General features: G+C 37.5%; 46 protein-coding genes, 1 tRNA gene, 1 pseudogene and 1 riboswitch (1 of these 49 only partly in view). Of the genes and pseudogenes, 45 read left to right on the top strand and 3 right to left on the bottom strand.

Features of this window, described 5'->3' with window-relative positions; genetic code table 11:
• The 11 genes from BM086_RS13150 to BM086_RS13200 all read left to right on the top strand — a co-directional run.
• Window positions 1-870 carry the 3' portion of a hypothetical protein gene (locus tag BM086_RS13150; RefSeq protein WP_092327445.1) on the top strand. It extends 240 nt beyond the left edge of the window, so the window shows 870 of its 1110 coding nt (coding positions 241-1110); its start codon lies beyond the left edge, outside the window; the stop codon is at window positions 868-870.
• Window positions 871-995: 125 nt separating this feature from the next.
• Complete coding sequence (locus tag BM086_RS13155; RefSeq protein WP_175560270.1) at window positions 996-1826, top strand: vWA domain-containing protein; 831 nt, start codon at window positions 996-998, stop codon at window positions 1824-1826.
• Between the two features lie 2 nt (window positions 1827-1828).
• Window positions 1829-2593, top strand: coding sequence for a tetratricopeptide repeat protein (locus tag BM086_RS13160; protein ID WP_092327451.1), 765 nt, complete (start codon window positions 1829-1831; stop codon window positions 2591-2593).
• A 31-nt stretch (window positions 2594-2624) separates the two neighbouring features.
• Complete coding sequence (locus BM086_RS13165; protein WP_092327454.1) at window positions 2625-3146, top strand: peptidylprolyl isomerase; 522 nt, start codon at window positions 2625-2627, stop codon at window positions 3144-3146.
• Between the two features lie 221 nt (window positions 3147-3367).
• Window positions 3368-4345 (top strand): bifunctional hydroxymethylpyrimidine kinase/phosphomethylpyrimidine kinase, encoded by a 978-nt coding sequence (locus tag BM086_RS13170; protein WP_092327457.1) that lies wholly within the window; start codon window positions 3368-3370, stop codon window positions 4343-4345.
• Window positions 4342-4863, top strand: a complete 522-nt coding sequence (locus tag BM086_RS13175; protein WP_092327460.1) for a TIGR04002 family protein — start codon at window positions 4342-4344, stop codon at window positions 4861-4863. The genes BM086_RS13170 and BM086_RS13175 overlap by 4 nt, the downstream gene beginning before the upstream one ends.
• A 129-nt stretch (window positions 4864-4992) precedes the next feature.
• Window positions 4993-5589 (top strand): TIGR04100 family radical SAM protein, encoded by a 597-nt coding sequence (locus BM086_RS13180; protein WP_092327462.1) that lies wholly within the window; start codon window positions 4993-4995, stop codon window positions 5587-5589.
• A gap of 89 nt (window positions 5590-5678) precedes the next feature.
• Entirely contained in the window at window positions 5679-7337 is a 1659-nt protein-coding gene (locus BM086_RS13185; RefSeq protein WP_092327465.1) for an AAA family ATPase, read from the top strand.
• A gap of 133 nt (window positions 7338-7470) precedes the next feature.
• Window positions 7471-8211: a hypothetical protein gene (locus BM086_RS13190; protein WP_092327468.1), complete on the top strand. Its 741-nt coding sequence runs from the start codon at window positions 7471-7473 to the stop codon at window positions 8209-8211.
• A gap of 182 nt (window positions 8212-8393) precedes the next feature.
• A complete protein-coding gene (locus BM086_RS13195) occupies window positions 8394-8684 on the top strand; it encodes a nucleotidyltransferase domain-containing protein (protein ID WP_175560271.1) in 291 nt (96 codons plus the stop codon).
• A 177-nt stretch (window positions 8685-8861) separates the two neighbouring features.
• Window positions 8862-9176: a HEPN domain-containing protein gene (locus tag BM086_RS13200; RefSeq protein ID WP_175560272.1), complete on the top strand. Its 315-nt coding sequence runs from the start codon at window positions 8862-8864 to the stop codon at window positions 9174-9176.
• Window positions 9177-9311: 135 nt separating this feature from the next.
• Here the strand turns inward: BM086_RS13200 and BM086_RS13205 are convergent.
• Window positions 9312-9383, bottom strand: a tRNA-Trp gene (locus BM086_RS13205).
• 653 nt (window positions 9384-10036) lie between these two features.
• On the opposite strand from BM086_RS13205, the gene BM086_RS13210 reads away from it, so the two are divergent.
• From BM086_RS13210 to thiT, 9 genes are all read left to right on the top strand, one after another.
• Complete coding sequence (locus tag BM086_RS13210; RefSeq protein ID WP_092327477.1) at window positions 10037-11017, top strand: ORF6N domain-containing protein; 981 nt, start codon at window positions 10037-10039, stop codon at window positions 11015-11017.
• 278 nt (window positions 11018-11295) lie between these two features.
• The gene (locus tag BM086_RS13215) at window positions 11296-11874 is read left to right on the top strand and encodes a hypothetical protein (protein ID WP_092327480.1); all 579 of its coding nucleotides are present in this window, start codon (window positions 11296-11298) and stop codon (window positions 11872-11874) included.
• 363 nt (window positions 11875-12237) lie between these two features.
• The gene (locus tag BM086_RS13220) at window positions 12238-14559 is read left to right on the top strand and encodes a leucine-rich repeat protein (RefSeq protein WP_092327482.1); all 2322 of its coding nucleotides are present in this window, start codon (window positions 12238-12240) and stop codon (window positions 14557-14559) included.
• A 286-nt stretch (window positions 14560-14845) separates the two neighbouring features.
• Window positions 14846-16759 (top strand): alpha-amylase family glycosyl hydrolase, encoded by a 1914-nt coding sequence (locus BM086_RS13225; protein WP_092327484.1) that lies wholly within the window; start codon window positions 14846-14848, stop codon window positions 16757-16759.
• Between the two features lie 122 nt (window positions 16760-16881).
• On the top strand, window positions 16882-17685 hold the full coding sequence (locus BM086_RS13230; protein ID WP_092327487.1) for an HAD family hydrolase: 804 nt from the start codon (window positions 16882-16884) through the stop codon (window positions 17683-17685).
• Window positions 17686-17782: 97 nt separating this feature from the next.
• Window positions 17783-19585, top strand: a complete 1803-nt coding sequence (pepF, locus tag BM086_RS13235; RefSeq protein ID WP_092327490.1) for an oligoendopeptidase F — start codon at window positions 17783-17785, stop codon at window positions 19583-19585.
• Between the two features lie 16 nt (window positions 19586-19601).
• The gene (locus BM086_RS13240) at window positions 19602-20216 is read left to right on the top strand and encodes a flavin reductase family protein (protein WP_092327493.1); all 615 of its coding nucleotides are present in this window, start codon (window positions 19602-19604) and stop codon (window positions 20214-20216) included.
• A 38-nt stretch (window positions 20217-20254) separates the two neighbouring features.
• Window positions 20255-20773 (top strand): VanZ family protein, encoded by a 519-nt coding sequence (locus tag BM086_RS13245; protein WP_242952204.1) that lies wholly within the window; start codon window positions 20255-20257, stop codon window positions 20771-20773.
• A 134-nt stretch (window positions 20774-20907) separates the two neighbouring features.
• Window positions 20908-21012: riboswitch (TPP riboswitch) on the top strand.
• Between the two features lie 110 nt (window positions 21013-21122).
• The gene (gene thiT / locus BM086_RS13250; protein WP_092327499.1) at window positions 21123-21824 is read left to right on the top strand and encodes an energy-coupled thiamine transporter ThiT; all 702 of its coding nucleotides are present in this window, start codon (window positions 21123-21125) and stop codon (window positions 21822-21824) included.
• A gap of 102 nt (window positions 21825-21926) precedes the next feature.
• On the opposite strand, the gene hflX is transcribed toward thiT, so the two are convergent.
• Both hflX and asnA read right to left on the bottom strand, forming a co-directional pair.
• Window positions 21927-23240 carry a GTPase HflX gene (gene hflX / locus BM086_RS13255; RefSeq protein ID WP_092327502.1) on the bottom strand — a complete coding sequence of 438 codons (1314 nt, stop codon included), beginning with the start codon at window positions 23238-23240 and terminating at the stop codon, window positions 21927-21929.
• A 14-nt stretch (window positions 23241-23254) separates the two neighbouring features.
• Window positions 23255-24265 carry an aspartate--ammonia ligase gene (asnA, locus tag BM086_RS13260; protein WP_092327505.1) on the bottom strand — a complete coding sequence of 337 codons (1011 nt, stop codon included), beginning with the start codon at window positions 24263-24265 and terminating at the stop codon, window positions 23255-23257.
• Between the two features lie 329 nt (window positions 24266-24594).
• On the opposite strand from asnA, the gene BM086_RS13265 reads away from it, so the two are divergent.
• The 25 genes and pseudogenes from BM086_RS13265 to BM086_RS13380 all read left to right on the top strand — a co-directional run bounded on the left by BM086_RS13265 (window position 24595) and on the right by BM086_RS13380 (window position 57640).
• Window positions 24595-24834 (top strand): HPr family phosphocarrier protein, encoded by a 240-nt coding sequence (locus tag BM086_RS13265; protein ID WP_092327507.1) that lies wholly within the window; start codon window positions 24595-24597, stop codon window positions 24832-24834.
• A gap of 354 nt (window positions 24835-25188) precedes the next feature.
• Complete coding sequence (locus BM086_RS13270) at window positions 25189-27642, top strand: ATP-dependent DNA helicase (RefSeq protein ID WP_092327510.1); 2454 nt, start codon at window positions 25189-25191, stop codon at window positions 27640-27642.
• 802 nt (window positions 27643-28444) lie between these two features.
• On the top strand, window positions 28445-31117 hold the full coding sequence (locus BM086_RS13275) for a valine--tRNA ligase (protein ID WP_092327513.1): 2673 nt from the start codon (window positions 28445-28447) through the stop codon (window positions 31115-31117).
• Window positions 31118-31153: 36 nt separating this feature from the next.
• A complete protein-coding gene (locus BM086_RS13280; protein WP_175560273.1) occupies window positions 31154-32533 on the top strand; it encodes a bifunctional folylpolyglutamate synthase/dihydrofolate synthase in 1380 nt (459 codons plus the stop codon).
• On the top strand, window positions 32534-32698 hold the full coding sequence (locus tag BM086_RS20980) for a hypothetical protein (RefSeq protein WP_175560274.1): 165 nt from the start codon (window positions 32534-32536) through the stop codon (window positions 32696-32698).
• A gap of 2 nt (window positions 32699-32700) precedes the next feature.
• On the top strand, window positions 32701-34119 hold the full coding sequence (locus BM086_RS13285; RefSeq protein WP_092327515.1) for a tetratricopeptide repeat protein: 1419 nt from the start codon (window positions 32701-32703) through the stop codon (window positions 34117-34119).
• A gap of 138 nt (window positions 34120-34257) precedes the next feature.
• Window positions 34258-35640, top strand: a complete 1383-nt coding sequence (locus BM086_RS13290; protein ID WP_207650988.1) for an MBOAT family O-acyltransferase — start codon at window positions 34258-34260, stop codon at window positions 35638-35640.
• 18 nt (window positions 35641-35658) lie between these two features.
• Window positions 35659-36651 (top strand): GDSL-type esterase/lipase family protein, encoded by a 993-nt coding sequence (locus BM086_RS13295; protein WP_092327521.1) that lies wholly within the window; start codon window positions 35659-35661, stop codon window positions 36649-36651.
• A 9-nt stretch (window positions 36652-36660) separates the two neighbouring features.
• Window positions 36661-36891: a hypothetical protein gene (locus BM086_RS13300; protein ID WP_092327524.1), complete on the top strand. Its 231-nt coding sequence runs from the start codon at window positions 36661-36663 to the stop codon at window positions 36889-36891.
• A 51-nt stretch (window positions 36892-36942) separates the two neighbouring features.
• Window positions 36943-37317 (top strand): RidA family protein, encoded by a 375-nt coding sequence (locus tag BM086_RS13305; protein ID WP_092327527.1) that lies wholly within the window; start codon window positions 36943-36945, stop codon window positions 37315-37317.
• Window positions 37318-37446: 129 nt separating this feature from the next.
• Window positions 37447-38496 carry a tetratricopeptide repeat protein gene (locus BM086_RS13310; protein ID WP_092327530.1) on the top strand — a complete coding sequence of 350 codons (1050 nt, stop codon included), beginning with the start codon at window positions 37447-37449 and terminating at the stop codon, window positions 38494-38496.
• Window positions 38497-38558: 62 nt separating this feature from the next.
• Window positions 38559-40742 (top strand): heparinase II/III domain-containing protein, encoded by a 2184-nt coding sequence (locus BM086_RS13315; protein WP_092327533.1) that lies wholly within the window; start codon window positions 38559-38561, stop codon window positions 40740-40742.
• A gap of 25 nt (window positions 40743-40767) precedes the next feature.
• The gene (locus BM086_RS13320) at window positions 40768-41934 is read left to right on the top strand and encodes a glycoside hydrolase family 88 protein (protein ID WP_092327536.1); all 1167 of its coding nucleotides are present in this window, start codon (window positions 40768-40770) and stop codon (window positions 41932-41934) included.
• 19 nt (window positions 41935-41953) lie between these two features.
• Window positions 41954-44170 carry a DUF2264 domain-containing protein gene (locus BM086_RS13325; RefSeq protein WP_092327539.1) on the top strand — a complete coding sequence of 739 codons (2217 nt, stop codon included), beginning with the start codon at window positions 41954-41956 and terminating at the stop codon, window positions 44168-44170.
• Between the two features lie 211 nt (window positions 44171-44381).
• Window positions 44382-45026 (top strand): hypothetical protein, encoded by a 645-nt coding sequence (locus BM086_RS13330; protein WP_092327541.1) that lies wholly within the window; start codon window positions 44382-44384, stop codon window positions 45024-45026.
• A gap of 90 nt (window positions 45027-45116) precedes the next feature.
• Window positions 45117-46895 (top strand): hypothetical protein, encoded by a 1779-nt coding sequence (locus tag BM086_RS13335; RefSeq protein ID WP_092327544.1) that lies wholly within the window; start codon window positions 45117-45119, stop codon window positions 46893-46895.
• Between the two features lie 12 nt (window positions 46896-46907).
• The gene (locus tag BM086_RS13340) at window positions 46908-47921 is read left to right on the top strand and encodes a glycosyltransferase family 2 protein (protein ID WP_092327547.1); all 1014 of its coding nucleotides are present in this window, start codon (window positions 46908-46910) and stop codon (window positions 47919-47921) included.
• Window positions 47922-48020: 99 nt separating this feature from the next.
• On the top strand, window positions 48021-48557 hold the full coding sequence (locus BM086_RS13345) for a hypothetical protein (protein WP_092327550.1): 537 nt from the start codon (window positions 48021-48023) through the stop codon (window positions 48555-48557).
• Between the two features lie 259 nt (window positions 48558-48816).
• On the top strand, window positions 48817-50061 hold the full coding sequence (locus BM086_RS13350) for a nucleotidyltransferase domain-containing protein (RefSeq protein WP_092327553.1): 1245 nt from the start codon (window positions 48817-48819) through the stop codon (window positions 50059-50061).
• A 270-nt stretch (window positions 50062-50331) separates the two neighbouring features.
• A pseudogene (locus tag BM086_RS13355) lies at window positions 50332-51142 on the top strand (capsular polysaccharide synthesis protein).
• Between the two features lie 961 nt (window positions 51143-52103).
• Window positions 52104-53186, top strand: coding sequence for a glycosyltransferase family 4 protein (locus BM086_RS13360; protein WP_175560276.1), 1083 nt, complete (start codon window positions 52104-52106; stop codon window positions 53184-53186).
• Between the two features lie 40 nt (window positions 53187-53226).
• Window positions 53227-54126, top strand: coding sequence for a glycosyltransferase family 2 protein (locus BM086_RS13365; RefSeq protein WP_092327559.1), 900 nt, complete (start codon window positions 53227-53229; stop codon window positions 54124-54126).
• A gap of 141 nt (window positions 54127-54267) precedes the next feature.
• Window positions 54268-55803, top strand: coding sequence for a lipopolysaccharide biosynthesis protein (locus tag BM086_RS13370; protein ID WP_092327562.1), 1536 nt, complete (start codon window positions 54268-54270; stop codon window positions 55801-55803).
• The gene (locus BM086_RS13375; protein WP_092327564.1) at window positions 55791-56660 is read left to right on the top strand and encodes a polysaccharide pyruvyl transferase family protein; all 870 of its coding nucleotides are present in this window, start codon (window positions 55791-55793) and stop codon (window positions 56658-56660) included. The genes BM086_RS13370 and BM086_RS13375 overlap by 13 nt, the downstream gene beginning before the upstream one ends.
• Window positions 56657-57640 carry a glycosyltransferase family 2 protein gene (locus BM086_RS13380; RefSeq protein WP_175560277.1) on the top strand — a complete coding sequence of 328 codons (984 nt, stop codon included), beginning with the start codon at window positions 56657-56659 and terminating at the stop codon, window positions 57638-57640. Before BM086_RS13375 ends, BM086_RS13380 begins: the two co-directional genes overlap by 4 nt.
• Window positions 57641-57671: the final 31 nt, after the last annotated feature.

Genomic DNA, 57671 nt, shown 5'->3' on the forward strand with positions numbered 1-57671 from the left:
GTGGCAAGACCTTTTAAGACACAGGACATTTATTCCGGAGTTAAGAAAAGAGATATCATTATCTGTATGGATGTTTCTTATTCACTTTATGAGCTTAATTCTGAGATAACTGATTATCTCAAAGGCGTTGTTAAAGGGCTTGCAGGCGACAGAATCGGGATAAGCATATTTAACACTTCTTCGGTTACTTTTGTGCCACTTACAGATGATTATGATTATGTGGCATACAAGCTTGATGAGCTTAGCGAATATTTTTCTCTGCAAAAAGAGCTTTATGAAGAAATCTATGACCACTACGAGTATGTTGAGGATATGCCTGACAATGTGGCTGCAAGATATTATGAACTTCGGGATAAGCTTGATTATTATGATGCCGGAACGCTATACAACAACATGGACAGGGGATCTTCACTCATAGGAGAAGGGCTTGGCTCTGCGCTTTATTCTTTTCCATATATTGGAGATTCTGAGAGAACACGTGTGATAATAATGAGTACGGATAATCAGCTTAATTCTTTTTCCAGAGAGATAATGAACCTCAGGGAAGCTTCTGATTATTGTAAGAGTAATAAAGTGACGCTCTTTAGCATTTTCCCGGCAGTGGACCATTTTTATCAGCCGGAAGAATATAGCTACACGGACTGTAAAGAAGAACTGGAAAAAGCTTCCAAGAAGACCGGTGGTAAACTCTATGTCAGAACAAATGACCTTCCGTTTTCAGCAATTGTTCAGGATATTCAAAAGCAGGAGGTTATGACAGTCAACATGGTGATGACCAGGCAGACTCAGGATATGCCAAGAAATGCATTTATAGCACTGATAGGTTTTCTGATCGTGACAAGCGCTGTGGGACTGGTATTGCAAAAATGAAAATACAACCGATTTTTCCTGTTGGAATTATGATAATGATATTTGCTATAGCTTTTGGAGCAACTTCTTTTATCATAATAAGAAACAGAACAAAAACATTTGACAAGATATTTTCCCTTGGGAGAATGACAATTATATATTTGCTCGTGCTGGTTATAGGGCTAAGACCTGTCAAGGTGGATACGAAATATGAGTTTTCAACCAAGAACCTTGATGTTTTGTTTGTTATAGACACTACGATAAGCATGTGGGCAAGGGACTATAACGGCTACAATCCCAGAATGGTCGGGGTAAAAGAAGATGTTAATGCTATCCTGAATGAACTTGCAGGGAGCAACTTTGGACTTGTGACTTTTGATAATTCATCTCATGTTCTGGCGCCATTTACTCAGGATTTAAAGCATATTTCCAATCTGGTTGATATACTTGCTGTTCCGGATAGCTTCGATGCCAGCGGAACAAATATGGTTGTGCCATACATGGATATTGACGGGCTGTTACAGTCATCCAATAAAAAAGAAAACAGAAAGACTATAGTTTTTTATATAAGTGATGGCGAAATAACCACTGAGGAAGGCAAGACCTCGTATGCAGAGCTTTCCAAGTATATAGATTCAGGCGCTGTTCTTGGTTATGGCTCAGAAAATGGCGGCAAGATGAAGGAAGGGTACGATTACATCTATGACCCTGAAACTCATAAGGATGCGCTTTCTAAGATAGACGAGGAAAACTTAAAGCAGATTGCTGAAGACCTGGGTGTTCAGTATCTTAACATGAATGGAGGAAATGCAGGGCTGAAAGGGCTTATCGAGATAATCAAAGAGCAGAGTACAACAATTGTTGAACAGGGCGATGGCGCAGAAAAGTATATCGATACCTATTATATTTTTGCGGCTTTGCTTGCTGCAATGCTGATGATTGAAGGCCTTGTGTACATCAGAAAGGGGAGATTGTAAGCATGAAAAAAATTCCTCTTAGAGTATATTTTATGATAGCTATGGCTCTTTTGGCGGGGGCAGTTTCTATCTTTCTTATAGTAAGAATTGTTCAAAATCATGACTATGTGGTGGCCTATGCAAATGATGACTATCTTACTGAAAAGGAAGAGGGGCTTCTTAAACTGAACGCGCCGGAGAGTTATCTTCCATATTACAATCTTGGGAATGCAGCTTTCCAAAATATGGATTATAATAGTGCAATAGGTTATTTTACTCAGGCGCTTTCTCTTTTTCCAATGGGGCAAAAAGAATGTGATGTAAGGGTGAACCTTGCTCTGTCTATGTGTTACAGCATTGACTTTGATAAGATAAGTTCACAGGAGAGCATCGACAGCGCGCTTTTGATCCTTTACAGGGCAAAAGACATATTGCTTGAGAACAATTGGGCAACCGAGAATGGCGAGGATTATCGCGATGAAGATGCTCAGCAGCTAAAAGAAGATATCGACAAGATGATCGAAAAGCTCAAGGAAAGCGGCGATGATTCTAATGATCAGGATGACCAGGAAGATCAGAAACAGCAAAATAACCAGGATGATTCAGATAATCAGCAGGGTCAGTCTGATAAGGAAAAGCGCCAGAAGGAAAAACTTGAAGAGAACAAGAAGAATGCTCTTGAAGAACGCAGGCAGCAGCGCGAAGATATGGAAAAGTGGTCTACCTACGGCGGCGGTGATGAAGACGGCGATGGAGGAAGCGGCGGCGGAACCTATAAACCGTGGTAAATATAATAAATGATTAAGCGGAGGAACAAAAATGGCACAGAACCCAATAGTAACGATTACAATGGAGAACGGAGATGTAATGAAAGCGGAGTTATATCCCGAGATTGCTCCTAATACCGTAAACAATTTTATCTCACTTATTAAAAAGAACTTCTATGATGGACTTATTTTCCACAGAGTAATAAAGGGCTTCATGCTTCAGGGCGGAGATCCGGAAGGCTCAGGAATGGGCGGCCCCGGATATGGAATCAAGGGTGAGTTTTCATCAAATGGCTTTAAGAATGACCTTAAGCATACAGAAGGTGTTCTTTCAATGGCAAGATCTATGATGCCTAATTCAGCAGGATCACAGTTCTTTATCATGCATAAAAATGCACCTCATCTTGATGGCGATTATGCTGCATTCGGAAAAGTAACAGAGGGCATGGATGTTGTTAATAAGATTGCTGAAATAGAGACAGACTGGAACGACAGACCTACAACACCACAGGTTATGAAGACAGTTACAGTAGAGACCTTTGGAGTTGAGTATCCGGAACCTGAAACAGTTTGAGTACATATTCAGAAATGAGCATTTACTGTAGGTACGTACAACAGTGAATGAGTAAGCAATAGGTCATTTGAAGCCTTGGCATTGATTTAATTCGGTGCTAAGGCTTTTTTGCATCTTTTAATCTGGTTATATAAAAAATAATGAAAATGATTATATTTATATAATCAGAAATGATGTATATTTTTTCATAAATAATTCGATTTGGGAAAGGCTTAGAAGTTATGCGGGTTGCAGCTATTAATGATCTATCTGGTTTTGGAAAGTGTTCACTGATTGCGGATATTGGAGTTTTGTCTTCCATGGGAATTGAGGTCTGTCCCGTGCCGACAGCTCTTTTTACAGCACAGACAGGGTTTCCGTCATATTACATGCATGATGCAAGCGACATGATAGTCAATTGCAGAAAAGAATGGAAAAAAATGAAAGTTTCATTTGATGGAATCATCACTGGGTATATGCCTTCGATAAAAGAGGCGGATGAAGTGTTTGATTTTGCAAATGATTTTAAGAATAAAGATACAGTATTGCTTGTGGATCCTGTAATGGGGGATGGGGGAAAAAGCTATTCGAATTACTCGGAAGTTATGTTATCACGTATAAAAAGACTTGTGGAGATTGCGGATATTATCACACCTAATCTGACTGAGCTTATGTTTCTTGCAGGAATTGATGAAAAAGAAATTTCAAGGAAGTTTGAGATTTGGGGTATGAGCGGATCATCAAGTGCTTCAGTAACGGAGATTGATAAGCACAATGACAAGGGCAATTATGAGATGGGTGGATTGCCAAGTGTCTCAGTAGGTAAGGTAAATGGAAATGAGGCTAATGAGTATGATTCCTCAAGAGTATATGATGAGATATTTGATATCGCCTATAAGGTGAGAACTCATGATAAACAGACAATTGTAGTCACCGGAATATCAGAGGGAAACGGTAAAGTCAGCAATCTGGTGATTTATCCAGGTGGAAAAGAAATAGTTAAGAGTAAGAGCAATGGACTTAGTTACTCAGGAACGGGAGATCTTTTTGCAGCTTCACTTATGGGAAATGTGCTATATGGCAGAGATATGGCAGGCGCGGTTGAAAATACAGTATCTTTCATCGGAAAAGCGATTGCTGCTACCGATTCGAATGATAGAAACTACGGTGTGGATTTTGAAAAGGTATTACAAAACAATTCAGGAGGAGAGAGACTATGAAAAAGAGTAATGTGAATTCAAAGACAAGGCTTTTGGCGCTAACAGGAGTGCTTATTGCACTGACAACAATTTTTACTGCGTATATATTCCACATTCCGGTTGGGGTTAATGGCGGATATGTTCATTTCGGTGATACAGTCATCTATCTTGCGGCAGCTCTTTTGCCAACACCATATGCAATGGCAGTCGGAGCGTTGGGCGGCGGTATTGCAGATCTTTTGACAGCTCCCATGTGGACTATTGCTACAGTGATAATCAAGATGCTCATTGTTCTTCCGTTTACCAGTAAACATGCGCAGCTTCTTAATAAGCGCAATATGGCAGCTCCGATCATTTCATTTTTCATTTCTGCTACAGGCTACTATATTGCTGAGATGATTCTTTTTGGCAGCAAGACAGCGCTTATCGCAGCTTTTTCAGGGAGCCTTGTTCAGTCAGGCGGAAGCGCATTATTCTTTTATCTTGCAGCAGCAGCCTTTGATGGCGTCGGTGTGAAGAAGACTATGTTTGAGTTTTGAGATGAAATTACGGACGCAATCATCTAATGGTGGTTTCACGTATGTAAAGTAGGAAACATATAGTTTTGTAAGAAGATTGATTTGGTAAATTTTTTTAGTTCGGGATTATAGGAGGAGAATGGAAAAACTATGGCGGACATTATATATAAGTACAAAGATTCAGTTTACGCAAACATTACGAATAAGTGCAATTGCAGTTGTACATTCTGCATACGTTCTTTAAAGGATGGCATCGGCAGTGCAGATACCCTTTGGCACACTAAGAATCCTACTAAGGAAGAAGTTATTGATGCCATAAGAAACTTTGATTTTGACGGCTTTAATGAGCTTGTGTTTTGCGGCTACGGCGAGCCTACCTGCGCGCTTGATATCCTTTTAGAAGCAGCAAAGGTGGCTAAGGAAGAAAAGAACCTTAAGACACGCCTAAACACAAACGGACTTGGTAATGAAGAAAACAAAAGGAACATTGTCCCTGAGCTTTCTAAAGTCATCGACAGCGTTTCAATCAGCTTAAATGCCCCTGACAGCTTAAAATATCAGGAAGTTACCCGCCCATCATATGAAGGCGCTTTTGATAAAATGGTAGATTTTGCAAAAAAGTGCAGGGACCATATCAAGGACGTCAAATGGTCAATAGTTGACGTTCTACCGGAAGAAGATATTAAACGCTGCCAGAAACTCTCCGAGGATACAGGAATAAAACTCAGAATACGGCATTTTAGTTGAGCGCTTACGGTTGTAAAAAGCCTGTTTGTTAATTAAAATGTTGATAGAAGGCTTTATTTACAATATTTTTGATGCGTCGGAGATTAAATATGGGACAATACCTGAATCCTGGAAAAGATTCATATGTAGAAGCTGTGAATTCTCAGATTTATATTGATAAATCTGTTATGATAACTTTTTTGAATTCGCTTGTGAAAACTAAGCAGAAATATGTAAGTGTATCCCGGCCTCGCAGGTTTGGCAAAACAATGGCAGCAGACATGATATGTGCATATTATGATAGAGAGGCTGATAGCAAAGAACTTTTTGAAACATTGAAACTGGCAAGGGCAGAGGCGACATCCGATAATCTTCCTTGGGATATGTATCTAGGCCGATTTGATGTAATTAGAATTGTCATGACAGAGTTCTTTGACTCCAAGGCGTCTTTTGATGAGGCGCTTAACAAGATGCAGAGCCTTGTCTGCAGAGATATTAAGAAAAAATATCCTGATGTTGATTATTTTGATGACAAAGATATGATTCAGACAATAGCGGACGCATATTCAGAAAATGATAGACAGGTAGTGTTTGTCATAGATGAATGGGACGCTGTGTTTAGAGACGGTATTACAGGCAAGGGAGATCAGACACGTTATCTTGATTTTTTACGTAATCTCCTTAAGGATAAAAGTTATATAGCTCTTGCATATATGACAGGCATTCTCCCAATCAAGAAATACGGAAGACATTCTGCACTAAATATGTTCACTGAGTATTCTATGACATATCCTCGTCAACTTGCGCCTTTTACCGGATTTACTGAAGATGAGGTAAAAGATCTTTGCGCGGAATATGATATGAGATATGCCGATATAGTAAATTGGTACAACGGATATGTTGTCAGTGACCGAATCCCTGTTGAGAAAAGGCAGGAATATCGCCAAGGCAAATATGACGGACACAAAGTTGCGATATATAGCCCATTGTCTGTGGTTGAGGCTATGACTACAGGTGATATAAAGAATTACTGGAATAAGACAGAGAGCTACGAGGCCTTGTCTGAGTACATTAAGAAAGATTACGATGGATTAAAGGAAGCGGTAACATTACTGATGGATGGTGCGAGACTTAAAATCGATACATCAACATATCAGAATGATATGACCACTTTTACGGGCAGAGATGATGTGTTATCTCTTTTGATTCATCTTGGATATCTTGGATATGATGATGAGACCAGTGAAGTATATATACCAAACAACGAGGTTTTGGATGAATTTAATACATCTACAAAAGGCAGCGAATGGGTAGAAAGTTTTAAATCATTCGAGATATCGCAGAGACTTTTAGAGGCAACATGGCAAAAAGATGCAGATAAGGTTGCGTTCTTTTTGGAACAGGCGCATGATCTTGCCGGAAATAAGACATACAACGATGAAGCTGCATTAAGCTATGCTGTGCAGTATGCGTATTATGCGGCTCAGCGCTTTTACACTACTATTCTTGAACTTGATTCAGGTAAAGGTTATGCGGATATTGTGTTTATTCCTTCTCCTAAATATCCGGATAAGCCGACTATGGTAGTGGAACTTAAGTATGATAAAAATGCACAAACTGCTCTTACACAGATTAAAAAGAAAAAATATCCTGAAAGACTTGAGCATTATATGGGTAATATTTTGCTTGTTGGAATTAATTATGACAAGGATGTTTCAAGTACAAGCGATGATTATAAACATCATACTTGTGTTATTGAGACAGCATGACTTTAACACAATTTTATTCACACTAATTTAATACTTTTTTTATCTGCAATTTGTTTTATTTGTTGAGGCTAAACCATATAACTATAGGTGAAGTGCGCAAAATGCATTACTTGCAGAAAGAGAGGTATTGGTTATGGAAATTCATGTGAAAAGACAATACGTATCATGGATGATGTTATTGTTTTTGATTGTAACATTTATGTCGGGGAGCGTAAAAGTTTACGCCAGCAGCGGTAACCTTACAGCAGTTGATGCTGCGACATCACAAGCAGTTGAAGCGTTAAAGTCATATAAAGGCAATACCAAAGAATTCAATGCATATGATTATTACATAAATAATGCGGATCTTCAGACGGCATTTGGCGCAGATGGAGATGCACTTTTGAAGCACTACAAAGAATATGGCAAAAAAGAGGGAAGAATTGCCATAGTTAAAGATAGTAAGACTCAGACAGAAGATATAACAAAAAAGGAACCTAAAAAGGATACGAAGAAAACAACTAAGTACACCATGCGTGATGGCGGCAGGGTGTGGGATCAAAAGCTCACCGGAAATTTGCCGCAGATAAATGGAAAAACACCCGTTTATCTTGAAACATGGGAGCAGAATACTCCGGCAGGCATGCAGATCAAGCTTACAGTCCGGGATGCAAATTATGGCATCGTCTGCGTAGGAGGTGCATTTGATGTAAGTCACACAGATTACACCTATGCATATTTTACTGTGCTTGAACTTGTTGGAAATGGTTCAGTTTTATTTGAGGTTGCCGGTTCAAATGAAGAAAGAGCAGCTACAGATATTGACAGTCCGGGATATGGAACCATGGAAACAGAAAATGGTATTTATGGAACTACATCGTATTATGATTATTGATGGGCGACTGAGAGTAAGCGCTACATTGAAGTTGATGCTGATAACAACGGGATGGTAGAAATGCCATCCTGTTTTTATTATTATAATTGCACAAAGACATATATTATAGTTGTATTGCATTTTTTATACAAGCAGACGGCTTTTAATTTTATCTGTTATAATTTGCGATGAAAGGAGTTATCATGTGCAATATTGTAACAATGAAGAATAACGTTGGTGACTCTTTTGAAGTTGCAGACATTAAAAAAGATATTATTGAAGAAATAATCAAGATTGCAGCGGAATGTAAGTTGATTGATACTATTTACCTGTTCGGTTCATCTTTGGAAAAGAGATGTACTAAACAGTCGGATATTGATCTTGCTATTGTGAGTAATGTAACAAGATCTAGATTGTTTAGGTCAAAAGCTTATAATGACTTTACTCTTAAGTTATACAAAAAATTAACGAAGATCAAGACTATGATATTCTAACATTTAATTCTCAGGCTGCGTTGGATAAGAGTAAGGAATTTGTGGCAAGAGACATTCTCACGAAAGGAAAGATCATATTTAAAAATGTATGAAGAATTTTTGACTAAATCTTTATCTGACCTAGTGCTTACTCGTCAAGCAATTTGCAATTATGAAAGCAATAAAAGCTTAAAAGATATGAAAAATTTGGCTTCATATCATGTACAGCAGGCAATTGAGAAAATGCTTAAGTACTGCATTTACAATAAGCAAACTGGAAATACTGTACAAGAATTGTGTACTCATAACCTTGATACGATTATCAGAACTCATTGTGCTAGTTTGGGAATACATGTACCCAAGAAAATAGTCAGAAATGCAAAAGAGTATACCAGATGGGAGGCGGAAAGCCGCTATGCACTCAAGTATAATTCTCGAAATGGGAATCGTACACATATGCAGACAGATTACCTGTCTTGCCAACTGTCGGTGGTTATGAGAGCAGAGATTTGATTCTCTGCTCTTAATTTGTTTTGAAGAGAATTATTTATGTTATCAGCATCATTGATGCAACTCAGAAATGACTGGCAATAACAAAAAAGACTGAAATACCAACAATTATCTGGATTCCAGTCTTTTTACATTTAACAGGGGAAGCAGGATTCGAACCCGCATGAGCGGTTTTGGAGACCGGCATACTAGCCATTGTATGATTCCCCTTTATTTAGTTATTGGTTACGCACCAACGAAAAGAAGTATATCATGGGGAGTGATGGTTGTAAAGCGATTTTATGAAAAAATTGTGTAAAAACGCAATAAATCGTTATGACGTTAAAATGAAAACGATAGAGAATAAATACAAGGATGGTAAAGATAACAAATATAAAGAAAACAAAGAGGGTGCTTGACCGAAAATGTTGTAAACATGTACGCAATCCATACGAAAATAATTCGGAATAGGCGTTGATAGCACGGGGGTAGGATATAGACTCATCTTCCGCACGAGTGTTGAGAGCTCAGAAAACATGAAAAATCAAGTGGTCTGAGCTTTCTTTTTTTGGAAAAAGGAACAATATTGTGGGGGCACTAAAGGTTTCCATTATGTTTTTCATTCTGCGAGTTCAGAAATTCTCGTCCATCTTCGGATATTTCCTTTTTTTTTTTTTGTACATGTGTCATAGTAATAAACTTTTTTGACAAAAGAGGGCAAAAGAGTGTCGTAGCGGAGCAAAAAATCGCAAAAGAACATATGTACGAAAAGAACAAAATGAGATATAATAGACCAATGACGTAAAACTTGCTATCCAAAATTCGGATAGCAAGTTTTATGCGAAAATAGACATAAATGTAATATGTTACAGAAAGGTTTGCTAATGACAAAAAAGAATGAGATTCTACTCTTGGATGATCGAGATTTAGAAGAAAAGGTATATATTGTGCGCGGAGTACAGGTAATGCTTGACTTTGAGCTTGCTGAAATATATGGGTACACAACAAGTAAGCTTAACGAGCAGGTTAAAAATAATAAGGAGCGCTTTGTTGGAGAGGAGTTCATGTTCCAGCTTACTATTGAGGAATTTCGTAATTTGAAATCCAAAAATCGGATAGCAAGTTGGGGCGGAAGAAGAATACCGCCACATGCATTTACAGAGCAGGGTGTCTATCTTCTTATGACAGTATTGAATGGTGAACTTGCAGTAGAACAAAGCAGAAAATTAGTGTGGCTGTTCAAGAAGATGAAGGATCATATCATAGAGAATAAAACTATGATTTCAGGACAAAATCTCTTAACAATAGCTGCCATGACTGAGGAACACTCACAAGCTATTAAAAAAATTGAATCTGAAATGGTCAGAAAAAGTGATCTTTCTGATTTTATGAAGCTTTTTAACAAAGATTTAAATGATGAGGAAGTATTAATACTAGATGGGGAACCATTTAAAGCTGATGTTGCATATCAGAAGATTTATAGTAAAGCGAAAAAAAGTATTATTGTAATTGATGACTATATTGGAGTAAAGACTCTCAGACATTTGGCCAGTTCAAAAACTAATGTGTCAATTACAATTATTTCAGATAATAAAGGCGGAGCACCCCTTCGGTTGCCTGAATATAATGATTTTATGACAGAGTACGCTGGGAGAACAATAGATTTTATAAAGACAAATAACAGAGCGCATGACAGGTATATTATTATTGATAATGCCACTAATAACATGAAACTTTACCATTGTGGTGCTTCAAGTAAGGATGCAGGTAAAAGGATTACTACTATCTCAAGGATTATGGAAGCGGATGCTTATAAGAGCACTATACAGCAATTATTATCAAATCCAATATTGACATTAAAGTAAGAATGTTAAGGTAAAAATATCCGCTCATTATTATGTTACAAAACAGCTTTGCTGGCTAGCAGAAATACTCAAGTTCCAACATTCCATAATTTCACGCTTTCTTTATCGTTTTAAGAGAATATTTATGTGCAAGGAAATAATCGTAAATTTATAATAAAAGTGTATCTAAATGCGTGTATTTATTGTTGGAAAGGGTTGTGATTGCTGCTGTTAAGAATTGAAAGTGTTTCTGATTCTTATTTATAGGCAGTGTGATTGCAACTATATGGGTGATTGTTATGAATAAAAAGGTAAGAAGATTTGTAAGCATTATTGCATTGGCACTGGTTTTGACATTTAGTTTTAGCGTAACTTCAAAGGCTTCAACTGATTTTCCTGATCCGGATGTCTTTGACTTTGGAGATATGGTGATATCAGTAAATGCCGGGGCATCGCATTCCATGTATCTTTACTCCAAATACAATTATGTTTGTTATGTAGGTGACCATACCAGCAACCAGACTTATTGCGAATGCAGTTGCAAGGCTGGGTATGAAAACATAGTATTCCACATTGGACTGGATGAAACTGTAAAGAATGTCTTTTTCTTCTTTTATGTAGATCAGGATGGACTTCGTGATGGAAGCAAATACGCTACTGTCGAGACTTATGTTCAGAATATCAATACATCTTTGGCAGATCCAAGCGCGAATGTTTTGAAAGCATATGCAGGAAATAATGCAGAGTTTAACGCATATTTCTATTATGTGAACTACCCGGATCTTCAGAGAGCATTTGGACTTAACGGAGATGCTCTTTTAAATCACTACAATACTTATGGAAAAGCTGAAAGAAGAGTTGCTAATAAAATAAAGTGATTAAATGTAATATCCGCAATCAATATGATTAGGAGCCCATAATGCCAGGATTATACAAAAGTTACTGGCTTATGGGCTTTTTGATACTTTATTTCGTTAAGTATAAAAATTCTGAAATAATAACTTGTTTTCCTCATAATTTCTTCCCATATCTGTTGTTTTAAACGTTTGAATGAAGTAAGCTAGGAGTGAAAAAAGGTTTTTTTATGCTAATTGTTTATCTATTTTTTGAGTTTATCCATGTGTGTGATGTGTTGTTTTTGACAATATAAGTTGGGTTTTAACTATATGATGTAAAGGTCAAAGAGAGATTGTCGTGAGTCCAGACTTTTGACGCTGACATCATTAAATTGGAGGCGGATTATGGAGAAAAAGATAAAGTCATTTTTTTTAACGTCGGTTCTGTTTATTCTTATGGCGCTTGTGTTGAAAGTGCCTTCCTATGCAGCTTCTCCTGCGCAGACTGTCAAGTATGAAACAGAAGTAAAAAAGATTCTTTCCGGAATGAACAGCAAATGGAAGGACGAGGAAAAGCTCTTTTACATTCATGATTATATTGTTACTCATGCAAAATATGATCACAGTTTAAAAGGATGGTCGGCATATGACTGCATTGTAAATCACAATTGCGTGTGTAATGGCTATGCACTTGCATTTGAAGATGTTGTAAAAAGAACCGGAATACCGGTAACTTACATAAGCAGTGTGGTGAATGATCATGCCTGGAACGCAGTTAAGCTTAATGGTAAATGGTACTATGTTGATTGCACATGGGATGACAATTGTGGTGATGATAATGCGTATTCGAAGGCTTGTCATCATGAGGATTTCCTTGTTAGTGAAAAAGGAATGAGAAAGACAGGGCATATAGGAAAAGATTGGCTTAGACGTGACTTGGATGCTAAGAATTATGGTAAGTATACAAAGGTATGTGGTAAGTACACTGACACTAAATATGACAGCATGAAATGGCACGAAACTTCTAAACCGGTTGCACTTCTTTCTAATGGAATATCTTACGCTTCAGATTATGAAACTACTGTATATCTCTATGGCTGTAACGGAGGAAAAGAAACCCCAATTTTTAAAGTTCTGGGCAGTTACTGCAAAAAGACGAAGATTGAAGATGGATGGGTTATAGATCATTCTGATACTCCGCCGGCTTCAGTAACCGGAAGTGGAAATAAAGTATTTATCAGTGTGGGGGATTATGTATATTATTATAATAAAAATGCCATGACTACCAAGACGGTATATAAGCTTTCCTCTGAAGAAAAACTTTCCGGTGTGATTACAGATGTTTCTCTTTCAGGAAGCAATGTCCGTTATGATATAGGAGAACTTAATATATGGGGCGATGCTCAGGCTTCTACAAGGGCAGAATATGTTGCGGTAAATACAATCACGAAGAATTCTGTACCAAGTGGTCAGGTTGATATTACCGATAATGGTGTGAAACACATGAGCATTGGTAGTACTCTTGCATTAAGTTATAAGACTTCAGGAGTTAAGACGCTTAAATGGACAAGTGATAATGTTGCTGTTGCAGAAGTTTCTGCTAAGGGAGTAGTTAAGGCGAAGAAAGCCGGGACCTGCAGAATTACGCTTAGCGGAGGCGGAGCCAAAGATTCTTTTGTTATCGTAGTTGACAGTTCAAAAGAAGAGGCGGCTTCAAAGCCGAAGAAAGTTTCAGGAAAGCCTGATTCAGAGTGGCTTAAGAATTTTGGATACTATTATGTAGACGAGGGTTATCTTTTTGTAATGGATTACAAAGGAAAGGATACTACATATAAAGTACCGGCAACCGCCATATATAGTAATAAGCAATACAAGATTGCTGTGGGATCAAACTTGATCACATGTAATAGCAAGATTCAAAATATCAGCTTTGAAAAGGGAGTAACTATTTTTCCTGGAGATGACCTGGCATACCTGAATGATACTATTAAGAGTATTGACCTTAGAGGGTGCGTGGTAAAGAAAAATGAGTATGGCCGTTTAGCGGTGGCTAGCGATTGTTCAAAATTGGAAACCATAAACATGAAAGGGCTTGATGTGACCGGATGTAATACATGGAGAGCTTCTGCCGGCTGCGAGAAACTAACCACTATAGTTATGCCCAAGTACTATGGTCAGACATACACATTCTGGATGGACAGCAGCATTGAATGGAGAGTTTATGAGAATGAAGAGTATGGAAATGTTACTTACAAAGAACTGAGTGATGCTCCGGCAAATGCTACACTTAAGAAATATGTCGGTCCAAAGAAAAAAGGCACGAAATTTACACAAAGTAACATCACATACAAAGTTGTTGCAGGCACAACGCCTTCTGTAACAGTTACCAAGATAACCGGAAAAACAGCTACAATTCCATCGACGGTTGTTTATAAAGGAGTAAGATATCTGGTAAGCAGCATAAGTGCTAATGCAGCCAAGGATAATGCAAAACTAACATCTGTGACCATAGGAAGCTGTGTGACAAGCATAGGTGAAAATGCTTTTAACAATTGCAAAAAGCTTACTACTATCAATGTAAAATCCGGCCTTATCAAGAAGGTTAAAGGCAATGCGTTTACAGGAGTAAGCAAAAAGGCGGTAGTTACAGTTCCAGCGGACTGCAAGACAACATACACCAAATTGTGGCAAAAAGCAGGATTTCCTAAGGACGGGAAGATAAAGTAAATAAAAGAATTGTAATAATAAGGAAGGTTCAATTTTTCAGACAATGAATATGTCGTGGAAAGTTGAATCTTTCTTTTTGATATAATAGCAATGGAGAAAAATGTTAATTGCTAGTAAAATGCAGTAACATCATTGCGACTGGATAATGTTTCAATTTGGAAAACGTTTTCTAATAATATATGTTGTGATATACTCATGTAAATAATGTAAAGGTCATAAGGTTTTGCTGTGGGTTAAGACTTTTGATTCATATAACAAATAAACGCAAATTTCAGGGAGGTTCGTTATGAAAAGAAAAATAGTAGCAATTTTATTGTGCATGGCGATGCTTGGCGGGTGTGGTGTCAGTCAGAACAATGCAGAAACAAGCAAAAACAATAATTCAGATAATGTAAGCAGTGATGCACCGGGTGCTGCTGATGATGAAACAAAAGATGATAATGATTCAGATGATAAAAAGTCACCTGATAGTGAAAATGCGGAAGAAAATAATATCGAAGATACTTCGATGACAACCCAATTTGATTCAATTCAGAATCTCCCGTTAAATGTGATAGATGACAAATACAGAACAACCTATGAAATATTCGTCTATTCTTTTTATGACAGTGACGGGGATGGAATAGGAGATTTAAAGGGTGTCTCTGAAAAACTTGATTACATAAATGATGGCGATGACAGTACTGATACTGACCTTGGCTGCAATCAGATATGGCTTATGCCGATTTCTCCTTCACCCACATATCACAAGTACGATATAACCGATTACAAGGAGATCGATCCGGAATATGGCACAATGGCGGACTTTGAAGAGCTGCTTGATAAGTGCCACAAAAGAGATGTTAATCTCATAATTGACCTGGTGCTTAATCATACATCTTCTGAGCATCAGTGGTTTAAGGATGCAACGAGATATCTAAAGGACCATCCTGAGCTGACAGCAATCTATGCAGACGATGGTCAGCCGATTTCTGAAATTCAGGAGGAGTGTCCATACCTTTACTATTACAATTTTACCAGGGAAAAACAGACCGGTTTCGTGCAGGTAAATGGCACGGAATGGTACTATGAGGCAAGATTCTGGTCAGGGATGCCTGATCTGAATCTTGATAATCCTGCAGTCAGGGATGAAATCAGTGATATCACCAAGTTCTGGATAGATAAAGGCGTTGACGGCTTCAGGCTTGATGCGGTGACTTCCTACTACACCAATAATGATGCGAAAAATATTGAGTTCATGACATGGCTAAACGACACAGTGAAAGCCCAAAAAGAGGATGCTTACCTTGTAGGAGAGGCCTGGACATCCATGTCTACATATTCTACTTATTATGAGAGCGGAATCGACAGCTTTTTTGACTTTGACTTTTCGGGAAGTGAGGGGGCAATAGCCTCGGTTGCGAGAGGCAAGAAAGCTCCACTTGTTTTTGCAAAGGCTCTTTCTGATGAGGAAAAAGAACTTGAGCAGCATAATAGCGACTACATAAATGCGCCTTTTTATACAAATCATGATATGGCGCGTTCTGCGGGATATTATGTGGGAAAGGGTGCTCAGGACAAAATAAAGCTTGCAGGAGCACTTAATCTTTTAATGGGCGGAAATGCCTTTGTATACTATGGTGAAGAACTTGGCATGAAAGGTTCCGGAAAGGATGAAAATAAGCGTGCTCCAATGCAGTGGGTTACTGACGGGGCAGCAGATAAAACAGGAATGTGCGACGGCCCTAAGGATATGGAAAGCTTCAAGATGGCATATCCGGGACTTGATGAACAGGCAGAGGATGAGTATTCTATTTACAATTACTATAAAAAAACAATCAGACTAAGAAACACATATCCGGTCATTGCAAGGGGCAAGACGCAGCCGGTTGAGAGCCTTTCAGAGGATAAGGTCGGCGCTTTTGTAAGATATCTAAAGCAGGATGAAGCGGAGTTTTCTTTTGAAGAGAACGGAGATGTTATAGGTAATGACGGCAACGCGTCAGTTCTTGGAACAATAGAGAGCTCTGAATATGGGGCAAAAGCTCTTTTGCTCATAATAAATAATTCTGACGAGGAAAAAACTGTAGACCTCTCAAAGTGGAACGGAACAGGGGATGAGCCGATGCTTTCCTATGAACTCTGCACAGGTGAAGAACATGCGGAGCTTGATGGAATGAATCTTAAAGTTCCTGCATATGGAATCGCGGTGCTAAGATGAGTAAGAAAAAATTACCCTTTAGATAATACAAATTGCTGTGGTTCAGGCAACTTGTGAAAAGAGATGCTATTGCGTGACGGAAATTATAAAAATGACACAGGAAATATATATTGGGGGAGATTATGAAAAAGGATTTTGATAATTATATCTTTGACTTGTATGGAACGCTGGTGGATATCCATACAGACGAGGAACAGCCGATACTTTGGGAAAAGATGGCAAATAAACTGTCGGAGGATTTTGAGTCGGAGTTTGAAACGGTCTTTTTGAGGAAAAGATATTTGGAAATATGCGCAGAGGAAGAAAAAAAGCTTGGAAAAGAGAGCGGCGCGCAGTTTCCTGAAATAAGAATTGAAAAAGTGTGGACAAGGCTCATTTTAGAGGGGCGACAGATAATAGACGAGGATTTTGATGATTCTTTTGACAAGGAAAAAGAGGAATTGGAGAACTCGGATGAAGTAAAGGATTTATGTATTTATTTCAGGGAGAGCTCAAGGGATAAATTTGAAGTCTATGATGGCGTTTTTGAGACTTTGAAGAGTATTAAAGCTGCTGGCAAGGGGATTTTTCTTTTGTCTAATGCCCAGAAGGTCTTTACGGAAAAAGAGCTTAAGGATGCGGGACTTTGGGATTATTTTGATGATATATTTATTTCTTCTGATAAAGGAATCAAGAAGCCTCAGAAAGAATTTTTGGAGCAACTTATGAAGGAAAATCACCTTAATCGTGACAAGTGTGTTATGATAGGAAATGATCTTGTCAGTGATGTGGGTGTGGCATTTAAGAACGGAGTCCACAGCTTCTTTTTAAACACCTATGATATTTCTGACAGGAAAATAGAAAAAGAGCTTACTGAGCTTGGTATCAAGGGCTCGGCGCTCATGCCTGTGATAGTGGAAGACGGAGATATCTGCAAAATTCTGTAACAGAATTTGGAATTGAAGATATTTTTGTCCGTTGAAAACTTTTTTTGGCATCAGTCATGTGGTATGTGACTGTAATAATATTAAGAGAGGATTTTTTATGCAGAACAAATTACCAAAAAGAGACGAAGTAGCAAAGGAGCTTACATGGCGCCTTGAAGATATTTACGATGATGAGTCAAAGTGGGAAGCTGAACTTTCAAAAGTAAACGAAATTGCAGATAAAATGGCTGCATTTCAGGGTAAGCTATCTGAGAGTGCACAGACTTTGCTTGATTTTTGCAAGCTTAACGAGGAACTGACACTGTTTTTAGACAGAGTTTATGGATATGCTCACATGAGAGAAGACCAGGATACAGCTAATTCCAAGTATCAGGGATTCCATCAGCGCGCATTATCAGCATATATGGGATCAGCTGAAAAGACAGCATTCATGAATCCGGAGGTTCTTGATTTGTCAGATGAACAGCTTAAGGACTTTTTTGAAAAGGCTCCTGAACTTGGAAGATACAAGGTTATGATCGATGAGATCAGAAGACTTAAGGACCACATGCTAAACAGTGAGATGGAAGCTCTTTTGGCAAGTGCAGGCGAGATGCAGGGCGCTTCACAGAAGGCTTATGGCATGCTTTCAAATGCTGACCTTAAGTTCCCATCTGTTAAGGATTCTAAGGGCGAAGAGGTACAGCTTTCAGACGGAAGATTTGTTCCTACTCAGATGTCCAAGGACAGAGAACTCAGAAAGAACAGTTTCGAGACATATTATGCGAAATATGCAGAATTCAAGAATACATGGGCAGCGCTGTATGATGGAGAAATCAAGGGACGTATCTTTGAGGCTAAGGCAAGAAAGTACAATTCAGCTTTTGAGGCAGCAGTAGACCGCAATAATGTTTCTCCTGCTGTATGCGACAATCTGTTTGAATCTATCCACAATAATATGGATAAGATGCACAGATATGTAAGCCTTCGCAAAAAGCTTCTTGGCGTTGACGAGCTTCATATGTACGATGTTTATGTTGCTATGCTTCCAGAATTTGACATGAAGGTTTCATACGAGGAGGCAAAAGAGCTTTCACTTAAGGCGCTTGCACCTCTTGGTGAGGATTATCTTGCAGTGGTAAAAGAGTCTTATGAGAACAGATGGATCGATGTCATTGAAAATGAAGGTAAGAGGGGCGGCGCATATTCAGGCGGCGTGTACGATGTACATCCTTATATGCTTCTTAATTATAATGATACACTTAACGATGTATTTACTCTGGTTCATGAGATGGGCCATTCAATGCATACATGGTATTCAAACAAGGCTCAGACAATACTTGATGCAAATTATAAGATTTTTGTTGCCGAGGTTGCTTCCACAACAAACGAAGTTCTTCTTTATCACTATATGAAGGATAACGCTAAGACCAAGGAAGAGAAGGCATTTATCATCAACCATTTCCTTGACAGCTTCAAGGGAACAATGTTCCGCCAGACTATGTTTGAAGAGTTTGAGAGAAAGACATGTGAGATGGCAGAAGCAGGCACACCTCTAACATCAGAAGCTCTTTACAATGTTTATCTTGAGCTCAACAAGCAGTATTTCGGAGAAGATATGATCTCTGATGAGCAGATTGGATGGGAGTGGTGCAGAATTCCTCACTTCTATTACAATTTCTATGTATATCAGTATGCTACAAGTTTTGCAGCAGCTGTTGCGATTGCAGACAGAATTCTTAAGGAAGGCGCTCCGGCTGTAGAACAGTACAAGAAGTTCCTTTCAAGCGGATGCACACAGGATCCTGTAAGCCTTCTTAAGATCGCTGGTGTTGATCTTACAACCAAAGAGCCGATTGATGCAGCGCTTGCTGTATTTGGCGAAGCAATTGATGAGATGGAAAAAGTAGTAAACGATTGATTTTAAGGAGTTATTAGTGTCAAAAGAAGTATGGCAGCCGGGAAATATGTTATATCCTATACCGGCAGTAATGGTAAGCTGTGGAAAGACAGGCGAAAAACCAAACATAATAACAGTGGCATGGGCGGGGAATATTAGCAGTTCCCCTGCCATGCTTTCCATTTCTGTCCGTAAAGAGAGATACTCCTACGATATCATAAAGAAAACCGGGGAGTTTGTAGTTAATCTGACCAGTAAGAAGCTTGCAAGAGCTACAGACTGGTGCGGAGTCAGGTCGGGACGAGATTATGATAAGTTCAAGGAAATGAATCTTACTCCCCTTGAGTCTCAGAAAATATCAGCGCCGGGAATCGCTGAGGCGCCGGTCAACATAGAGTGCAAGGTAAAACAGATTGTAGAACTTGGAAGTCATGATCTTTTCATAGCTGAAGTTATGTGCGTTACTGTTGATGACAGACTTCTGGATGATAAAGGAAGACTTGATTTAGGAAAAGCGCAGTTGGTAGCATATTCTCATGGTGAGTATTTTATGCTTGGGGAAAAGCTTGGGAAGTTTGGCTATAGTGTTGCCAAAAAGACAAGCGATAAGAAAGCGCCTACTCATAAAAAACGCTCCAAAGGGAAAAAGTAAAGCTGCGTTTTGGATAGTGTAATATGAAGTATTTTCTGATGTATATAAAACAAACATTGCGGTTCGTACTTAAACCACTTTCTTTTGTACCCGCAATCATAATGATGTGCCTTATTTTTGGCTTTTCGGCACAGGATGCCAAACAGAGTTCACAGCTTAGTTATAAAGTGGGAGTAAAGGTCTTTTCTGTGGCAAACGAAACCCTGGATAAAGGGTGGAGCCAGAAAAAGATTGAACAGCTATCACGAAGGTCACAGTTTTATATAAGGAAAACGGCGCATTTTACCGAATATTTTTTACTTGCTGTATCAATAGCGCTTCCATTGTATGTTTTTGGGATACGAGGGCTGTGGCTTGTAATTCTGGCAGGAGGCTTTTGTATTGCCTTTGCAGGATTGGATGAATTTCATCAATCCTTCGTGGCGGGGCGAAGTCCGCAAAAACGGGATGTCTTTATCGATAGCTGCGGTGTTCTCCTTGGGGTAGTCGTGACCAGGATGGTTGGATGGACAGGGCGAATGACGATATTCAGACCGCTTGCAAACCGCAAGAATTGAATGCAAATAGTTACTGTTTAGACCAAAATGCGCGAATTGGTTACTGAGGAGAGCTACATGCGAGTGAACAGTAACTGGAAATAAATGCAGTTGACAACTTGCGTTTATAAGTGTTTAATGAATATGGAAATTGAATAAACCGCTAGGGGAGCAGTGCTGAGATTGAACGTGTTACACACGTCTGACCCTTATTACCTGACTCGGATAATGCCGACGTAGGGAAGCATATAGGTTGCTTTTTGAAGCAGAAAGTTAGTTTTCTGGTAAGTTTCGAAGAACAAATGGTATCAGAATTAAAGAAATTCCAGTCCTCCCATGATGCGGTAATACATTAAGGGAGGATTTTTTTATGAGTCTGTTTTTACAAAAAGTAGTAGAAGATGGAGATGTAAGTTACACAATTACAAAAGGAGGCTATTTTTTAGTTATTATTCTTGCTTTGATTGCATTTTGTACGATAAGTGTATTTAAGAGTTCCGATGACAAAAACAAGATCAGCATCAAGCAGATATCTGTATCAGCATTGTGCCTTGCGCTCGCATTTGTTCTTTCAAACATCAAGCTCTTTAAGCTTCCTATGGGCGGTTCATTTACAGTATTCAGCATGTTCTTTGTAACATTCATTGGTTACCTCTATGGACCAAGAGTAAGTATGTCAGCAGCCTTTGCCTATGGCCTTTTACAGCTTATTGTGGATCCATATATCATAAGCGTCCCTCAGATGTTGTGCGACTACATTCTTGCGTTCGGTGCGCTTGGCCTTTCAGGATTTTTCTATGAGAAAAAGCATGGAATGATAAAAGGATATCTTTTAGGAATCTTTGGAAGATATGTATTTGCGGTTCTTTCCGGTGTTATTTTCTTTGCATCCTATGCTCCTGAAGGAATGTCACCTCTTGTATATTCTATGGCATATAATGCGACTTATATTGCAGCAGAAGGAATTCTTACAGTAATTGTAATGCTGATTCCTGCAGTTCATGCAGCTCTTAACAGAGTTAAGCAGGAAGCAAATGAAAAGAGTCTTAAGAAACAGGTTCAGTTGGGATAAGAAAAATATAAGAGATTATAATTAATTAAAAAGGGACAAATCTGAATGAGTCATGTTGTATGGTGAGCAATTCAGATTTGTCCCTATTATGCTTACGAAGAACTAACAAAAAGCACTGTATCTGCTGTATTCAGCCTGATTTAAGTGTGCAATGATCTTTATTCCTTCCGGAAGATATTCTGTTGCTTTTACCTTACCAGCTTCAGTCAGACTGCTCACAATGCCGCCTTCTGAGTAGGGGAGCAGCAGTTCGTACTCTTTATCGTTCTCACTTATTTTTTTCTCTATAAGTTCTATCAGAGTATCAAGACTTTCTTTATCCTTGGCACAGATATATGCCCTGTTATCAGAAACTTTCGGAACATCCATTACAAGCTGCTGATTCTCACTTTGTTCCTTCTGGACAAGATCTGACTTATTAAATACATAGATAACAGGAATGTCGCCAGCGCCTATTTCTGCCAGGGTTTGCTGAGTTACTTCCATGTGATGCCTGTATTCCGGGTCTGAGAAGTCGATTATCTCAAGCAGGATATCAGCATATTTGGCTTCCTCAAGGGTGGAACGAAATGCCTTTACGAGGGTGTGTGGCAGCTCACTGATAAAACCTACGGTATCTGTCAAAAGAAAAGGTCTGTGTCCTGGAGCTGCTATTTTTCTGATTGAAGTATCCAGAGTTGCAAAGAGCATGTCTTTTTCCAAAACCTGCTTTTCTTCAAAGTCCTCACCACCGTATAACTGCAAAAGATTGTTCATTATAGTGGATTTGCCGGCATTTGTGTATCCCACAAGTGAAATCTTGGGAGCTGCGGAGTTAAGTCGCTTTCCACGCTGGGTAACTCTTTCTTTTTCCACATTTTCAAGCTCGTGTCTAAGCTCGCTCATGCGATGTTCGATGCGTCGTCTATCCAGCTCCAGCTGTTTTTCACCTGAACCTTTGTTGGAGAGTCTTCCGCTTCCTCCGCCCTGCCTCGAAAGGCTGCTTCTCATTCCTACCAGACGTGGCAACATATAGGAAAGCTGGGCATATTCAACCTGAAGTCTTGATTCTCTTGTCTTGGCTCTTTTAGCAAAAATCTGTAAAATAAGCCCTGTTCTGTCGATAACTTCAGTGTCCAACTGCTTTTCAAGATTTCGTATCTGCATGGGAGAGAGGGATTCATTGAAAATGATTATGCTCACATCAAATACATCAAGAGCATTTGCGATTTCTTCGACTTTACCACTTCCGATATAGGTGCTTCTGTCAGGACTTGGAAGGTTTTGTGTTACAACAGATGCAACTTCTATATCCAGAGCTTTTGTGAGTTCTTTTAATTCTTTCATTGAGCGGTCAAATTCATCATCGCTCTTATCAATATTAAGGCCTACCAGAATTGCTCTGATAGGCGCTTTTTCTTCAATAATCTGATACATAAAAATCCTATAATTTAAAGAAGGTGAATTCCGTTTTTATCTGCTTCTTCGATCATTTCTTCCGGCCATATTGAGCACTGTACTTCGCCGATATGAGCTTTTCTGAGGAAGAACATGCAAATTCTTGACTGACCGATACCGCCGCCTATTGTGTAAGGAAGTTCCTTATTGAGAATTGCCTTCTGGAATGGAAGTTCAGCTCTCTCTGTGCAGCCGGCTTTTTCAAGCTGTGTTTTAAGTGAATTCTCATCAACACGGATTCCCATGCTTGAAAGTTCAAGGGCAATATCAAGAATTGGATAGTAAACAATGATATCAGCATTTAACTGCCAATCGTCATAGTCAGGAGCACGTCCGTCGTGTCTCTGGCCTGAAGCAAGAAGATCACCGATCTGCATGATGCAGACAGCACCCTTTGCCTTGGCAATGTAGTATTCACGCTCTTTAGCAGAATACTCGGGGAACATATCCTCAAGTTCCTGTGTTGTGATGAAGAAGATATCATCAGGAAGAATCTCTTCAATATAATCGTACTGAATAGACATGAATTTCTCTGTCTTGCGAAGAACCTTATAAACGTCTCTTACGGTAGCTTTAAGGAAATCAATATTTCTGTCTTCCTTATTTATAACTTTCTCCCAATCCCACTGGTCTACGAAAATGGAATGGATGTTATCAGGAACTTCATCGCGTCTTACGGCGTTCATATCTGTGTAAAGACCTTCATACACGTTGAAGCCATACTTCTTAAGAGCGTATCTCTTCCATTTTGCAAGAGAGTGCACGATTTCAGCAGGACGCTCGTTTTCATATTTGATATCAAAAGCAACAGGTCTTTCAACACCGTTAAGGTTGTCATTTAATCCTGATTCAGGTGTTACAAATAATGGTGCAGTAACTCGCTGAAGATTTAATCTTGTTGCAAGCATGCCCTGAAAAAAGTCTTTGACTGTTTTGATTCCGACCTGGGTATCGTGAAGATCCAAAGCGGATTCATATTTCTTGGGAATCTTGAGGTTTTCCATCTTTAATACTCCAATTCACGTAAAATTCATTAAAAAAACACTACTTTACATCTTAAAACTTGGACGAATAATATGCAAGAAAATTATGCGGATAAGGTGTTATATGTTACTGTTTTGATGGGAATCTTGACCTTATATTAAAAGTTCGATTTTTCGTCACAGTTTCGTCACAAAAAACTATTTACAAAAACGTTTAAGGTTTGTATATTACTAGTTACAGTTGTTGCCGAAAAACAATTAATTACGTAGGCAGTGTACATAGGAGTTTCACATTTTATGGCAATGTGTATGTGAAACGGGGATTTTTGCCCCTAGGAGGTAAGCTTAGAATGTTAGATAAAGTGATCAAGAAAAACATTGTTTTGAAACCATCACAGGTCAAGGAATTCGTAGATGCAGCTACTAAGTGCGATTTTGACGTGGATATATATTACAACAGATATGTAGTAGATGCTAAGTCTATTTTAGGTGTGTTTAACCTCGACCTTACAAAGACACTTACAGTAGAGTACAGTGGTTTCAACAGCCAGTTTGAGCAGTATCTTAACAGTCTTGCTATTGCAGGCTGATAGGAGAATGCATAAAGTAGGAATTCTTTAATAATTGTTTAATGCTCATACGATTATAAATAGAATATGTACAGGAATCCCAGCACGAGATTGTGCTGGGATTTTTTTGTGAAAATGCCTCCATGTATATACTGCTATGCGGAAAATGTTCTGCTTTGGATATGCAACTATTTATTTCATTTACAGTGAATTCTGCTATAATACACTTGATGTTGTGGCGAAAGTGTTTTTTTACCCTAGATAATGGGACAGCTTTCTTGGCTATTCATAGTTGCACGAAACAATCCGTTATATCACTTTTGTTCGTTACATCATTTTATATAAAAAACACTAATATAAAACGGGAAATGTATTATGACAATTAACATCTCAGTGCGCGGCTTAGTGGAGTTCATACTTCGAAGTGGTGATATAGATAACAGAATACAGCAGGCTCCCACCGATGCCATGCAGGAAGGCGGAAGGATACACCGCAAGATACAAAAGAGCATGGGGGCAGATTATCATGCCGAAGTGCCGCTTAAATATATACATGTAACTCCGGATTATGAGCTTGTGATCGAAGGAAGGGCAGACGGTATTTTGGATAAGTATATTGATGATCCAAATGCCTATGATGCTCAGGAAAGCTTTATATCCGCTTCAAAACCGGCGCCCATGATTGATGAGATAAAGGGCACCTATAGAGATCTTTTTAAGATGAAGAATCCTGTTGAGGTTCATCTGGCTCAGGCAAAGTGTTATGCAGCAATGTACTCATTTATGAAACATTGCCCAAATATAAATGTCCGGATGAGTTATTGCAATCTGGATACAGAGGACATGAAGTATTTTGACTTTTCTTTTTCTTACGAGGAGATTACATCCTGGTTCAAAGAACTAGTCTTTCAGTATCTAAAATGGTCTGATTTTGAATATCATTGGACTGGACTTAGGACATCTTCGATAAAATCAGTTCAGTTCCCATTTCCTTACAGAGAAGGCCAGAAAGACCTGGCTGCAGCAGTTTACAGGACTATCATCCATGGTAAAAAACTTTTCCTGGAAGCGCCAACCGGCACGGGAAAAACTATAACGACGATCTTTCCTACTGTAAAGGCGATAGGCGAGGGGAAAAGCAGCAAGCTCTTTTACCTGACAGCAAAGTCCATAACAAGGACTGTGGCAGAGGAAGCGTTTGAAACTCTAAGAAATAATCAGGGACTTAGGTTTAAGACGGCAACCATAACTGCCAGGGATAAAATCTGTTTTCTTGATGAAACAAAAAGAAACTGTAACCCGGAGGCGTGTCCCTATGCAAAAGGACATTTTGACAGGGTTAACGATGCAATCTTTGAACTTATGAATTCCGAAGATTCTTTTAGCCGAGAAAAGATTGTTGAATTTGCGCAAAAACATCAAGTCTGTCCATTTGAATTATCGCTGGATATGAGTCTTTTTGCAGATGGAATAATCTGTGACTATAACTATGTCTTTGATCCATTCGTGTATCTGAGACGTTTTTTTGCTGAGGGTAAAAAGACTGACTATGTATTTTTGGTGGATGAAACCCATAATCTTCTTGACCGCGGCAGAGATATGTATAGTTCCTTTTTGAGAAAAGAGAGCTTCTTGGAGCTAAAGAATGATATAAAGGAGTTTCACCCTTCCATAGCAGGGCATCTTGAAAAGTGTAATAAAGTTCTTTTGGAGATGAAAAGAGAATGTGATGGATGTACAGTGCTTAATTCTATCGAAAAACTGATAAATCCATTAAATACACTTGCTGGGATTATTTCTGAATATCTGGAGAATCATTCTGAGGGCCCGTGCAGGGACGAAATCCTTCAGTTTTATTTCGATGTTTCCAGATTTTTGACCATTTATGATCTGGTGGATGATCATTATGTTATGTACAGTGAATTTGCCGAGGATGGGAGTTTCCTTGTGAGACTTGCGTGCGCTGATCCTTCGAGAAATCTTGCGCTATGTATGGCAAGGGGAAGATCTTCGATACTGTTTTCTGCGACTCTTTTGCCGGTTCAATATTATAAAAAGCTTCTTGGGGGTACGGATGAGGATTTTGAAATATATGCTAAATCCGTCTTTGATCCTGCAAGATTAGGCCTTTTTATAGGAACGGATGTAACAAGTAAGTATTCCATGAGAAGTACTCAGCAATATGACAGCATAGCTTCCTATATTGCGAATATGATTGAGGCAAAAGCAGGAAACTATCTGATTTTCTTTCCTTCACATCAGTTTTTGGAAAGTGTTCAGGAAATATTTGTGGATAAGTATTATGATCCTGAGAATACAGAGCTTCTTATACAGGGTGATTACATGAGTGAAGAAGCAAGGGAAGCTTTTCTTGAAAGGTTTTCCACAGGTAATAATCTGGATCTGTCCTCAATCATCAACATGGATATTGAAATTGTGGATAACAAGAATCTTGTTGGTTTTTGCGTAATGGGTGGCATATTTAGTGAAGGAATAGACCTAAAGAACGACAGTCTTATAGGCGTTATTGTTGTTGGCACAGGGATTCCTATGGTTTGCAATGAGCGTGAGATACTTAGGGAATACTTTGAAAAAAGAGGCTACGACGGCTTTGACTATGCCTACAGATTTCCCGGAATGAACAAGGTTCTTCAGGCTGCAGGCCGAGTTATCAGGACTGAAGAGGATAAAGGAGTTGTAACTTTACTGGATAACAGATTTACGCAGATGAGTTATAAAACACTTTTTCCACGGGAGTGGATAGGTTATAAGAATGTAACGACCGGTACAGTCAAAAATGCGATAATTCAGTTCTGGTCTGAAGTTTAAGGTGACAAAAAAGTAAAAATTACGTTTTTATCGCTAAAAATAGGTATATTGGTAGACATAAATCATATAATATGAAATATATGTAAACCACAAAAACGCTTGAATTGTATCAATTGTGCGTACAATAATAGAATTTTTCACAAAACTGATAAAATAGTTACATTAAGATGACGTGGGTGTCATGTGGATAACTCTGTGGAAATTGGGGATTAGTTATGTGGGTAAAAATCGAAGTGCTGATAAACAGTGAATTTGAAGTAGTCGGAAAAATAAACAGGAATACGAACAAAAATACACATATGACCGATTGAGTCAAATGCAATATGTAAACCAAAATAAGTGTGACACAGATGTCATATCGTGCTTACGGGATAATAAAGTATCTTGACAACATTTTTTTTTACTAATATAGTTAGATTTAATTAAATTCATAAAGGTTATGAAAAAGAGGAGTACATATTTTTCAGAGTCTAAAGAGAATGTGCCTATGTTGGACGGATAGCGCTTGAAGATAGTGTTTGACAAGAAGGCTTTCGTGATACATATGCTGAGAGGCACAGGCATGAGAATATGGAAGGTAGCTTTTGAACCGGACGCCCAGAAAGATTTTTTGATAGGAAGTAATATTGAGAAGTCACAAGCGTTCCCGCATTATCAGCGTTAAAGATTTAATGAGTTATAAGACAAGGTGGTACCGCGTAAATACGCCCTTAGAAATCTATTGTGGATATTCTAAGGGCTTTTTTATTTAGAATTTTAGAGGCCCTGGATTTATCCATCTACTAATGTAAAGGAGAATAATATGAAGAAAGAACTTGCAAAGACTTATGATCCTAAAAGTATTGAAGGCCGTCTTTATTCCAAGTGGGAAGAGAAAAAATACTTCCACGCTGAAGTAGATGAGACTAAAAAGCCTTTTACAATCGTTATTCCACCGCCAAATATCACCGGTAAGCTCCACATGGGACATGCCCTTGATAATACAATGCAGGATATCCTCATCAGATTTAAGAGAATGCAGGGCTACAATGCACTTTGGCAGCCAGGAACTGACCACGCTTCAATTGCTACAGAGGTTAAGATTATTGATGCTCTGAAGGCAGAGGGAATCGACAAGAGAGATCTTGGTCGTGAGAAATTCCTTGAGCGCGCATGGGAGTGGAAAAAAGAATACGGCGGAACAATCATTTCACAGCTCAAGAAAATGGGTTCTTCCTGCGACTGGGACAGAGAAAGATTTACAATGGATGACGGATGTAACGAGGCTGTTACAGAAGTTTTCTGCAAGATGCATGAAAAAGGATATATATATAAGGGAAGCCGTATTGTAAACTGGTGTCCTATCTGCAAGACTTCTATTTCTGATGCAGAAGTTGAGTACGAGGAGCAGGCCGGACATTTATGGCATATCAAATATCCTGTTATCAATGAGGATGGAACAGTTTCAAAGACAGATTTCATTGAATTTGCTACAACTCGTCCTGAGACAATGCTTGGTGATACTGCAGTTGCAGTAAATCCGGATGATGACAGATACAAGAGCTTTAAGGGCAAGAAAGTTCTTTTACCTATAGTAAACAGAGAGCTTCCAATCGTTGAGGATTCCTATGTTGATATGGAATTTGGAACAGGTGTAGTTAAGATTACTCCTGGTCATGACCCTAACGACTTTGAGGTTGGAAAGCGCCATAATCTCGAAGAAATCAATATCTTAAACGATGATGCTACTATCAATGCAAATGGCGGCAAGTTTGAGGGTATGGACAGATATGCTGCAAGAGAAGCTATCGTAAAAGAACTTGATGAGATGGGACTTTTGGTAAGAATAGAGGACTATACTCACAATGTAGGCACACATGACCGTTGTCATACAACTGTTGAACCTATGATCAAGGCTCAGTGGTTCGTTAAGATGGATGAGCTTATAAAGCCGGCTGTTAAGGCAGTTAAGGAAGGCGAGATCAAGCTTATCCCACCAAGAATGGAAAAGACATATTTCAACTGGACAGATAACATCCGTGACTGGTGTATTTCAAGACAGCTTTGGTGGGGACACAGAATTCCTGCTTATTACTGCGACAAGTGCGGAGAGGTTGTTGTTGCTAAGAGCGCTCCTACAGTTTGTCCTAAGTGCGGAGAGACACACTTCACACAGGATCCTGATACTCTTGATACATGGTTTTCATCAGCACTTTGGCCATTTGAGACACTTGGATGGCCTCATGATACCAAGGAACTTAAGTATTTCTTCCCTACAGATGTACTTGTTACCGGTTATGACATTATCTTTTTCTGGGTAATAAGAATGATCTTCTCAAGCTATGAGAACATGGGAACATATCCATTCCACACAGTTCTTTTCCATGGCCTTGTAAGAGATTCACAGGGACGCAAGATGAGTAAGTCTCTTGGAAATGGTATCGATCCATTGGATATCATTGAAAACTATGGTGCAGATGCACTCAGACTTACACTTATTACAGGTAATGCGCCCGGAAACGATATGCGTTTCTATAATGAAAGAGTAGAAAACAGCCGTAACTTTGCAAACAAGGTTTGGAATGCTTCAAGATTTATCATGATGAACATGGCTGAGGATGCAAAGAGTGCTATTCACCAGGAGATGCCTGCAGGTCTTGAGCCTGTTGACCACTGGATCATCAGTAAGCTCAATAATACGGTAAAAGAAGTTACTGATAATATGGAACATTACGAGCTTGGTATCGCTGTTCAGAAGGTATATGACTTTATCTGGGATGAGTTCTGCGACTGGTACATTGAAATGGTTAAGCCTCGCCTTTATAACTCAGATGACAAGGTTTCACATGAAGCAGCTCTTTGGACACTTCAGACAGTTCTTTTGACAGCGCTTAAGCTCCTTCATCCTTATATGCCATTTATTACTGAGGAAATCTTCTGCACAATGCAGGATGAGGAAGAGTCAATCATGATCTCTGAGTGGCCTGTATATAAGGAAGAGTGGAACTTTGCTTCTGATGAAAAGGCGATTGAGACAATCAAGGAAGCAGTTCGCGGAATCCGTAACGTTCGTACACAGATGAATGTTGCTCCTTCACGTAAGGCAAAGGTTTTCGTTGTAAGTGAAAAGGAAGAAGTTCTTGATATTTTCAGAACAGGTAAGCTTTTCTTTGAATCACTTGCATATGCTTCTGAGTCGGTTTGCCAGAGCGGAAAAGATGGAATTGCTGATGATGCGGTTTCAGTAGTTTTGGCTGATGCAGCAGTTTATATTCCTTTCTCTGATCTTGTAGATCTTTCAGCTGAGATTGAGCGTCTGACTAAAGAACAGAAGAAGCTTGAAGGTGAGCTTAAGAGATCACAGAATATGCTCAGCAATGAGAAATTCCTTGCGAAAGCGCCTGCTGAGAAGATTGCTGAAGAAAAAGAAAAGCAGCAGAAGTACCAGCAGACTTATGATCAGATAACAGAAAGACTTGCACAGTTATCTAAATAAGATTGATATCATTATATAGCAGGTCTTAGAGGTTTTATGTTAGAGGAATTAGAAAAAAGTGTTTCAGCGCTGATAAGCCGTGCTGATAATGGGGAAAAGATAATGCTCTCGGAATGTGATGATTTTTTAAATCACATTCCGAGCTTTACGAATAAGCATACAATAGAGGATACAAGGCTTTTCTTGGAGTTTTTGGGAAATCCTGACGAGAACATGAAAATAATCCATGTTGCAGGAACGAACGGCAAAGGCTCTGTATGCAGCTATGTATCTTCTGTGCTTATGAAAGCCGGATATAAGGTGGGGATGTTTACTTCTCCGCATCTTGTTAAGATCACGGAAAGATTTTGCATTGATTCAAAGCCTATATCTGATGGCTTATTTGTTGAGATTTTTATTGAATTATTGAAAAGGGTTTTGGAATATGACAAAGAGGATTATTTTCCTACATATTTTGAATACCTTTTTTTTATGGCAATGCTATTGTATGACGTATATCCTGTAGATTTTCTGGTGCTTGAAACGGGACTTGGCGGGCGACTGGATGCGACAAATTCTGTCAAAAAGCCGATGGTTTCTGTAATTACTGAAATTGGATTTGATCATATGCAGTATCTTGGGAATACCATCGGGGAAATCGCAGGTGAAAAGGCAGGGATTATCAAGCCTTCGGTACCTGTTATCTTTTTTGACAAGAGAGAGGAAGCTACAGAAGTTATCAAAAGGCGTGCACTGGAACTGGATTCAAGGGTAGTCGCTGTTGAAAAAAAGGATATTACTGATATAACTCTCTCACAGGATGATGCGGGAAACAAATACATTGCTTTTTCTTATAAATCCTTATATGATAAATATGTTGACCTAAAACTCTCGACAGTTGCAAGGTATCAGACGGAGAATGCGGCAATAGCTCTTGCAGCCCTTGAAATACTGAAAAGTCAGGGCGTAGAGCTTTCTGAACTGGATATCAGAGAAGGTCTTATAAGTGCAAGATGGGAAGGCAGGATGGAAGAGATCCGTCCGGGAATTTATGTGGATGGAGCTCATAACCTTGACGGAATCACGGCTTTTCTTGAATGCGCAGGTGATATTGAGTGTTCAGGCAGGAAACTGATGCTTTTTGGAATCGTGGGAGATAAGCAGTATCCTACAATTATCCGGAAGATATTGGAGAGTCGCCAGTTTGAGCAACTATTTGTGGCAGTTTTAGAGACGAACAGGTCGGTTTCGATTTCTGACTTAAAGAGTGCATTTGGGGATGCGGAAGATGAGCTTGGTCTCATTGGCGTTCCTGTAAGGTATTACAGCAATGTCAGGGATGCGATAACAGATATTATTACAGTCAGAAAGTCCGGAGATATGGTGTTTGCCACCGGTTCATTATATTTGGCTGGTCAGATAAAGGGAATGATGTAAATGATTAATTTTGAAGAAGAACTTAAGAAGTTCAAACCAAGTCTTGAAATAGAAGATGCAGAAGATATCATCTACAATCAGGATTTAGATGATATGTCAGATGTACTAGTGAAGCTCTTAAAAGAGGCTAAATCAGAATCTTACGATCAGAAGAGGGCTAAATAACAATGAGATGTTATCGTTGTGGGGCGGAACTGGATAAAAGTGATGTTTGTCCAGGATGTGGGACAAATGTAAAGGTAAATAAACGAATTGTCAGTCTTTCCAATGTCTTTTACAATGAAGGACTTGAAAAGGCGGGCGTTCGTGATATGACCGGCGCGATAGATGCATTAAGGCAAAGTCTTAAGCTTGATAAGAATAATATAGATGCCAGAAATCTTTTAGGACTAATTTATTATGAGACTGGGGAAGCTGTTGCGGCGCTGTCTGAATGGGTTATAAGTAAGAACTTAAAACCTGAGGACAATCTTGCTGACAAGTATATGGATTATGTAAGAAACAGCCCGGCTCAGCTTGATGCAATAAACCAGACAATCAAGAAGTTTAATATTGCTCTTAATTACTGCAAGCAGGACAGCCTGGATCTTGCAGTGATTCAGCTTAAAAAGGTTCTGTCTTTGAATTCCGGATTTATCAAGGCACATCTTTTGCTGGCTCTTTTATATCTGAAAAACGGAAACTGGGATAAGGCTAAAATAGAGGCTCAGAAGGCACTTAAACTGGACACCGGAAATGTAATGGCAAAGCGCTATCTCAGAGAAGCTGACAGTATGCTTCTTCCGGGAGAGAGCGGAAAGCTTGTTTCCGATATAGCTTCTTCTGATAGTGATGAAGTTATCAGGTATAACAGCGGAAATGAGATGATAATTCAGCCTGTAAAAAAATCTCCTATTGCAAAGTCAAATTCCATCTGGGGAATACTTTTAGGGGCAGTTTTGGGTTTTGCTGCGGCTTGCTTTTTAGTGCTTCCACAGCGAATTCAGAGCATCAACAATAATAATCAGAGCAGAATAACTCAGATAAGTGAAGAATCAGACGCTAAGTCAGCTCAGATAAATGCTTATGAGCAGCAGGTCAAGAACCTGGAGACCCAAATTGCTGATCTTCAGTCTAAGGTTACGGACTATGAGGGTGTTGATAGTACATCTGCTGCTATGAACAGCCTTATGAATGCTACAAATATATATTTTAACGATTCATCAGATATTGAAGCTATGGCTGCAGCTCTTGAGAAACTTGATCTGAATGCGATTGATGATGATGTTTCTTCTGAGTTTAAGGAACTGTACAATACTCTTATGTCTTTGGTTGGTCCGCAGCTTGCAACTTCTTATTACAATGCTGGATATGCTGCTTATAAGGAAAAAGATTACGAGACAGCAATAACCAATTTTTCTAAGGCATATCAGTATGATAATACAAATGTGAATACTGTTTATTATCTTGGAAACTCATACTATGAGCATGGGGATCTTGATAATGCAAAGACTACATATGACGCGGTTATTACTAATTTCCCCGGAACACAGAGTGCGTCATCAGCTCAGACAAAACTTGCGGAGATCAATAATTCCGGCAATTGACGATTAAGGGTTGAATTACAAGTAATGATTAACTTTTCTGATTTGACATTTATATTCAGGTTCCTGCCTGTTTTTATAGTGGTATATTATCTGACCCCCATTGAATATAGGACTTCCACGCTGCTTATAGGCAGCCTGATGTTCTATGCGGTGGGGGATCTTAAGATGTTTCCGGTTCTCTGCATTGCTGTAGTCATCAATTATCTTTTCAGTAAGGCTCTTAAGGGTGGCGGAAGCAAGAAGCTTCTTGGTTTTATAGTTCTTTTAGATGCGCTGATGCTGGTTGAATTTAAAATTCTTGGGCAGTTTGTGGACAATAGCTTTATGCCCATCGGTATCAGTTTCTTTACTTTCAAAATGATTTCATTCCAAATTGATAATTATCGTGGAAAAATAGACATCGAGTCAAGATTTTTGGATGTTGCTGCTTATTTTTGCATGTTCCCTCAGATTGTCTCCGGACCTATCATGAGATATCAGGACTATACAGAAAATCCTTTTCTTCGAATTGGCAAGATAGATATAGGCGCTGCAGTAGATGATGAGGAGAAGAAAGAAAAGTCAGAGGATGAATATGTTCAGAATAATAAAGTAAGCACAGAGGAACTTGAGATTCTTGACCTTGATACTAAGGAAGGAATGGATAAGCTTGAGGATAAGCCAAGTTTCCTTGAATATATAGAGGATGGTCTTAGATTTTTTATCATTGGTCTTGGAATGAAGGTTCTTATCGCAGATCATCTTTCAATGCTCTGGCGCGATATAGGAACTATTGGTTATGAGAGTATTTCCACACCGCTTGCATGGCTTGGCGCAGCTACATATTCCATGGAATTGTATTATGATTTCTGGGGATATTCACTTATGGCTGCCGGAATTGGTGTGATGCTTGGATTTCCTTTTATTATCAACTTTGCTCAACCATACAAGTCCAAAAATGTTGCTGAGTTTTACAGAAGATGGCATGCAACATTGGGCTCATGGTTCAAGGATTATATTTATTTTCCACTGGGAGGCAGCAGAAAAGGTAATTTCAGAACGGTTATAAATCTGTTGACCGTATGGCTTATTACCGGTTTTTGGCATGGAGTTACATTTAATTTTATTTTGTGGGGAGTTGCTATATTTGTTATCATAGTATGCGAGCGCTTTTTGCTTAGAAAATTCCCGGGAATTATAGAAAAAATATTTGGAAGAGTGAATGTATTTGTGCTCATTCCACTTACATGGGTTATTTTTGCTATTTCCGACGTAAATATGCTTGGAGATTATTTCAAGCGTCTTTTCCCGTTCTTTGGTGCCGGAATAGCAGTTAATAAGGGAGATTTCATGAAAAATCTTCAGATATATTGGAAAGTCCTGCTTCCTGGAGCAGTACTTCTATTTCCACAGGTTTATTCTTTTTTTGAAAAAAACAGGAAAAAGCCTGTCGTTTCTGTAGTGCTTTTGGTATTGTTCTGGGCTTGTGTTTACAGCTTATCAAACGCTGCAGGAAATCCATTTTTATATTTTAAGTTCTGATTTTGAAAGAGTGAATGAATGAAGCTGTTAAAGGTATGCCCGATTCTTGCAGGGATCGTGGTTGTTACAATAGCATTATCGCTTGTTTCCTTTGTGCTTGAAGGGAGTACCTATTCAAGCTATCAGGGTGAAGTGGATTATTCCAAGGTGCCTCATTTTGCTTTGGTTTTCAAGGGGGCTTCTGAAGGAATTTATCCATGGAGCAGGGTAGAAAATGAAGCAGAGGACATGATGGCATCTGCTGATGTTACTGTGGAAGTGGCTACAGATGAAGGTGCTTGGGAGATATCGGATTCAAACGAGGAAACGAGCTTAGACATAAGCGGCAATGCTGCATTGGAACTTTCAGACGTATCGGCTAATGATATTTCCGGTAATTCTGTTTCTGATAATGATGCAGACAGGACTTATGAGCTTGTACCTGTCACGGAAGAATATTTTGATGATGCATTGTTTATTGGAGATTCTCGTACTGTTGGTCTTTCTGAGTATTGCAAGCCTCTTGATGAGAGAGCGACATTTTATGCCAAGGTTTCACTTACAATTTATGGTGTTATGACCAAAGAATTTGTAAAGAGTGGAGATAACAAGATTTCAGTTGAGCAGGCTCTTTCTGAGAACCAGTTTGGCAAAATATATATAATGCTTGGACTTAACGAGATTGGAACCGGTACTGCTGAGACTTTTGCAGAGGAGTATTCCAAGGTTATTGACAGAATAAGAGAGTTACAGCCGGATGCGCTTATTTTCATACAGGGAATAATGCATGTAAGTGAGAAGAAGAGCAGTAGCGACAAGTACTTTAACAATGAAAAGATAAATGAGAGAAATGAAGCACTCTCTCAGCTTGCAGATAATAAGACTATTTTTTATATAGATATGAACGAGGCTGTTGATGATGAGAATGGTAATCTGATAAAAGATTTATCGTTTGATGATGTTCATTTGAAAGCTTCATCGTACGAAAGATGGTATAATTATCTTTTAGAACATGGAATTATTAAGGATTGAGGCGATTATATGGCAAGAGAAATGGTTTTTAAGATGGAAAGACCAGGTCTTTTAAAAGAAGGGGATAAGGTTACTGTCACGGAAGGTGTTCTTCCAAGTAACTATTATTACACGATTTATCCATCACTGGCTATGTCAGGGAATTTTCCGTTCAGAGAACGAATGCTTGAACGCGAGGGAGTAGTTACCAAGGTGGAGGAAAACTCACGAGGGTATTATGTAACTGCTGTGTTTGGATAACCAGAGAACTTAACGAGAATAACATACAACAAATTATGGGAGGACACTAAAATGCAGTATATTTCAACAGACAAGGCACCGGCAGCAATCGGACCATATTCACAGGCTATCAAGGCAGGAGATTTTCTTTATGCTTCAGGGCAGATACCGATCAACCCTGCAAACGGTGAGATAGAGGGAACAACAATTTCAGATCAGGCTGACAGAGTCTGCAGAAATATAGGAGAGATTTTAAGCGCAGCAGGAACAGATTATGAGCATGTAGTAAAGACAACATGTTTCCTTGCTGAAATGGCTGATTTCGGAGCATTTAATGCTGTTTATGAGAAATATTTCACTGGAAAACCTGCAAGAAGCTGTGTTGCAGTAAAACAGCTTCCTAAGAATGTTCTTTGCGAAGTGGAAGTTATAGCTTATTTAGGATGATTATATTGTTCATGATTAATAATCACATGTGAACTTTACTTGTTGTATTAAATTAAATTTGCAACAAGTAAAGGCAATATGTGGTGATTATGCTATATTTGTATTTAACTAATAGTCTGTGGGGTGGGAATGAAAAAAAGATTTTTAATATGTTTCATGGCTGCCACTTTTTTACTATCCGGTTGTGGGAGTCTTGCCGGAAGGCACAATATTGATTCCGGTTTTGCTTATATAGAAAGCCATGACTATGATAGTGCGATGGAAAGCTTTACTGCTGCTGAGGAAAAGGGCGAAGATGCATGTCTTATCCACAGAGGAAAAGGCATTGTATATGTAGCTACAGGTGATTATCAGGCAGCGGCTGACGAGCTTATGGCTTCTTTGCATGCAGATGAAGGAATAGTTGATGATATGGATTTTGACACCAACTACTATCTGGCAGAGGCTTATTATAAGCTTGGCGAATATAATAAAGCCAAAGAAGTGTATGATGCAATTTTAGGGCTTCGCAGTAAAGATGGAAATGCATTTTATCTGCGAGGTGTATGTGAGCTTGCTTCAGGCAATCACGACGGGGCATATTCTGATTTTACCAAGGCAATATCATTAAATGCCAAGGATTATTCAATGATCATCATGATCTATAAATCCCTGAATGAGTATGGATATAATGATGAGGCAGTGAATATCCTTCAGACAGCTATGGATAATGGCAGCGCATTTATGACCAATTATGAAAAAGGGCAGATTTCTTTTTATCTTGGTAATAATGCTGAGGCTCAGAGTTATCTTGAGGCAGCGCGAAGTGAGCGCGACCAGGAAAAAGAGCCTGTGATTTTGATGCTTGGACAAACAGGAGAAAAGCAGGGGGATTATAACTATGCTATTAGTGTCTATAAGACCTATTTAAGTGAGAACCCTGCGAGTGCGTTGATCTACAATCAACTGGGTATGTGTCAGATAAAGCAAGGGGATTATTCGGCTGCTATTCAGTCTTTTCAGTCAGGCATTGATGTTGGTGATCAGGCATATATAAAGGCATTAAGATTAAATCAGATAACGGCCTATGAATATAAGGGTGAGTTTGATACAGCAAAGTCGCTTATGGATGCATATTTACAGGATTATCCGAGTGACGAAGAAGCTGAAAGAGAGAATATTTTCCTTTCAACAAGATGAAGAAGTGAGACAGGATTCGGAAACGTTTCCTGTTTTTTCTTATTTTTAATTGGGAGAGAGGCATGAATGATAAGCAATGTACATTAGTAAGTGATTATTATAGCATAGTGACAGATTGCAAATCCTACGACAGATATCCTAATATCACAGACAGAGAAAAATGGGATGCATTACCTCTGGAACTGAAAAATGAGCTGGTTAAAAGAGGTGAGGATGCGCAGAAAGAAGAATGGACACAGCTAACCATTTCTGATTTTAGAGAGTTCTTTAAGACCGGAAATCGGGTAAGGTTTGAAGAGAAATATTTTCCCAGAAGACGTAAGCTGAATAAGCTTGTGATGGCTGAATGCGTTGAGAATAAGGGAAGATTTGTGGATGACATATTAGACGGACTTTACCTCATTCTTGAAGAAACAACCTGGTGCTTACCGCCTCATAACAGCTACAAAAGGGATGCTAAGCAGGAAAATATACCTGATGTTACAAGGCCTATAATAGACCTGTTTCAGGCTGAGAGCGGGGCTGAGGTGGCGTTTGCGGAATATTTGATGCGACCTGTTTTTGCAGAGATCAGCCCGTATATAAGTGATTATGTGAATGAAAGATTAAATTCACGTATATTTGAGCCGTATCTTAAACAGCATTTCTGGTGGATGGGAAATGGTTCAGAACCTATGTGCAACTGGACACCCTGGTGTACTCAAAATGTATTGATTGCAGCTCTTACAAGAAAAAACGGCTTTTTTACCACACATGAGAAGATGATTTTTATGAAAAAAGCAGCGAGATCCTGTGACTATTTTCTTGATGGCTATGGAGAGGATGGCGGATGTAATGAGGGCGCGCAGTATTACAGCCATGCAGGACTGTGTCTTTTTGGATGCCTTGAGCTTATTAGCGGTGCCTGCGATATGGAGAAAAGAAGTTATGCCGAGATTTCTGATGATGGTAGCGTAATAATCCATGGTGTGCAAGAAAAAGTGCATGGTTATGAACAAGCTGCGTTGGAGACTGACCATAGAATTGATAGTAAAGAAAACTTTTATGTAGATGAAAGTAGTGAATGTTTCGGCGCTGTATTCAAGGAACCGATAATAAGAAACATAGCAAACTTTATAGTTAAGATGCATGTTGCTGGTGATTATTACATAAATTTTGCGGATTGCAGCGCACATCCCGGAAGACGATCTGCAAGAGAGTTTCTCTTTGGAAAAGCAGTTGGAGATGAGGTGCTCTCAAGCTTTTCTGCTGAGGATTTCAGGTCAGAATCAATGGGAGAGAGACTTTTGGATGATGAGATAAATCTCTTTTACCACTGTATGCAGGCATTTGCCTATGAGGAAATGATGAATTTCCCAAAGACTACCATGCTTGGTGAGGATGCCTGGTTTGAAAGCATGGGGCTTATGGTGGCAAGAGATGACACCTTTGTTCTTGCTGCAAAAGCAGGTAACAATGCTGATAGTCATAATCACAACGATGTAGGTTCTTTTACAATCTATAAAAATGGTAAGCCGTTTATTATTGACCTTGGAGTTGGGACTTATACACAAAAGACCTTTTCAGACAAGCGATATGAGATATGGACAATGCAGTCGCAATTTCATAATGTTCCGACATTCGTGAAATGTGGAAAAGATGATTCTGCAAATGAATCAGGAGCGGATGAGATCCTGAATCAAATCCTCGAAAATATGGGCAGGGATGCGGCATCTGATGTCTATGATAGCCGTATTGTTATGCAAAAAGATGGTGAAAACTATAGCGCAGGTAGTGTTGTGTGTATTTTAGATGGTGATGGTACAGAGACAGAACAGACTAATAGTGTTAACGAAAATGCAGCAGGAGAAAAGATAACAGTATCAAGCCTAAAAATGGATATTTCCGGAGCATATTTTGAAGATGAAAATGATACCGGGAAACAACATTATAATAGGAAAGTTTCCTTATATAAAGGAGAGAAAATTGTGGTAGAAGATGAATATGATGGGGATATGCCGTTTGTTGCAAGCCTTATGACATATGGAGAACCTGTTGTAGAAAAGTCTGACGAGGAAATGGTATTTGGTGTTAGAGAGACTTCTTTGGGAGAGGTCGGAAAAATTGTGATTTCCGGCGCGGAGAGCTTTTTGGTGCAGAAATATCCTATAACTGATGAGAGACTTAAAAGTGCATGGAAACATGAAGTGTATAGGATATTGATCAGGGGGAAGGAAAAGGAAAAACTAAAAATGTGCTTTGAGTAGGGTGCATGAAAAGGAAGGATGGGGTATGAGAAATATTGAGATTGGCAGTTTTGATGAGGAATGGGTAAGCGAAGCTCTTGACCGAATTTCTTCAAAGATGGAAACGGTAGTGTCAAGGAATTTGGGGAAGATACCATATACGACGGATGATAATGGAAGATTTGATGATCGTTCAGACAAAAAAGATATTTGCTGGTGGACAAATGGCTTCTGGGGTGGTGAGTTATGGCAGTTGTACAAGCTGACTCAACTGGATCTTTTCAAAGAAGAAGCCATTAAAGTAGAAGAAAAAATGGATGCTGCATTCATGGATTACAATGGAATGGATCATGATGCAGGCTTTCGCTGGCTTCCTACATCAGTTATCAGATACAAGCTTGATAAAAACAGTGAGTCAAAAAACAGAGCACTTCTTGCCACAGCTAATCTGGCGGGCAGATTTAACTTAAATGGCAACTTTATAAGAGCGTGGAATGACTGGGGAGATGATAGAGACACCACTGGATGGGCGATTATTGACTGCATGATGAATCTTCCTCTTTTGTATTGGGCATCACGAGAACTTGGAGATCCGAGATTTAAGGCGATTGCTACAGCGCATGCGGATACTGCCATGAAGTATTTTATAAGGGAAGATGGCTCAGTTAGGCATATTATAGGCTTTGATCCTGCTACAGGTGAGTTTGTGAGAGAATATGGCGGCCAGGGATATGAGGAAGGTTCATCCTGGACAAGAGGGCAGAGCTGGGCACTGTATGGATTTGCGTTAAGTTATCTTTTTACATGTGATAAAAAATACCTGGCGACTGCAATTAAAGTTGCGGATTATGTTATAAGCGAGATTCCGGAAACATTTCTTGTTCCGGTGGATTATAGGGAGCCTTTTGACGTGAATATTGAAGATTCAACAGCTGCGGCTATTACTGCATCAGGATTGATTGAACTGGCAGGTATATTAAAAGAAGGCGATGAGGCATTAGCAAAGAAATATCTTGATACGGCGCTAAAACTACTAAAAACGCTCCATGAAAAGAGATGTGATTATACCTTGGACAGAGATAATATTCTTTTAAAATGTACAGCAGCTTATCATGATAGCAGGCATGAATTTGCAATCATCTATGGGGACTACTACTATATTGAGGCACTTATGAAATTAAAAGGTATTGATCTTCCGATTTTTACTGTGTGAAAAGAGTTGAGGGAAAACGATGAAATTTGAACCTAAGCATTTGGATTATGAGCTTAGCCCATATACAGGGCTTACAAGGGAGAGCTGGATAGAGGCTGCAGAATATCTTCTTGGCGGTATATTTGATAATATAAGCAGTATTGAAGCACCGGTTGTTATGCCAAGATACGAGACGGAAGTTACATATCCATCTAAAGATGCGCCAATGTGGCGAAAAAAGGCAGAAGTATTTGAGGGGCTTTGCAGATCTTTTTTTATCGCGGCTCCTTTAATCCATATAAAACCGGAACTTGAGCTTAATGAAATATGCATTCGTGAATATTATAAGAAACAGGTGCTTGAGGCTGTTACTGAAGGCGCGCCTAATTATGTTCTGAATTATTCGGAAATGCGTGCTCTGGATAAGAGCAACAACCCGACGGCATGCTATCAGCAGACTGTTGAAACTGCTGCGCTTGTTATCTGCCTGTGGCTTTGCAGAGAAGAATTATGGGATACATACTCTAAAGAGGAAAAAGACAGAATTGCAGCGTTTTTGTCAGATTTTGCCCATGCCAATACCGTACCTCAGAACTGGCGACTTTTTAATATGCTTGATCTTGCATTTCTTTATATGAATGGATACGAAATTGATGAGGATATAATGCGTGATCATGCACAGAATATTCTCGCGTACTACGTTGGCGATGGCTGGTACAGAGACGGGCAATCTTTTGACTATTATTCGTGTTGGGCATTTAATATGTACACTGCAATCTGGAATAATTGGTACGGTTATGAAAAAGAACCATATATTGCCGCTAAGTTTGAGCAGAACTCAAATGAGCTGATGAAGACTTACCCTGACTTTTTTGATAGCGATGGATTTACCAATATGTGGGGCAGAAGTGGCATATACAGAAATGCTGCAACAAGTGCATTTGACGGCAATCTTCTGATGCAAAATAACACAGTTGATCCGGGACTTGCCAGAAGAATCTGTTCGGGATCACTGCTTCAGTTTTTTACAAGGGATGACTTTCTATGGAAGGGTGTACCGACACTTGGTTTTTATGGACCGTTTGTACCACTTGTTCAGGGGTATTCCTGCGCTGAGTCTCCAATGTGGCTTGCGAAAGCTTTCTTATGCCTTCATTTACCTGCAGATCATCCTTTCTGGACGGCAAAAGAGAATAATGGAACCTGGGAAAAGCTTTCTGAACGTGAAACAAAGGTGACTACATTAAATGGACCTGCGCTTTGTTTTGCTAACCATAAGGCGAATGGGATAACTGAACTTAGAACCGGTAAAGTAGTTAAAGATAAGAATGACAGGCATGGAATATGGAATTATTCCAAGCTTGTTTATAATACGAAATTTCCATGGGAGTCAATGCCTGAGGGGAAAAACTTTAGATTTTCTCGGAAGAATAATCGAAATGGTGATATAAAGAGTAGCATTAAAAAAATAGAAGAAATAGATTCTAACACTGGCTATGTTGAGTCGCAACAGTATGTACTGGAGTACATAAACACAGGTATTCCGGAATTGGAAAATGTTGTAAACAAGGAATCTTCTGAAGGGGGAGATACGGTTTTACAATCTGGAAGGAACATGAGGCTTCCGGGTATTACTCCTAATGTCACATTCTGGCATGGTGAGAATAATGATGTTTTATATCGAAGGCAGTTTTTTGAGTACGAAATGGAAACTGAAGATCATTGGAGAACAGCTATAAACCTTGCTGATTTTGTCGTTCCTTATGGAACTATCAGAGTTGATAAAATAAGAATGTACAGAAGGCCTCTTCGCATCACATTGGGAGCGTTTGGTTTTCCTGATAATGGCACTGATATAGAATTCAAGGAAAAAGATGGATACAAGGCTGCAATCTTAAAAGGACATGATCACATGGGAAAAGAAAAGCAGCTTGCTTTAACCATAATGGATGGCTGGACTGATATTAAGCTGATAAAAAGCACTGGAACAAATCCAGACAGCGAAAAGTCTATAGTTCTTTATGCCGAGACTATAAGAGAAAAGCAGTATGGCTACGAACCTTATATAATGATATCGCAAGTTATAACTAAGGAGGATTTGTCTGAATTTGATGAAGATGATATTTTTCCTGTTGTTAACATTGAATATACTGATACGCAGAAATGCGGTGGTTATGGGCCTGTCACTATCAGTTTAAAGGACGGAAGTGTAAAAAATATCGATTATGAAAAGCTTGAATCGCATATGGAATTATAAATTTTTTATTAGATACAAAAAATTTATAACCCGCGTAACTAGCGTATTTTTGGGCATAAAATGCATATAAAAAAGACCAAAAAACAAGAATTGATTTTCCAAAAAACAAAATGTACTTGCACTGGTGAAAAAATTGAGTATAATAAAAGTCAAAGCGATTAAAAAAATAAATCGCTTTATATTAACTCATTCATATGAAGGGAGAAAAGTTATGAGCATTAAATTTGCAAAGAGAATTCTTGCTATTACACTTGCTGCTAGCATGATGGTAGTACCTGTTGTAGCAGGAGCAACAACTGATGAGCCTACATCAACTCAGGAAGAGACAACTGTAGTTGCAGCTGCATCAGCTGGGAGACAGGAAGCTGCAGCAGCTGTAGAAGCACCTACTAACACAGTAGCTGGTGTTGTATCAACATTCGCTGGTTCCTACAGAGTAAAGAGACTTAACGGTTTCGCTATCAGAACAAGCCTTGCTGACTTCAGAACACTTGCTGGTCTTAAGGCAGGTCAGACACCTTGGGTAAGAGCATATGACATCACAGCTAAGACAAGCCCAGCTGCATTCGCAAGCATCGACGCAGTTGTTGCACAGTTAGGTGGTAAGGTTGTTGGAGCTATCAACGTTGATCTTGGTATCCTTGATGGTGGCAAGTTCGCACAGCTTCCTAACACAGTATCAGCTCGTGCATCAGTTGGTATCCCTGGCGCAAACGCTAACAAGAGATATGTTGTTGTAGCTGTATATCCAGGCGGAGAGACAGAAGTTATCGAAGATCTTGATACAGTACTTGGAACATTCTCATTCAACATTCGTGGCGGCCTTGCTGCATACGCACTTGTTGAGATTGGCTAATTTAGTTAATTTCGATTGCCAGAATAATGAATTAGACTTGGGAAATGACTTTTACCGGTCATTTCCCAATCTTTATGTTTAGGAGAAAAAATGGGGAAACAGGAAACAAAACAACTAAATATGATGATAACAGGCGTGGTTGTTTTATTTCTTGTCTGTCTATTCATGTATGGATTTCAGTATATTTTTGGAATTTCTATATTTCCGGATGAATTTGGCTATTGGGCATGCGCAGCAAGAGTGGCGGGCTATGACTGGTCTGAGACGGCTTCAATAGGTTCGTACTATTCATTTGGATATTCACTTATTTTGGCACCTATTCTTAGGATTTTTTCGGATTCCATCATGGCCTACAGGGCAGCTTTGGTTATTAATTTAATGCTTCAGATTTTGTCATTCTTTTTAATCAAAAAGATAATGAGAATGCTTTTTGAAGATGCTGATGAGTTCTTGACATCTTTCTTGTCTGGAATTTGTGTATTATACCCATCATGGTCATTTTATGTTCAGACTACGATGTCTGAGGCGCTATTGTTTTTTATGTACACTTTAACAGTGTATTTGATGCTTCGTTTCCTTGAGAAACCTGGAATAATCAATGGTGTTTTGGTAACACTGTCTGCAATTTATCTGTATACTGTTCATATGAGAACAATTGGCACACTTGCTGCTGTTTTTCTAGTTATGCTTGCTGAGACTGTTAAGCGAATTGTGCTTGCTAATAAGAACAGTAATGATAAATCAATTTTTGTGTTTGTGATGACAGTTTTACTGCTTATATTGCTGTTTGTTGTTAGTATTTACGTTAAGAATCATTTTATTGATACATTATTTAGTAATGGGGCAGTTTCACGTGTAAGTGTTAATGACTATTCTGGACAGACGAGAAAACTGGAGATATTATTTAGTTTGTCAGGTCTTGGCAAATTTTTTAAGAGTATGATCGGTAAGATTTTTTATCTTGGCTGTGCTACATTCGGTTTTGCCTATCTTGGTGTTTATAGTCTTTTTAAACGCCTGTTTAATAAGGATAATAAGGCAGCATTTGTTTTATTATCATCACTTGCACAATTCATGGTTATGTGTATATATTTAATAGGCAGTGCCGGTAAGAAAAGCAATCGCTTTGATCTATTCCTTCATGGAAGATATTTTGATTTTGCTATTCCGCTTCTCATGGCAATAGGGATATATGAATTATTACAAACAGAAAAGATATTAAAAAAGTGTATTATACCGGCAATAATTTATTTGTTATCTTCTGTTTCGTCATTATATATTGTGTCTATAAATGAAACAGGGATGAATAATCCTCATAGTACATTAGCAATTGCAATTAGTTATTTTCTTGATAAGTACAATTTTAGGCCGTATTATATTATTTTGATGAGCACGCTCCTTACATTGGCGGTTGGGGCAGGAATTGTATTTTTAGTAAAACTATTTAAAATAGGGAAACCACAGATAATTTTAGTATTGATATATATTGTATTAGTGATACAATCTTTTCATGCGCTTAATCATTTTATATACCTTTATCAGGCATATGCATTTGGCGATGTTCAGGTTGCTGATGCGATATCTGACTTTAGAAAAGAAGGTCGTGACGGGGATGTTATTCTTCTTTATACTGGTGAAATAGAGTTTATTGACAATATCCAGTTAAGACTAAAAGATGAACATATCCATGTCGAATATGCCAAGGAACTTATCAAGGAAGATGAGGCAACAATAAAGAAAACAGTTGCAGAACTTCCTGATGATGCTCTGGTTCTTTTGTTCTATGAAAGTGGACTCAATGATTATTTAGCGGATAGATATGACGGCAAATGGCTGTCAGGACATTTTATTATTTATTATCAGAAGTGAGAGGGAAATGTTATGAAACTTATTATCCAGATTCCATGTTACAATGAAGCGAAGACTCTTGAGGTTGCTCTTAACCATCTTCCTAAGCATATTGATGGTATAGATACCATTGAGTACCTTATTATCAATGACGGAAGTAAGGACAATACTGTTGAAGTTGCTAAAAAGTGGGGAGTTCAGCACATTGTTAACTTCAAGCAGAATCAGGGTCTTGCAAAGGGCTTTATTGCCGGCCTTGACGGATGCCTTAGATGTGGTGCTGACATCATTGTAAATACCGATGCGGATGATCAGTACAATGGTGAAGATATTGAGAAGATTGTAAGACCTATCCTTAATGGCGAGGCTGATATCGTTATTGGTGCAAGACCAATTGACCAGACAGAGCATTTTTCATTTATTAAGAAGAAGCTTCAGCATCTTGGAAGCTGGACTGTTCGTAAGGCTTCTAAGAGTGATATTCCTGATGCGCCAAGTGGATTCCGTGCATTCAGTAGAGATGCTGCCATGAAGCTTAATGTAGTAAACGACTACACATATACTCTTGAGACAATTGTTCAGGCCGGAAGAGAAAAGATTCCGATGACAAGTGTTCCAATCAGAACTAATGGAGAACTTAGACCATCAAGACTTTTCCATAGCATTTGGGGCTATGTAAAGAAGTCTATGCTCACAATTATCAGAGCATTTGTAATGTATAAGCCTCTTATGGCATTTTCACTCATTTCATTGCCATTTACACTTATTGGTCTTGGAATTGGTATCAGATTCCTTGTTTATATGGCTAATGGATCAAGCTCAGGTCATATTCAGTCACTTATTCTTGGATGTACACTTATCATCATGGGCTTCCTTGTATTCGTGATGGGACTTATGGCTGATACTATTGCTGCTAATCGTAGAATCCTTCAGGATGTTCAGTATCATGTAAAGCGCATCGAATATGATAGAACTCATATGAACAGAAATAGCAGCGATGATATAGAAATTGATGAGGATGAACTTGATAGAGAGATTGGTGCCTGATAGATATTGCGCTGAAATTCTCCATGTGATATCGTTTTGGCAACGAAAAATTGTTCTTTTAAAATAAAAAAATAATTAAGTTAAAGAAAGGTCATTTATATGTTTACTCAGTTCAAAACTATAAAATATAGATTTATTATTTTAATGGCTGCGTTCATTTCTGTTCTCTCTATTGGATATTTTAATTCTGTAACAGCAAGTGCTGAGGAACAGCAGGGAAATGTTTCAATTTCCGGAAAGCTTGCTACTTTAAATTCAGATGCTGATGGTAGAGAATCAGCAGATGCAAATGCTGCAGTTGTTGAATCTTTCAGAGCAGGTGATACGGTATACATGATTGATTCCAGTGATGGATGGGTAACAATCTATTATCATAGTCAGTATCTCTACCTTCAGGACACTGATGGTAAGCTCATTTCATTAAATGATACGACAGATCTTGTTAATGAGATGGAGCTTCGTGAGCAGACTGACAGAGCATGGATTGATGCTTATAATTCTCAGCTTAAGGCTATGAGAAATGCTAAGGTATGGAGAATTGCGATTGTTGCTATCATCGTTTTCCTTATCGGATTTATCGTTTATAAGGGCGTTAAGCAGAATAATCAGAAAACTCCTGAGAAGAAAGATAAATGATACAAATATATTGGTATAAAGAGCTGGATGCTGATTTAGTGGCATTCAGCTCTTTTATGGAATAGAAAATACTTATTTCATACAGTAGCGCTTTCATGGATGCGTGTTGCACGATAAGAATATGTTGCAAAAATGCAATCTCACTCGGAAAAAGAGTTTTGCGTGAAAAAACGCTTTTTTAAGTTCTTGTTGACATTGTGAAAAATTATTCATAAAATGATAGGCGATTTAAAATAAATTTTTAATGAGATAATTGTTGATGAAAGCAGTAGAAAAAGATTTTATTGAATTAACTAAGAGAGCCATCAACTGCGAATATGCCGATGATGGTTTTTTTGATGAAACAGATTGGGTGGAACTCTATAAACTGGCGTGCATAAATGGGCTTTCTGCAGTTCTATTTGATGCAGCCAAAGGTTGTAAGACACTGCCCGAGGATATTAAGAAAAAATGGGATGCAAGCAAGTTTCATGTTTTTGTGCGTCAGACATCACATTTCAAGTCTTTAGTGGAAGTTACTTCGCAGCTTCATGGTGAAGGAATTGATTATGCTGTATTTAAGGGGGAGGCAATTTCCGAATGTTATCCCAAGCCTTCATATAGACCTTCTTCAGATTCTGATATTCTTGTGAGTGCAGCAGATAGAAATCGAGCTACTCATGTTCTTGAGAAACAGGGTTATCAATATACCGGTGGCAAACAGGATAAGGAATTAACTTTTATAAATAATGCGAATGGCCATATGATCGAGCTTCATACCACTGTATTTGAGGATTATGAGGGAATGAAGATTGATATCTTGAAGCAGGCAAATCTTGATGGCCCTGAGCATAGAATAGATATGGAAGTGAACGGTAAGACTATCCATACTATGGGTATTGATGAGCATCTTGTTTATCAGTTTTACCATTTAATAAAGCATTTCATGCTAGAAGGCGCCAGTGTAAGATTCTTTACAGATATAACACTATTTGTTAACAAGAATCTTGATAAGATTCATTTTGATTATTTTTGGAAATGGATGGATAAATGCGGATATGCTCCATTCGGTCATAATTTCCTGACTATATGCGTGCGATACTTTAATATGGACGATTCTATTCTTAATGGGCGCCATATAGAGGCTGATGATGAAATCCTTGAATCCATAATAGTCGATTTTATCTACAAGGGCGACATTGAACATGTCAGACAGAATTCCTGGCAGCTTATCTATGCGTTTGCCCCCTATCTGGTGGGTGAAAAGAAAAGTCATGCCGGTGGTACAAGAGGTAAGATTAGCTTTTTGTTCCCTTCAGCAAAGGATTTAGATATTAGTTATAGCTATGCTAAAAAAATACCTCTGCTCTTGCCTATTGCCTGGATACACAGGGCTATTAAAAGAGAAATAATTCAGCTTAGGGACAGGAGAACAGGGAAATATTCTGCTATGCAGAAAATGGATATAATCAACTCCAGGTTGGAATTATTTAGCTCAGTCGGATTGATTGAAAGTGAAGAGTGAAAAAACAAGCTAAAAATAGTTTACACTTGCAGTTAAGCGAAAAAATAAAATACTTTAAAGGGGGAAAAAGTGAAATATTTTGATAAAGTTAAAAGAATAGTCCATAGGTGTAGTGAAGAAATAGCTGCAACAAAGGAGATAGCTAGTGTTTTATCTTTCGGAGAGGGAATGGAAACATTTCGTGCAAAAATAGATATGCGTATAATGAATCATAATGGTGGCTATGAAAATGAGATTCGAAAAAGACATTTGTTGAGAAAACATGAAATAATGATTAAATACTATGAAAAAACGTTTGGTGATTATTTTGTTTTGTATGACTATAACCATGCAAATGATGTATTTGAGCATTCAAAATATTCTGATTGTATATGGGTTTGTTGGTGGCAAGGTCTTGATCAGGCACCACCCATTGTAAAAGCGTGTATAGAATCAATCAAGAAAAATTCAGGAAAGCATCAAGTTATTGTGCTAACAGATGAAAATTATAAAAAATACGTACAACTTCCAGAATGGGTGGAAAAGAAAAGAAGGAATAATCACAAGAACAAACTATTCAGATTTACTTCGATTATCTCTTTTAGCAAAATATGGTGGAATGTGGCTAGATGCAACTTTTTTCTGTACAGATTCAGTTTTATTAGATTCATATTTTAATGAACCGATATGGTCAATAAAACGTCCTGAGTATAATCATGCATCTGTAGCATGTGGATACTTTGCTGGTTATTCGCTTGAATGTCACGAAGAAAATAGATATGCATTTTCTACAATGCGAGACTTGTTTTTGAATTATTGGAAGAATAATGATATTATGGTTGATTACTTGATGGTTGATTATATGATTGTGCTTGCACAAAAGCATGATAAGAGGATACAAAATCAATTTGATAGAATTTCACCTAATAATCCGAAATGTGATGAATTGATAAAAGTATTGAATGAACAATTTGACAAAGACAAGTGGGCTGACCTTAAGACGGATACATGTTTATTTAAATTGAGCTGGAAACAGAAGTTTATTGAAGAAAAAGATGGGAAGCCAACTTTTTATAAATACTTGATTGAAGGTAAATTATAGTATTGAAATATACAAATAATTTTTGACTTTTTGTGTAATTTAACAATTAACATCGAAGAAATTAAGAATATTTAGATTACCTACCGATTGCTATACACGTTCAAATATAGTATACTCTTGCGGATGGGTGTCGCGTTATATATAGCTACTTTATTAGGTTGAACACCTAATGAAGTGGCTTTTTTGAGGAATAGATAAAACAATTTTAACTAACAACGTTTGTAATAGTGAAAATATGCTCATTGTTCTTAACAATTTTTACAGCTGTCCTAACGAACGTAATTATCATGTACATGCAATTTCTATTGGAGAAAAGTATGAATTAGTATAGAGAATACTGAGTTGATATTTTAGTGGTTATAAAAAATGTATTTTCATCAAGTGTTGATAGAAAAACTGGAAATTTCTAGAAAAATTATTTATAGAACAAACTGCACTGTACTGATATTTATACACATTATTATTTGTTCTGTTATTTTTTTATGTAAAATTATATGGATAAGATTGATATTATTGAAATTTGAAATATTTGTAAAAGTTCTTATATTAGTGCATTTATATTTGTAATGTGTGCTAAATTACAAAACAGGAGTATCACTATTTTAGGTTTATATGATTGATGATATATTAGCTTGATTCTGTGTGCGAATGATAGCCATGATGATTTTTAAAAGATTAAGACCATTAATTATTTTGTGTATCCTGTAAGATATATTACGGTTAAGAAATAAGTAATTGAAAGAAGTAGCTATTTGATGGATGAGAAGCATAGGGTTTATTAAAGAATATAATGGGAGTTTATAGTGATAAATAAGTTAAAGATTGCAAAAATGGCAGAGAAATTATCAAAAAAAGCTGATTGTTTAATAAAATCATTTTGTGACCCGAATAGTGTTATTTGAGTATATGCTGTGCATAATAGGGTTTTATTATATATGATCTGATGTGGAGGAGTATTTTAGTGAATGTTTTACATCTTTTAGGAACGGGTGATACAGGTGGAATTGAAACTTTAGTAAGAGACTATGCTAAGAATTCAAAGCTTAATAATACATTTGTTTTCTTCTTTGGAGGAGGGGAGACATGCAATCAGATGAAGGATTCAGGCAATAATGTAATAGAGCTAAATACTGGGAAAAGTGAGTATATAAAAGCATATTACAAAATAAAGAAGATTGTTGATGATCTAGACATCGATGCAATTATTGTTCATCATGAATCACCTGTGATATATATATTCATGACACTTTTGAAGAGAGAAAAAAGATGTCTCAAAACATATATATATGCCCATTGTAATATGAATGATATGATGGCACCAGATAGAAAAGGAGTGATTATTAGAAAAATTATTATTTCTTACGCTTACAAAAAATGTGATTATGTAATAGCCATTTCTAATTCAGTAAAAAAAAGTATTAGAGATAATGGTTTTAATACAGATAAAGTAAGAGTTGTTTATAACGGTATAGATTGTCAGAAATTTTGTGGACCTAAAGTTATCAATAGGTCTGAAGTTAGATTGATCTTTGTGGGGCGTTTAATTAAGCAAAAAGGAATCAATATTTTATTAGAAGCGTTGAAAAAAATTGATGATAAGAGCGCATTTTCTTGCATGATAGTTGGGGATGGACCAGAGAGACACTCACTAGAAAGCTTTTTGAGATCTTTAAACTTTAAAAATAATGTTCAATTTCTTGGAACACGATCTGATGTACCTAAACTTTTGCAGAATGCAGACGTTTTTGTGCATCCGGCAATTTGGGAAGAAGGTTTTGGAATTGCAGTAGTAGAAGCAATGGCGGCAGGAGTCGTTCCTATAGCGTTTAATAAAGGCGCTATTCCAGAGATTATTAGTAATTCTGAGGATGGATTTATTGTAGAGGAATGTAATGCAGATGCATTGGCTAAAGCTATTGAAAAAGCGATAGTTTTGTTTGAAAAGAGAGAATTATATGAATTTAGTGAAAAGGCTCGAAAGAAAGCATTAGATTTTGATATTGGAAAATTTGTTAGGGAGCTTGATGATGCCTTTAGGGTGTGAAAACCATGATGATGGAATTGTGAAATGATATGAGGTAAAAATGTTAGGGATTATTATTATTAATTACAATACATATGATAAAACAATTGATTGCATAAATAGTATTAAAGATACTTATTGTGGGAACTATAGGATTTATCTATTAGATAATGCTTCGCAAAATGACTCTGCAGAAATACTAAGTAAATTATATATAAATGATAAATTTGTAGAGCTAATCTGTGAGAATAAAAATCTTGGATACGCGAGGGGTAATAATCTTTGCATTAAAAAGGCTGTTGAGGATGGGTGCGAATATGCTTTGATATCCAATAATGATATAGTATATAAACCACATGCAATTGAACGATTGATAGCTGAGATGGTGGAAGAGAATGTTTTTATAGTTGGACCTAAGGTTATATTACCAAATGGTGAGATTCAAAAAACAGTTAAACTTAAAGCTCCAAGTTTTATTGAGTATATCAAGTACGAGACATATGTTAGAAATTTTTTTAAGAAAAGCTATGAGAGCAACAATATAATACCTAACTCAAAAAGAGATGTTTATTGGGTTGTTGGCTGTTCTTTTTTGGTTAATTTGAGACAATTTGAGCTGATAAACTTTTTTGATGAGTATACTTTTTTGTACTTTGAAGAATATATACTGAGCGAGAAGGCAAAGAAGAATGATTTACGACTTAGATATTGTCCTGATGCGGAAGTTTTTCATTATCATGGCTTCTCTATGGGAGGAGCTTTAAATATTACGACACGAAGTGCAAATTGGAGAAGTGAGATTTATTTTTTGAAAAATTATTGGCATTGGAATAGATTTAAATGTTGGATGATCTGGCAAATCAGGGTTCTTGAAGTTATGTTTAATGCAAGGAAAGAAGAAAATCGTAAAGAATTAGTTAATAAATACAAAGAAGGAAAGAAACTGCTAATTACTGCATAACAATATCACAGATAAATTCTAGTTTGAATAAGCATATTTTTGGCTATGAGATTAAATTCCCTTTTGAAAAAATAAATTGAAGATATTGTAATTGCAGTAGATAATGGATTTTTGATAAGTATCGGGAAGAAAGAGTAGTATATGAAGATAGAGAGAACAAAAAATGCATCGAGAAATATAGTATCAGGAACGTTTCTAAAGGTGTATCAGATGATTATGCCCTTTATTATGAGGACAATAATGATTTATGCTTTAGGGGAACAGTATTTAGGACTTAATAGTCTTTTTACTTCAATCCTTCAGGTTCTCAATATTGCTGAATTGGGTGTGGGATCAGCAATGGTTTTTTCAATGTATGAACCTATTTCTAAGGACGACACTAAAAAAATAAATGCGTTGATGAGATTGTATCGCAAGTATTATAGAATAATTGGTGGAATAATACTTACAGCCGGATTAGTGATATTGCCTTTTTTGCACAATTTAATAAAAGGAGAAACACCGAATGATATCAATATTTATATACTTTATTTGTTAAATCTATTTGCAACGGTTTTGTCGTATTGGATGTTTGCTTATAGAAATAGTATATTGACTGCATATCAAAGGGTGGATATAGCTAATAAAGTATCTATTATTACAGATACTTTAAAATACATTTTTCAGATATGTGCAATAATTCTATTTAAGAATTATTATCTCTATGTGATTGTAATAATAATTACTCAAATAATTAATAATATCATGCGTGCAATAGTTTCATATAAAATATATCCTAATTATAAACCAATTGGATTTCTGGATATAGATGAAACAAAGAAGATAAATAAGCGAATTCAGGATTTGTTTACATCAAAAATTGGAATGGTTATTGTAAATTCTGCTGATAATATTGTTATTTCAGCTTTTTTAGGGCTAAGAATATTAGCTATTTATCAAAATTATTTTTTTGTTGTTTCTGCCATTATTGGAATTGTGTCTATTATCTATGTCTCGTGTCTTGCTGGAGTGGGCAATAGCCTTATAACAGAGACAAAAGAAAAAAATTATATTGTTTTTAAAAGACTTACATTTCTTGTGTGTTGGATTTCAGGCTTTTGTACTATTTGTTTTCTTTGCTTGTATCAACCGTTCATGGAATTATGGATGGGGCCTGAAAGGCTATTAGACTATTCTGCAGTAGTATGTTTTGCATTGTATTTCTTTGTGTTTGAAATAAATACATTATTAAATATGTTTAAGGATGCAGCTGGTATATGGCATTCAGACAGATTCAGACCGCTTGTTACTGCAATGAGTAACTTGATCATGAATTTGATTCTTGTAAACATATGGGGGATTTATGGCGTTTTGCTATCTACAGTATTATCTACTCTTTTTGTGGGAATGCCCTGGTTAATGCATAATCTTTTCACAACTGTTTTTAGTAGAGCATTAATAAAAGATTATTTGATGCAGATTGTTAAATATGTTTTATTAGTTGCTTGTACAGCTATTATTGCTGTTTTTGTTTGTTCTTTTACAGTTCGAACTAGTTTACTGTTGCAGCTTTTATTGAATCTCCTAATTTGCATTAGCTTAAATGTATTGTTTTTTTATTTAGCTTTTTGTAAGACTGAAGAATTTGCTTATTGTGTTGAATTATGTAGCAAAATGGTGAAAAAATGGAAAAAATGATTACTAGTATAAAGCAATTTGGAAAAAGAATACTTATTAAATCTGAGTACTATAGAAATAATCATAGTATAGAGTGTATTCCCTTGAAAAAAAACAGGGTCAATTTGGAGTATTGGAATTATACAAAAAATTTAGGAGACTGTTTGTCACCAATTATTGTAGATTGGATGCTGAAAAAAAGGGATATTAGATCAGATAAAAAACTTAATTGTACCAAACATTTATATGCAGTAGGATCTGTAATTGGGATGGGACAGTATTTTGATGCTACGATATGGGGGGCAGGGCTCCATACACAAGCTGCAATTGAGAATGTTTTTAAAGAATGTAAATATCGTAAATATGATATTCGTGCTGTTAGGGGACCAAATACTGCAGAAATAATGAGAAAGGCAGGATATTATTGTCCTAATGTATATGGAGATCCAGCTGTTCTCATGCCTCTTTTATATTCTCCGCAAAATATATGTAAGCAATACAAAGCGTCAATTATTCACCATTATTCTGTAAAAAAATTTGAAACAAAAGATTTACATGAAATTAGCATAAGGACAGGTGATTATAAATACTTTATTGATGAAATTTGCAAGTCAGAATTGGTAATTTCGTCTTCACTTCATGGAATAATTTTAGCTGAGTGTTATGGAACTCCGGCAATTTTTTTTAATGAAGGATTGGATGAAGAAATTTTTAAATTTCAAGATTGGTATTATTCAACAGGTAGATATGATATTCGTTATGCTACAAAAATTGAAGATATATCGAATTTTGTACCTATGGAGTTGCCTGATTTGCATAATATGCAAGAAAACTTATTACGTTCTTTTCCTTATGATTTATGGTTGGGCAAAAAGTGACTATAGTTGAGGGTGAATTTATGTTTATATCTTTTATTATTCCTGTTTATAATACAAAAAAAGAGTTGTTGAAAAGATGTATAGACTCTATTGCTTCTTTAAAAGAGTGTGCGAAAGAAATAATTGTAGTTGATGATGGGTCTTATTTGCAAGAAACTATAGATTTTGAAAATGAAATAGAAGAAAGGGATGAGATAAAAGTATTTTTTCAGCAGAATAAAGGTCCATCAGCTGCTCGAAATGCTGGAATTAATAAGTCTACGGGCGAATACATAGTTTTTGTGGATTCTGATGATTATATTATAAGTGATAATTTTGATCAGATTCTTATATCTGTTAAGAAATTTAAGAATTTTGATATTGCTTATTTTTCTCATTCAAATATTCGAGGATTGAATACTTTGATTCATGGAAATAATATGAGAGAACTAATTGCTAAAACGAAAGCTAATGGTTCAGTATTCGATTATTGGGTGATTTGGGGAAAAGTATATCGTAAGGAAATACTGCAAAATGTTAGGTTTAATGAAAAAATAAAGTATTGCGAAGATGTTTTATTTAATATGATTCTTAATGAAAAAAATCGCTATTCTGTAGCTGTTGATATTCAAGGTGTTGTCCATGAATACAATTCTGAATCATTGTGCAATAGATATAATCCGATGGCAAGTAAACTATTTGCTGATACTATAGTGGAGTTAGCAAAATATTCAAAGAATAGTTATGGCGGTTTTTACATAAAATGTATTTTTGATTTTTATTTTATGCACGTTTTACCACTTCAGGTTTTTAATACTGAGAATAAGGCTAATTTATTGAAAAAAAACAAAGAGGCATGTAATATTCTTTTTAGTGAGCCTTATTATCGTGCATTTTCATCGCTTCATTTTTCGGATTTATCAAATCGAAGGAAAATTGCATATTTATTAGCAAAGATAAAACTTGTTTACTTAGCTTATGTAGTAATGAAATCTTTTTAAAAAGTTTTTGGCACTTAATTAGTGATGAATA

It is taken from the genome of Butyrivibrio sp. YAB3001 (genome assembly GCF_900112195.1).
Classification (GTDB): domain Bacteria; phylum Bacillota; class Clostridia; order Lachnospirales; family Lachnospiraceae; genus Butyrivibrio.

Bases quoted from the DNA above. Each gene is read 5' to 3' on its own strand.
- BM086_RS13155 (WP_175560270.1), top strand. From the start codon at position 996: ATGACAATTATATATTTGCTCGTGCTGGTTATAGGGCTAAGACCTGTC.
- BM086_RS13160 (WP_092327451.1), top strand. From the start codon at position 1,829: ATGAAAAAAATTCCTCTTAGAGTATATTTTATGATAGCTATGGCTCTT.
- BM086_RS13165 (WP_092327454.1), top strand. From the start codon at position 2,625: ATGGCACAGAACCCAATAGTAACGATTACAATGGAGAACGGAGATGTA.
- BM086_RS13170 (WP_092327457.1), top strand. From the start codon at position 3,368: ATGCGGGTTGCAGCTATTAATGATCTATCTGGTTTTGGAAAGTGTTCA.
- BM086_RS13175 (WP_092327460.1), top strand. From the start codon at position 4,342: ATGAAAAAGAGTAATGTGAATTCAAAGACAAGGCTTTTGGCGCTAACA.
- BM086_RS13180 (WP_092327462.1), top strand. From the start codon at position 4,993: ATGGCGGACATTATATATAAGTACAAAGATTCAGTTTACGCAAACATT.
- BM086_RS13185 (WP_092327465.1), top strand. From the start codon at position 5,679: ATGGGACAATACCTGAATCCTGGAAAAGATTCATATGTAGAAGCTGTG.
- BM086_RS13190 (WP_092327468.1), top strand. From the start codon at position 7,471: ATGGAAATTCATGTGAAAAGACAATACGTATCATGGATGATGTTATTG.
- BM086_RS13195 (WP_175560271.1), top strand. From the start codon at position 8,394: ATGTGCAATATTGTAACAATGAAGAATAACGTTGGTGACTCTTTTGAA.
- BM086_RS13200 (WP_175560272.1), top strand. From the start codon at position 8,862: ATGAAAAATTTGGCTTCATATCATGTACAGCAGGCAATTGAGAAAATG.
- BM086_RS13210 (WP_092327477.1), top strand. From the start codon at position 10,037: ATGACAAAAAAGAATGAGATTCTACTCTTGGATGATCGAGATTTAGAA.
- BM086_RS13215 (WP_092327480.1), top strand. From the start codon at position 11,296: ATGAATAAAAAGGTAAGAAGATTTGTAAGCATTATTGCATTGGCACTG.
- BM086_RS13220 (WP_092327482.1), top strand. From the start codon at position 12,238: ATGGAGAAAAAGATAAAGTCATTTTTTTTAACGTCGGTTCTGTTTATT.
- BM086_RS13225 (WP_092327484.1), top strand. From the start codon at position 14,846: ATGAAAAGAAAAATAGTAGCAATTTTATTGTGCATGGCGATGCTTGGC.
- BM086_RS13230 (WP_092327487.1), top strand. From the start codon at position 16,882: ATGAAAAAGGATTTTGATAATTATATCTTTGACTTGTATGGAACGCTG.
- pepF (WP_092327490.1), top strand. From the start codon at position 17,783: ATGCAGAACAAATTACCAAAAAGAGACGAAGTAGCAAAGGAGCTTACA.
- BM086_RS13245 (WP_242952204.1), top strand. From the start codon at position 20,255: ATGTATATAAAACAAACATTGCGGTTCGTACTTAAACCACTTTCTTTT.
- thiT (WP_092327499.1), top strand. From the start codon at position 21,123: ATGAGTCTGTTTTTACAAAAAGTAGTAGAAGATGGAGATGTAAGTTAC.
- hflX (WP_092327502.1), bottom strand. From the start codon at position 23,240: ATGTATCAGATTATTGAAGAAAAAGCGCCTATCAGAGCAATTCTGGTA.
- asnA (WP_092327505.1), bottom strand. From the start codon at position 24,265: ATGGAAAACCTCAAGATTCCCAAGAAATATGAATCCGCTTTGGATCTT.
- BM086_RS13265 (WP_092327507.1), top strand. From the start codon at position 24,595: ATGTTAGATAAAGTGATCAAGAAAAACATTGTTTTGAAACCATCACAG.
- BM086_RS13270 (WP_092327510.1), top strand. From the start codon at position 25,189: ATGACAATTAACATCTCAGTGCGCGGCTTAGTGGAGTTCATACTTCGA.
- BM086_RS13275 (WP_092327513.1), top strand. From the start codon at position 28,445: ATGAAGAAAGAACTTGCAAAGACTTATGATCCTAAAAGTATTGAAGGC.
- BM086_RS13280 (WP_175560273.1), top strand. From the start codon at position 31,154: ATGTTAGAGGAATTAGAAAAAAGTGTTTCAGCGCTGATAAGCCGTGCT.
- BM086_RS20980 (WP_175560274.1), top strand. From the start codon at position 32,534: ATGATTAATTTTGAAGAAGAACTTAAGAAGTTCAAACCAAGTCTTGAA.
- BM086_RS13285 (WP_092327515.1), top strand. From the start codon at position 32,701: ATGAGATGTTATCGTTGTGGGGCGGAACTGGATAAAAGTGATGTTTGT.
- BM086_RS13290 (WP_207650988.1), top strand. From the start codon at position 34,258: ATGTTCTATGCGGTGGGGGATCTTAAGATGTTTCCGGTTCTCTGCATT.
- BM086_RS13295 (WP_092327521.1), top strand. From the start codon at position 35,659: ATGAAGCTGTTAAAGGTATGCCCGATTCTTGCAGGGATCGTGGTTGTT.
- BM086_RS13300 (WP_092327524.1), top strand. From the start codon at position 36,661: ATGGCAAGAGAAATGGTTTTTAAGATGGAAAGACCAGGTCTTTTAAAA.
- BM086_RS13305 (WP_092327527.1), top strand. From the start codon at position 36,943: ATGCAGTATATTTCAACAGACAAGGCACCGGCAGCAATCGGACCATAT.
- BM086_RS13310 (WP_092327530.1), top strand. From the start codon at position 37,447: ATGAAAAAAAGATTTTTAATATGTTTCATGGCTGCCACTTTTTTACTA.
- BM086_RS13315 (WP_092327533.1), top strand. From the start codon at position 38,559: ATGAATGATAAGCAATGTACATTAGTAAGTGATTATTATAGCATAGTG.
- BM086_RS13320 (WP_092327536.1), top strand. From the start codon at position 40,768: ATGAGAAATATTGAGATTGGCAGTTTTGATGAGGAATGGGTAAGCGAA.
- BM086_RS13325 (WP_092327539.1), top strand. From the start codon at position 41,954: ATGAAATTTGAACCTAAGCATTTGGATTATGAGCTTAGCCCATATACA.
- BM086_RS13330 (WP_092327541.1), top strand. From the start codon at position 44,382: ATGAGCATTAAATTTGCAAAGAGAATTCTTGCTATTACACTTGCTGCT.
- BM086_RS13335 (WP_092327544.1), top strand. From the start codon at position 45,117: ATGGGGAAACAGGAAACAAAACAACTAAATATGATGATAACAGGCGTG.
- BM086_RS13340 (WP_092327547.1), top strand. From the start codon at position 46,908: ATGAAACTTATTATCCAGATTCCATGTTACAATGAAGCGAAGACTCTT.
- BM086_RS13345 (WP_092327550.1), top strand. From the start codon at position 48,021: ATGTTTACTCAGTTCAAAACTATAAAATATAGATTTATTATTTTAATG.
- BM086_RS13350 (WP_092327553.1), top strand. From the start codon at position 48,817: ATGAAAGCAGTAGAAAAAGATTTTATTGAATTAACTAAGAGAGCCATC.
- BM086_RS13365 (WP_092327559.1), top strand. From the start codon at position 53,227: ATGTTAGGGATTATTATTATTAATTACAATACATATGATAAAACAATT.
- BM086_RS13370 (WP_092327562.1), top strand. From the start codon at position 54,268: ATGAAGATAGAGAGAACAAAAAATGCATCGAGAAATATAGTATCAGGA.
- BM086_RS13375 (WP_092327564.1), top strand. From the start codon at position 55,791: ATGGAAAAAATGATTACTAGTATAAAGCAATTTGGAAAAAGAATACTT.